The sequence below is a fragment of the Pseudomonas sp. Pseusp11 genome, assembly GCF_047304405.1.
GTDB lineage: Bacteria > Pseudomonadota > Gammaproteobacteria > Pseudomonadales > Pseudomonadaceae > Aquipseudomonas.
In genome coordinates this window covers 1-57,671 of the sequence record NZ_JBGLZF010000009.1, presented here as the reverse complement: position 1 = coordinate 57,671, position 57,671 = coordinate 1, and the positions used below count along the sequence as shown (strand labels likewise).

Annotated in this window: 43 protein-coding genes (1 of these 43 running past the window's edge); 15 read left to right on the top strand and 28 right to left on the bottom strand. The window is 61.5% G+C overall.

Annotation, left to right across the window (positions count from 1 at the left end; genetic code table 11):
• From icmH to tagH (ACCC96_RS09570), 28 genes are all read right to left on the bottom strand, one after another.
• Positions 1-747, bottom strand: the 5' portion of a protein-coding gene (gene icmH / locus ACCC96_RS09705; RefSeq protein WP_018927447.1) for a type IVB secretion system protein IcmH/DotU. The gene continues 129 nt to the left of window position 1, outside the view; 747 of the gene's 876 nt are visible here — the first part of the coding sequence; it begins with the start codon at positions 745-747; the stop codon falls past the left edge of the window.
• 5 nt (positions 748-752) lie between these two features.
• Positions 753-2,084 carry a type VI secretion system baseplate subunit TssK gene (tssK, locus tag ACCC96_RS09700; protein WP_018927446.1) on the bottom strand — a complete coding sequence of 444 codons (1,332 nt, stop codon included), beginning with the start codon at positions 2,082-2,084 and terminating at the stop codon, positions 753-755.
• A 2-nt stretch (positions 2,085-2,086) separates the two neighbouring features.
• Entirely contained in the window at positions 2,087-2,587 is a 501-nt protein-coding gene (gene tssJ / locus ACCC96_RS09695; RefSeq protein WP_018927445.1) for a type VI secretion system lipoprotein TssJ, read from the bottom strand.
• A 5-nt stretch (positions 2,588-2,592) separates the two neighbouring features.
• Positions 2,593-3,789, bottom strand: a complete 1,197-nt coding sequence (tagH, locus tag ACCC96_RS09690; RefSeq protein WP_019650076.1) for a type VI secretion system-associated FHA domain protein TagH — start codon at positions 3,787-3,789, stop codon at positions 2,593-2,595.
• 17 nt (positions 3,790-3,806) lie between these two features.
• Positions 3,807-3,947: a hypothetical protein gene (locus ACCC96_RS09685; protein WP_007894589.1), complete on the bottom strand. Its 141-nt coding sequence runs from the start codon at positions 3,945-3,947 to the stop codon at positions 3,807-3,809.
• Positions 3,948-4,253: 306 nt separating this feature from the next.
• Positions 4,254-5,771 carry a sigma-54 interaction domain-containing protein gene (locus ACCC96_RS09680; RefSeq protein WP_258671654.1) on the bottom strand — a complete coding sequence of 506 codons (1,518 nt, stop codon included), beginning with the start codon at positions 5,769-5,771 and terminating at the stop codon, positions 4,254-4,256.
• A gap of 10 nt (positions 5,772-5,781) precedes the next feature.
• Positions 5,782-8,430 carry a type VI secretion system ATPase TssH gene (tssH, locus tag ACCC96_RS09675; RefSeq protein WP_413695682.1) on the bottom strand — a complete coding sequence of 883 codons (2,649 nt, stop codon included), beginning with the start codon at positions 8,428-8,430 and terminating at the stop codon, positions 5,782-5,784.
• 13 nt (positions 8,431-8,443) lie between these two features.
• Entirely contained in the window at positions 8,444-9,451 is a 1,008-nt protein-coding gene (tssG, locus tag ACCC96_RS09670; RefSeq protein WP_019580441.1) for a type VI secretion system baseplate subunit TssG, read from the bottom strand.
• Positions 9,415-11,202 carry a type VI secretion system baseplate subunit TssF gene (gene tssF / locus ACCC96_RS09665; protein WP_007934543.1) on the bottom strand — a complete coding sequence of 596 codons (1,788 nt, stop codon included), beginning with the start codon at positions 11,200-11,202 and terminating at the stop codon, positions 9,415-9,417. The genes tssG (ACCC96_RS09670) and tssF (ACCC96_RS09665) overlap by 37 nt, the downstream gene beginning before the upstream one ends.
• Before the next feature lie 63 nt (positions 11,203-11,265).
• The gene (locus ACCC96_RS09660) at positions 11,266-11,466 is read right to left on the bottom strand and encodes a hypothetical protein (protein ID WP_413695681.1); all 201 of its coding nucleotides are present in this window, start codon (positions 11,464-11,466) and stop codon (positions 11,266-11,268) included.
• Positions 11,467-11,752: 286 nt separating this feature from the next.
• Complete coding sequence (locus tag ACCC96_RS09655; protein ID WP_413695680.1) at positions 11,753-12,559, bottom strand: hypothetical protein; 807 nt, start codon at positions 12,557-12,559, stop codon at positions 11,753-11,755.
• Entirely contained in the window at positions 12,556-13,068 is a 513-nt protein-coding gene (locus ACCC96_RS09650) for a PAAR domain-containing protein (protein ID WP_413695679.1), read from the bottom strand. The genes ACCC96_RS09655 and ACCC96_RS09650 overlap by 4 nt, the downstream gene beginning before the upstream one ends.
• Positions 13,069-13,078: 10 nt before the next feature.
• Positions 13,079-13,486 carry a type VI secretion system baseplate subunit TssE gene (gene tssE, locus ACCC96_RS09645; RefSeq protein ID WP_018927433.1) on the bottom strand — a complete coding sequence of 136 codons (408 nt, stop codon included), beginning with the start codon at positions 13,484-13,486 and terminating at the stop codon, positions 13,079-13,081.
• Between the two features lie 12 nt (positions 13,487-13,498).
• Positions 13,499-14,974, bottom strand: coding sequence for a type VI secretion system contractile sheath large subunit (gene tssC / locus ACCC96_RS09640; RefSeq protein ID WP_019580436.1), 1,476 nt, complete (start codon positions 14,972-14,974; stop codon positions 13,499-13,501).
• 28 nt (positions 14,975-15,002) lie between these two features.
• Entirely contained in the window at positions 15,003-15,506 is a 504-nt protein-coding gene (tssB, locus tag ACCC96_RS09635) for a type VI secretion system contractile sheath small subunit (protein ID WP_019650069.1), read from the bottom strand.
• Between the two features lie 32 nt (positions 15,507-15,538).
• Positions 15,539-17,095: a type VI secretion system protein TssA gene (tssA, locus tag ACCC96_RS09630; protein WP_019650068.1), complete on the bottom strand. Its 1,557-nt coding sequence runs from the start codon at positions 17,093-17,095 to the stop codon at positions 15,539-15,541.
• An 846-nt stretch (positions 17,096-17,941) separates the two neighbouring features.
• Positions 17,942-18,871 (bottom strand): type VI secretion system-associated lipoprotein TagQ, encoded by a 930-nt coding sequence (tagQ, locus tag ACCC96_RS09625; protein WP_413695678.1) that lies wholly within the window; start codon positions 18,869-18,871, stop codon positions 17,942-17,944.
• An 84-nt stretch (positions 18,872-18,955) separates the two neighbouring features.
• Positions 18,956-20,683: a formylglycine-generating enzyme family protein gene (locus ACCC96_RS09620; protein ID WP_413695677.1), complete on the bottom strand. Its 1,728-nt coding sequence runs from the start codon at positions 20,681-20,683 to the stop codon at positions 18,956-18,958.
• A complete protein-coding gene (locus ACCC96_RS09615) occupies positions 20,676-21,872 on the bottom strand; it encodes an ABC transporter permease (protein WP_413695676.1) in 1,197 nt (398 codons plus the stop codon). The genes ACCC96_RS09620 and ACCC96_RS09615 overlap by 8 nt, the downstream gene beginning before the upstream one ends.
• Positions 21,872-22,588, bottom strand: coding sequence for an ABC transporter ATP-binding protein (locus ACCC96_RS09610; RefSeq protein ID WP_019650064.1), 717 nt, complete (start codon positions 22,586-22,588; stop codon positions 21,872-21,874). The genes ACCC96_RS09615 and ACCC96_RS09610 overlap by 1 nt, the downstream gene beginning before the upstream one ends.
• On the bottom strand, positions 22,588-25,620 hold the full coding sequence (locus tag ACCC96_RS09605) for a serine/threonine-protein kinase (protein ID WP_413695675.1): 3,033 nt from the start codon (positions 25,618-25,620) through the stop codon (positions 22,588-22,590). The genes ACCC96_RS09610 and ACCC96_RS09605 overlap by 1 nt, the downstream gene beginning before the upstream one ends.
• Complete coding sequence (locus tag ACCC96_RS09600; RefSeq protein WP_026345928.1) at positions 25,617-26,336, bottom strand: PP2C family protein-serine/threonine phosphatase; 720 nt, start codon at positions 26,334-26,336, stop codon at positions 25,617-25,619. Before ACCC96_RS09600 ends, ACCC96_RS09605 begins: the two co-directional genes overlap by 4 nt.
• 12 nt (positions 26,337-26,348) lie before the next feature.
• A complete protein-coding gene (gene tagF, locus ACCC96_RS09595; RefSeq protein ID WP_413695674.1) occupies positions 26,349-26,999 on the bottom strand; it encodes a type VI secretion system-associated protein TagF in 651 nt (216 codons plus the stop codon).
• Complete coding sequence (tssM, locus tag ACCC96_RS09590) at positions 26,996-30,496, bottom strand: type VI secretion system membrane subunit TssM (RefSeq protein WP_413695673.1); 3,501 nt, start codon at positions 30,494-30,496, stop codon at positions 26,996-26,998. Before tssM ends, tagF begins: the two co-directional genes overlap by 4 nt.
• Entirely contained in the window at positions 30,493-31,791 is a 1,299-nt protein-coding gene (locus tag ACCC96_RS09585; protein ID WP_018927422.1) for a DotU family type VI secretion system protein, read from the bottom strand. The genes tssM and ACCC96_RS09585 overlap by 4 nt, the downstream gene beginning before the upstream one ends.
• 6 nt (positions 31,792-31,797) lie before the next feature.
• On the bottom strand, positions 31,798-33,132 hold the full coding sequence (gene tssK, locus ACCC96_RS09580; protein ID WP_305410547.1) for a type VI secretion system baseplate subunit TssK: 1,335 nt from the start codon (positions 33,130-33,132) through the stop codon (positions 31,798-31,800).
• A gap of 16 nt (positions 33,133-33,148) precedes the next feature.
• Positions 33,149-33,655, bottom strand: coding sequence for a type VI secretion system lipoprotein TssJ (tssJ, locus tag ACCC96_RS09575; protein WP_018927420.1), 507 nt, complete (start codon positions 33,653-33,655; stop codon positions 33,149-33,151).
• Between the two features lie 75 nt (positions 33,656-33,730).
• The gene (tagH, locus tag ACCC96_RS09570) at positions 33,731-35,173 is read right to left on the bottom strand and encodes a type VI secretion system-associated FHA domain protein TagH (protein ID WP_413695672.1); all 1,443 of its coding nucleotides are present in this window, start codon (positions 35,171-35,173) and stop codon (positions 33,731-33,733) included.
• Between the two features lie 404 nt (positions 35,174-35,577).
• On the opposite strand from tagH (ACCC96_RS09570), the gene tssA (ACCC96_RS09565) reads away from it, so the two are divergent.
• The 15 genes from tssA (ACCC96_RS09565) to ACCC96_RS09495 all read left to right on the top strand — a co-directional run.
• A complete protein-coding gene (gene tssA, locus ACCC96_RS09565) occupies positions 35,578-36,603 on the top strand; it encodes a type VI secretion system protein TssA (protein ID WP_413695671.1) in 1,026 nt (341 codons plus the stop codon).
• An 80-nt stretch (positions 36,604-36,683) separates the two neighbouring features.
• Positions 36,684-37,193, top strand: a complete 510-nt coding sequence (gene tssB / locus ACCC96_RS09560) for a type VI secretion system contractile sheath small subunit (protein WP_007894500.1) — start codon at positions 36,684-36,686, stop codon at positions 37,191-37,193.
• Between the two features lie 15 nt (positions 37,194-37,208).
• A complete protein-coding gene (gene tssC / locus ACCC96_RS09555) occupies positions 37,209-38,702 on the top strand; it encodes a type VI secretion system contractile sheath large subunit (protein WP_018927417.1) in 1,494 nt (497 codons plus the stop codon).
• An 86-nt stretch (positions 38,703-38,788) separates the two neighbouring features.
• Positions 38,789-39,277: an Hcp family type VI secretion system effector gene (locus ACCC96_RS09550; RefSeq protein ID WP_018927416.1), complete on the top strand. Its 489-nt coding sequence runs from the start codon at positions 38,789-38,791 to the stop codon at positions 39,275-39,277.
• An 82-nt stretch (positions 39,278-39,359) separates the two neighbouring features.
• Positions 39,360-39,812 (top strand): type VI secretion system amidase effector protein Tae4, encoded by a 453-nt coding sequence (locus ACCC96_RS09545; RefSeq protein WP_018927415.1) that lies wholly within the window; start codon positions 39,360-39,362, stop codon positions 39,810-39,812.
• Entirely contained in the window at positions 39,812-40,237 is a 426-nt protein-coding gene (locus tag ACCC96_RS09540; protein ID WP_413695670.1) for a hypothetical protein, read from the top strand. Before ACCC96_RS09545 ends, ACCC96_RS09540 begins: the two co-directional genes overlap by 1 nt.
• On the top strand, positions 40,231-40,743 hold the full coding sequence (gene tssE / locus ACCC96_RS09535; RefSeq protein ID WP_018927413.1) for a type VI secretion system baseplate subunit TssE: 513 nt from the start codon (positions 40,231-40,233) through the stop codon (positions 40,741-40,743). Before ACCC96_RS09540 ends, tssE (ACCC96_RS09535) begins: the two co-directional genes overlap by 7 nt.
• Entirely contained in the window at positions 40,740-42,599 is a 1,860-nt protein-coding gene (gene tssF, locus ACCC96_RS09530) for a type VI secretion system baseplate subunit TssF (RefSeq protein ID WP_019650055.1), read from the top strand. Before tssE (ACCC96_RS09535) ends, tssF (ACCC96_RS09530) begins: the two co-directional genes overlap by 4 nt.
• The gene (tssG, locus tag ACCC96_RS09525; protein WP_026331811.1) at positions 42,563-43,615 is read left to right on the top strand and encodes a type VI secretion system baseplate subunit TssG; all 1,053 of its coding nucleotides are present in this window, start codon (positions 42,563-42,565) and stop codon (positions 43,613-43,615) included. Before tssF (ACCC96_RS09530) ends, tssG (ACCC96_RS09525) begins: the two co-directional genes overlap by 37 nt.
• Entirely contained in the window at positions 43,608-46,286 is a 2,679-nt protein-coding gene (tssH, locus tag ACCC96_RS09520) for a type VI secretion system ATPase TssH (RefSeq protein WP_413695669.1), read from the top strand. Before tssG (ACCC96_RS09525) ends, tssH (ACCC96_RS09520) begins: the two co-directional genes overlap by 8 nt.
• Before the next feature lie 144 nt (positions 46,287-46,430).
• The gene (gene tssI / locus ACCC96_RS09515) at positions 46,431-48,368 is read left to right on the top strand and encodes a type VI secretion system tip protein TssI/VgrG (protein ID WP_413695668.1); all 1,938 of its coding nucleotides are present in this window, start codon (positions 46,431-46,433) and stop codon (positions 48,366-48,368) included.
• 18 nt (positions 48,369-48,386) lie between these two features.
• Positions 48,387-48,821, top strand: a complete 435-nt coding sequence (locus ACCC96_RS09510) for a DcrB-related protein (protein WP_052967849.1) — start codon at positions 48,387-48,389, stop codon at positions 48,819-48,821.
• A 12-nt stretch (positions 48,822-48,833) separates the two neighbouring features.
• Positions 48,834-53,285: an RHS repeat-associated core domain-containing protein gene (locus ACCC96_RS09505; protein WP_413695667.1), complete on the top strand. Its 4,452-nt coding sequence runs from the start codon at positions 48,834-48,836 to the stop codon at positions 53,283-53,285.
• Between the two features lie 2 nt (positions 53,286-53,287).
• Positions 53,288-53,569, top strand: a complete 282-nt coding sequence (locus ACCC96_RS09500; RefSeq protein WP_413695666.1) for a hypothetical protein — start codon at positions 53,288-53,290, stop codon at positions 53,567-53,569.
• Positions 53,570-53,665: 96 nt separating this feature from the next.
• A partial coding sequence (locus ACCC96_RS09495) for an RHS repeat-associated core domain-containing protein (protein ID WP_413695665.1) occupies positions 53,666-57,671 on the top strand: 4,006 nt, incomplete at its 3' end.

The window sequence follows — 57,671 nt, the reverse complement described above, 5'->3', positions numbered from 1 at the left end:
CAGCACCACCATCCACGCCGGCACGATGCGCACCAGGCTGCGACGCTGATCGTTCAAGCCTTCCCAATGCGGCGACAACTCGCGAGGCACGTCGCCGCGCAGTTGGCGAATCTGCCGATACAGGGCGTCGCGGATGCCTTCGAGCTCGAGCATGCCGCGGGCTTGCACGCGGTACTTGCCTTCGAAGCCGAGGGACAGGCACAGGTACATCAGCTCCAGCATCGGCAGGTGCTTGACCGGGTTTTTCGACAGGCGATCCAGCAGTTGGAAGAACTTCTCGCCACCGAAGGTTTCGTTGTGGAAGCTGCTGAGCAGGCTCATCTGCGACCACTCGCTTTCGTTGCCCCACGGCGTGGTGACGACAGCTTCGTCGACCACGGTGCAGAGCACATAACGGGCGGCCATCACCTGGCTGCTTTCGGCGCCATTGTGCAGCGCCCGCACTTCAAACAGTTTCAGCCCGGCGGTCAGCCGTTCGTTGAGCGCGTACAGGTCTTCGCGGGTGTCGCTGTGCTTGAGCCGCACCACTTCCGACAGCAGTTCGGACGCCGCCGCCACCAGCGAATTGAGGCTGATGTTGAACGCTTCGGCCGGGCGCAGGCGCGCGGCATAGATCATCCGTTCTTCCAACTGTTCAAAACGCGGTGGTGCCGCGAAGTCAGTCAGCGGACTCGAGGCCGGGCCGTGGCCCTGGCGGTCGAGCAGGACGGTTTTGTCGTCCTGGGTGTGTTCCATGTCCTTGATCATGTCGGTCAGTTCCTGATGGCCCAGAATTTCAGTTCAAGCTCGGCGAATTCGCCGGACACGTGGAACGCGAAGCCGCCGGAGCGCTCGAGTTGCGCCAGGTCTTCGGAACTGAGTTCGAGGATGAAATAGGTTTTGTTGGAGTGGAACGCGATCTGCCGTGGGGCCACCGGCAGCGGTTTGACCTTGATACCCGGCAGGTGCAGGTTGACCAGTTGGCGGATACGCTCCACCGGGCCGACCTTGAGGTGCGCCGGCAGGCGATGGCGCAGTTCTTCGGAGTCGCAGTTGGCACTGGCCGCGAGCACGAACGAAGCCGAGCCCAGCAGTTTGTGGTCGTGCAACGGCGACACGATGATCCCGTACTGACGCGCTTGCAGCACCAGTTCGATGGCGTGCTGTTCGAGCACCATCGACAGCACCTGACGAATCGCTTCCATCAGTTTGCGGAAGCTCGCGCCCTGGTCGCTGTGCTGGTAACGGCTGTCCAGACGCGGGCGTTTGCTGTCGCTGGAAAACGTCGCCAGATCGCCGAGCATGGTCAGCAGCGTGCGGTACAACTCTTCCGGGTGAACCTGTTCCAGGCCGAGGTAATGGCGCAGCAACAGTTCAGTGCGGTTGATCAGTTGCAGCATCATGAAGTCGCCGACTTCCGCGCCACCGACCTTGCCGTTGGAGCGGATCCGGTCGGCGATGGTGTCGCCCCGGTGGCCGAGCATGCTGATCACTTCTTTAAGGCATGACAGCAGGTAGCTGGACGAGTGCGCCTGAATGTAGGTCGGCACGAAATCCGGGTCGAGGCTGATCACGCCGTCAGGCGTGGTGTCGAGCACTTCGCAGATCTTCAGTTTCACGTAGGCCTGGTCGCTCTGCTGCTCGCCGAGCAATAGCTTGAAGTCCGGACGGGCGCAACTGACCTGGCTGGCGGAGTCGTCGCCGGCATTGGAGTCGGCGACTTCCGCTTCGTACGCGGTGTAGCGCGCCAGCACGTCGGATTGCTCCGGGCGGCGGGCTTCGATGTGGTTGCCGGTCACCAGCGGCAGCGCCAGGTAGATCGGCGTATTGCCGGTGTTCGGCGGCACGTCCAGGGCCAGCGGCTCGGTGTTGCCGCCCAGTTCGAACAGGCTGCCATCCGGCAGAATCCCCGAGGCCTGGCTGATCACCAGTTTGCCCATGTTGAGGAACTGCAAGTCGATTTCCAGGTTGAGGAAGCCCCAGGTGTAGCTACCCAGCAACTGGGTGCGGGTCTTCATCTGGTGGTCGTAGTAACGATCGTTGTGCTGGAAGTGCTGCGGACGCAACAGCATGCCTTCCTGCCAAATGACTTTATGGGCATTCATGTTCAGTCATCCGCCTTGGCGAGCGTTTCATGGGTGTTGCGGATGCCGGCCTGATCGAGGGTCAGGTCAGCCGCGGTGACTTGCACCGGAGTGATTTGCACGGTGTAGCGCCACTTGGTTTCCGGCAGGTCGCGGTAGGCGGCGAGCACGCCAACGTAACGGCTGCCCTCTTCCACGCTGAGCTTGAGCTCGACGGTTTCGCCTGGGCGCAGTTCCAGTTCTTCGCTGGCCACCAGGTCCGGGGCCAGGGATTCCTTGGCGCGTTCGTAGAGGCTGAAGAAATCAGCATTCTCGAAGGCCACCGGGTGCTTGAGCTCGAACAGGCGCACGACGATCGGCGATGGACGACCGTTGAGGTCCGGGTTCAATTGATCGCTGGCGGTCAGCTTCAGGTTGAGCTTGGTCACGGTGGAATACGGCGACAGCGACGAGCAACCGGCCAGCAGCACCAAAGCAGCGAACGCAGTCAGCATCTTGAAAAAAGCGGTGGAACAGCGAGACATGCACATCATCCTTGGTGGTCGGTGTGTAGGGTGGAAATCAGGCGGATCTGTTCTTCGTAGGCCTGGGCGAAGTCGCGGGCCAGCAGGCGCTCGCTCCAGTCATCGTCCTGACGCAGGGCCTGGTGATAACGCCCATAAGCTCTCCAGCGACTGCCGGAGGTGGCGAGCAATGGCTTGTTGTCTCGCTCGAAACGCAGGGTCAGCTGTTGTGGCGAGAAGTGCTCAAGAGTGCCGCGAACGGCGGCGCGGCTGGCGGTCAGCAAGGCCACCTGATGCGCCTGCAAATCGCGGAACGCACGGGAGATCGCTTGCTCGGCCGGCAATTGGCCCGGCTTGTTGCCCTGCAACAGAATGCCCAACGCTTCACCGGCATCGACGGCGAATTTCAACGGGTTCTTTTGGCTGCCTTGCACGGTGGTCTGGGCCAGGCGCAGTTCGTTTTTCAGCTCGCTGCGGGTGCGCAGGCTCTGCTGCAAACCGCCGACGCTCTGCTTGAGCAGGCGTGCGGCGTTCAGGGCCAGGGCTTCGCGGGCGTCGTGGTCGAGGCCTTTGAGGTCCACGCCCAACGCCGCACCGAAGTGCTCCCAGAAACCTTCGCTCTGACGCTCAACCGCTTTTGGCTGCGGGGCTGGCGCTGGCTCTGCCGGGGCGGCGATCAGCTCCGGCACCATCAGGCTTTCCATGTCGATGCGCGCGTAGTCGGCGCGCTGACGGGTGTCCTCGATCACCGTGCTCGGGGAAATCAGCTCCTCGATTTCCGAGTACACGCGCTCTTGCTGGTCAAGAGCATTGAGCGGATCGAGGTCGAGGAACGCATCGTCCGGGATGATGCTGCCCGCGGCCTGCGGACGGCCGACTTCGACGTCGAACGTCGCCGGGTCGCGCACCAGTCGCGCGCGAATCTCGAAGTCACCCAGCACATACACGCTGCCGTGTTCGATGCGCATCGGCTCGCCCTTGCGCAGGCGTGCGCCGCTTTCGCTGTCCTGGATACCGTTGCTGCTGGTATCGGTCAGGAAAAACGTGCCCTCGCGGTAGCTGATCACCGCGTGGTGGTTGGACAGGTGACGCTTGCGGTCGGGGATGATCCAGTCGCAGTCCTCGCCCCGGCCGATCACGCCACCGGCCTGTTTGAAGGTCTTCTGGCACAAATCCGTAGGCACGAACTGCTTGGTGTTCAGCATTTCGAAAACCAGTTCCATGATGATGCTCCTTGCGGTCACTTGCCGCGATTGACCGCCTGCGGATCACCCAATGGGCGATAGGTGTTGTCGTTGTATTTGTAATTGCCGCTACAGCCGCCGAGGCCGCATAGAACGACGAGGGTCAGCAGGACGGCTTGCCAGTGACGAACAGGCATCAGAGGGTCTCCAGGGGTAGACAAAGCACAAAGCGCCGACCCTTTCGGGTGGCGCTATCAGAAGCGAATGAGGTGAGGCCGAGCGCTCTGGCCTGAGGCCTTGAAGCCGGCCTCTGTGGCGAGGGAGCTTGCTCCCGCTCGGCTGCGCAGCAGTCGTAAATCAGCAGATGCGGTCTGACTGAAGCACCGCGGCGCATGGTTTTGGGGCTGCTTCGCCGCCCAGCGGGAGCAAGCTCCCTCGCCACAGGGAATTCACTGGCCACAGTTGGCATTCCAACCAAGGTGATCGGGTGGCAGAAATCGAGATCAGCCATCGAAGTCACCCAAATTGATGTTCAGCCGCCCGAGGCGGTACAGCAGCGTGCGCCGTGGCAGCCCGAGTTCGCGGGCGGCGAGGGTCTGGTTGCCGTCGTTTTTGCGCAAGCAGTCGAGCAGCAGACTGCGTTCGACCTGCTCCAGGCGTTCGCGCAGGTTCAGGCTGCTGTCTTCCGGCATGGCTTCCATGCGCAGGGAAAAATGCTCGGCCAGCAACTCGCCGCCCTCGCACAGCAGTACTGCGCGCTCGACCAAGCCCTTGAGTTCGCGAACGTTGCCGGGGAAGGCATAACCGGACAGGTGATCCAGCGCCGCGTCGGACCAACGCACCGCATCGCGCTGCAGAAACGCGCAAGCCTTGTCGGCGAAGTGCCGCGCCAGGTCGAGGATGTCGCCTTCGCGTTGACGCAGGGCCGGCAGTTCGATCGGGAATTGCGCGAGGCGGTAGTACAAGTCCTCGCGGAACTTGCCTTCGCTGACCAGCACCGACAAATCGCGGTGCGTTGCGGCGATGATCCGCACGTCGATCTTGTGGGTGTCGTTGGAACCCAACGGGCGGATCTCGCCCTCCTGCAATACCCGCAGTAACTTGGCTTGCAGGGACAGCGGCATGTCGCCGATTTCATCGAGCAACAAGGTGCCGCCGTTGGCCGCGTCGAACAGTCCCGCACGGTCGCGATCGGCACCGGTGAAGGCGCCCTTGCGGTAGCCGAACAGCTCGCTTTCCAGCAGGTTCTCGGGGAACGCTGCGCAGTTCTGCACGATGAACGCCTGGGACCGGCGCGGGCCGCAATCGTGAATCGCCCGCGCGACCACTTCCTTGCCGGTGCCGGTCTCACCGCGCAGCAGCACGGTGTAGGGGCTGTGCAGGACTTTGCTGATCAACGAGTAGGTCTGGCGCATCGCCACGCTCTTGCCGATCAGGCCATAACCGCTGGCGCTCGGGACGTTGAGTAGCGCCGGGCGTGTATCACCGGTCGGCTGACGCAAACGTTGCAGCAAGTGCAACTGACCGAGCACGAACGAGCCCAGTTGACCGAGGGAATCGGCAAACCCTTGCAGGTCGATCTGGCGGCGACTGGCGCACAGCAGCAAACCTTCGACAGCCTTCTGCTGATTGACCAGCGGCACGCACAGCAGCGACTGCCAGGGCGTGGCCTGGGGTGGCAGGAAACTGGTTTCGTGCAGGCTGCCGCTCAGCTCGCTGAGGCACACCACGCGGTTCTGGCACAGGGCGAATTGCAGCAGTTGTTCACCGTTGTAATCCGCCGGCAGGCTCGCCCCTTCCCGGGGTTGCAGAACGCCGTTCAGGCACTCGGCGTTCATCCCCAGGCAAGTGTGGGTCGCATCCAGCAGGTACAACTGCGTCAGCTCGCAACCGCTGAGCTCGGCCAGGCCGCGCACGAAGTCACCCAGCAGCACAGCGCTGTCCGCCGCCCGCGACAGGCTGGCGAACTGCGCCAGCAAGGCTTCGGCATAGACCAGCGGTTGCGGCACTTGAGTGAACATCACACCCACCTCAGGCGAACTCGCACGTCACGCTGGCATTGCCGTCGAGCGTCGCATGCACGCGCTTGAGGCTTTCACCGGTGGCCATCGCATCGAGCAAACGGTCGGCCACCAGCGGCAGCACATGCAGGTCGAGCAAGTGGTCGATCAGGCGTGCGCCGCTGTCGCTTTGAGTGCAGCGTTCGGCCAGGTGATCGACGAGGTCCTGGGAGTAAGTGAAATCCAGCTGACGGCGGTTCAGGCGCTCGCCCAGACGACCGAGTTTGATTTCGATCAGCTCGCGCAGCACCGGGCCGCCTACCGGGTAGTAAGGCACCACGCGCATGCGCGCCAGCAACGCCGGCTTGAAGTGTTTGCTGAGCACCGGGCGAATGGTTTCTTCGAGGACTTCGGCGGTCGGCCGCGCGCCGTCTTCGCAGAGTTCGCTGATACGGTCGCTGCCCAGGTTCGAGGTCATCAGGATCAGCGTGTTGCGGAAATCGATCTCGCGCCCTTCCCCGTCGTTGGCCACGCCTTTGTCGAAGATTTGGTAGAACAGGTTGAGCACGTCCGGGTCGGCTTTTTCGACTTCATCGAGCAGCACCACCGAGTACGGTTTCTGTCGCACGGCTTCGGTGAGCATGCCGCCCTCGCCGTAACCGACGTAGCCCGGCGGCGCACCGATCAGACGCGACACGGTGTGCTTCTCCTGGAACTCGGACATGTTGATGGTGGTGATGAAACGATCACCGCCGTACAACAAATCAGCGAGGGCCAGCGCGGTTTCGGTCTTGCCGACGCCGCTCGGGCCGACCAGCAGGAATACGCCGACCGGGGCATCAGGCTTGTTCAGGCCAGCGGCAGTGGCGCGCATCGAACGGTCCAGCGCATGCACCGCTTGTTCCTGACCACGAATACGGGTGCGCAGGTCGGTGGCGAAGCTTGCGACCTTGGCGTTGTGTTCGCGAGCCAGTTGCGCCAATGGCACACCGGTCCAGGCGCTGATCACTTCGGCGACCAGACGCGGGCAGACTTCGAAGCTCACCAGGCGTTCTTTGACCTGAAGCTCGGTCAGCGCTTTGTGAGTTTCGTTGAGCGCGGTTTCCAGGGTTTCAACGCTTTGCGCTTCGTCCACCGGCAACGTTTCGATCACGGTGCCTTCGGCGTCTTCCTCGACCGTGATGGTCGGTTCGACAGCAGCGGCTTCGCGAGCCTTGGCCAGTTGCTGACGCAGGTCCAGCAGGCGCTCGGCCAGTTCTTTCTGCTCGGTCCACAGCGTTTCGAGGGCGACCTTTTCGTCTTCGGCATCGGCCAGGCGATTTTCCAGAGCGTCCAGCGCTTCGTGATCGATCAGCAAACCGGCTTCGGCGTCACGACGCAGGGCCTGACGCTGACGGCCACCTTCGGCCAGTTCGCCACGCAGGCGCTCCAGGCTTTCCGGGGCGGCGGCGAGGCTGATGCGCACCCGAGCGCAGGCGGTGTCGAGCACGTCGACGGCCTTGTCCGGCAGCTGACGACCCGCGAGGTAACGGGCGGACAATTCGGCCGCAGCAACCACCGCGTCATCGCGCAGGTAGATGCCGTGGCTCTTCTCGTAGACCTGAGCCAGGCCACGCAGGATGGTCACCGCTTCGCTGACAGTCGGTTCGTGCAGTTGCACCGGTTGGAAACGACGGGCCAGGGCCGGGTCTTTCTCGAAGTATTTTTTGTACTCCGCCCAGGTGGTGGCGGCGATGGTGCGCAACTCGCCACGGGCCAGGGCCGGCTTCAACAGGTTGGCCGCGTCGGAACCGCCGGCGTTGCCGCCCGCGCCGATCAGGGTGTGGGCTTCGTCGATGAACAGGATGATTGGCTTTGGCGAGGCTTTGACTTCGTCGATCACGCCTTTGAGGCGACGTTCGAACTCGCCCTTGACGCTGGCGCCCGCCTGCAACAGGCCCATGTCCAGCGACAGCAGCTCAACGCCTTTCAACACTTGCGGCACTTCACCGGCCGCGATGCGCGAGGCCAGGCCTTCGACGATGGCGGTTTTACCGACGCCCGCTTCACCCACCACAATCGGGTTGTTCTTGCGGCGACGAGCGAGGATGTCGACCATCTGACGGATCGCGCCATCGCGGCACAGCACCGGGTCGAGTTTGCCGTCGCGAGCCTGCTGGGTCAGGTTGTGGGTGAAGCGCTCCAGCAGTGATTCGCCGGGCACGGCGGGTTTGCCGGTGGCCGGTTGTTCTTTCTGCGACAGGGCGAATTCTTTCAGGCGCTCGATGTTCAGCTTGGCCAGCAACGACTGATATCGGCTGCCGGCATAGCGCATCGGGTTGCGCAGCAATGCGAGGATCAACGCGGCCTGCTCGACCTGGCTCTGGCCCAGTTCGAGGTTGGCCACCAGCAACGCGTCTTGCAGCCACTGCACCAGTTCCGGGGCGAACACCGGGTTGCGCGAGGCGCTGTGCTCGACCCGCGATTGCAGCGCGGCGCTCAGTTCACCGGCGTCCACCTCGGCGTCCTGCAACGCCCGTGCGAGCAGGCCTTGCGGACGCTCCAGCAGGCCCAGCAGCAAGTCTTCGACGAGGATCTTGCTGCCGCCACGGGCGACGCAGCGTTCGGCAGAACTTTCCAGGTCACGACGGGTTTCGGCGTCCAGCGCCTGGATAAGTTGTTGCAGGTCTACGTTGATCATGTGTCATCTGTCCTTAATGAATTTTGCTGCCCAGGGTCACCACGCCGTCCGCTTTTTCGCGGCCCAGCCAACTGGTCCACCCCAGGCGACAGGCGTTCTGCTCACCGATGCGAAGTTCGCGGATTTCTTCCTGGCGCAGCACCAGGCGAATGTCGTAATCGAGCGGGTCACGCAGGGTGAACCGCACCAGCGCGCACAGCGGCTGGTAGCCGAAACCGATCGGCAGGAATTCGTGGAAGCGTTGCCAGTCAAGCTCGCGGATGTGAATGCGGAACTTGCCGCTGCGGTCGCGCACGTGCTCGCCCAGCACCAGGTCTTCGCCGAGCATGCTGTTGCCGCGACCGAGGCGATTGCGCTGCTCGTCGAGGATTTCGACGCGGCGCTCGATGCACTGCTCGATGGTCAACTCGGCGTGCTTGAAGTAGTAGCGCAGCACCGCTTCGATCAACGCCGCCGAGTGCGCCCGCAAGCTGAGCAGGCCGAGGTACGGCAGCAGGCGTTTCCAGTTCAGTTCCTGGGCCTTGCGGATCTCTTCGCCGCCGAGGCCGATCAGGGCAAACAGCTGCGCCGAAAACGGGTCGAGCGCGCCGCTCTGGAAACTCGCGCGGTAGCGATACTTTTGCCAGATCGGCAGCATCAGCCGTTGCAGGCGATGGTGGAACAGGTCGAGGAAATTGCGAGTCGGGTTGCCGTCTTCGCTGTCACCGAGCGCTTGTTCGCCATAAAACGCAGGCAACGGCGAACCGGAGCCGACCAGGCCGATCAGGTTGAAGCGCAGACGCGCGCGCCTCATCCCGTGTTCTTCGAAAAACTCCACGCGATCGACGTCGCTGCCAGGGAAACCCAGGCTCGGGTTGGCCTGGAATTCCAGCTGGTCGTACAGGTCGTCTTCGCTCAGGTGCGGGTGTGCATCGCGCAGCCGGTCAATCACCAGCAGCACGGCCTGAAACAGCGAGTACTCGCGTATTACCCGGGTCAGCCCGCTTAAAGCAGGGGCTGCAGGCCCATACGTGGTGTCCATTGGTACACCTCTCCCTGTGTGCTTTTTACCCGCAGCTCGTGGTACGAATTGAGACTGGCGTAAAGCGCGAAAAACTCGTTAAGAACCGAAGCGAACACGAACAGGTCGCCCTCGCCGATATACCCTTCCGGGTCGATGGTCAGCTCGGTGCGCAGCCCGCGAACCGGCAACCCTCGGTGCAATCTGTCGACATGCTGGTGCTTGATCGACTTGAGCCCGCCCAGCAGGCGTTTGCTGACTTTTTCCGCGTGTTGGTCGTAGTAGCGCGGCAGGTCGTAGGTTTCGAGAATCACCTTCAACGCGTTGACGTCGGCCAGCGACAGATAGTTGAGCGACATGTTGCTGATCAGCTTCCAGAGGAAGTCGCGGTTCAGCGGCGGCGCGAAACTCGACGTGGCCGGGGTGATGTTGCGGAAGCTCAAAAATTCCGGCGTCTCTTCACAGGCCATGCAGATGTCGCCGAGCTTGAGCTTGCGCGGCAGGTTCTGGTTGGTGCACATCAGCTCGATCGACAGGGTTTCATGGGCTTCGGTGTGGCGGATGCCGAAGCTCAGGTAGGTGTCGAGGCCGTCGTGCAGCAAGGACGAACGCTGGCGGATGCTGTAATGCGGACGGCTGTTGGGCACGTCGAAACTCGGGTCGTGCTCGAAGGATTCGAACGGCACGTACTCTTGATAACCGAGGCCGCCGGGCTTCCAGCCAGTCACGGTTTCCACCGAAAACACGCCGCAGTTTTCCAGGTCGTATTCGGCCGGCAGCAGCAGGTATTCGTCCTGTTTGCCGTCGAGGCGAATCGGCAGTGCATCGTGCTCGAACAGGTTGACGATCGGCGTGCAATAGAGCTTCACGTTGTCCAGGGTCGGACGCATCCGCATGATGCCGCTCTTGCGAATATCGAAGCGCAATTCAAGGCCGCGCATTTGCTTGAGGGTGTCTTCCGGCAATGCCTTGAGCAGGTCCAGACCGTTGATATCAACGAACAGGAATTTGTCCTGGAAAGCGAAATACTCCTGCAGGTAGCGATAGCCGCGGAAGGTGTTCAGCGGATACGGGATCAACGCTTCCTCTTCGGCAAAACCCACCGGCTGCACACGGTCGCCGGGCATCTTGAACGCCATCGGTTGACCGCTTACGCCGTTGATGGGCTTGCCGGCGCCGTCCAGCGGGATCAGCTCAATGCCTTCGAGGTTGCGCAACAGGCTCAGGTAAAGCATCTGGCTGATGTAACGCTCACCGGCAAAGTGCAGGCGCAGACGACTCAGCTCCAACTCGCCGAGGTGACCATCCGCGCTCATCTCCAGGCGCAGGCTCAACAGCGAACCGTCACCCTTCACCGAGTAATTCAGCGCGGCCAGATCCAGCGGCAACACCTCGGTCGGATAGCACGTACGGAAACGGCAACGCACATCATCGACCGGCACACTCTCGACCGGCGTATCACGCTCGACCCTCAACGCCGGCCCGGAACGCTTCAACGGATCGAACTGCAAAATACTGAATGCCGGCAGCGGCCGCATGTAGTTCGGCCACAGCAGTTGCATCAGCGAATGGCTCAGCTCCGGCAACTCGTCGTCGAGCTTCTGGCGCAGGCGCCCGGTCAGAAAAGCAAAGCCCTCCAGCAACCGCTCCACATCCGGATCTCGCCCGGCCTGACCAAGGAAAGGCGCCAACGCCGGGCTACGCTCGGCGAAACGACGACCTAACTGGCGAAGTGCGGTGAGTTCGCTTTGGTAGTAGTGGTTAAAGGACATGGGTGGACTGCCTGGTTTTGAATTTGGGTGAGCTAGATACGTGTTTTTGCTCAGTGGTCATATTTATGCGGGGGGCAAATTCAGGAAATAGGTGCCAATGCCGTGCATCACCGGTATCGCCATCAAGACAATGAACGTCAGCGACCTATGAAGCTTCGAGTTACGGCTTTTATTGCGTAGCCCAGTCATGGCTAGAATCAGCGATAAAATGGCCAACGTACCGAATAGGTCACTGTCAGCTAATACGGCCAGATAACCGCTCATCCCTTACATCCTCTTGAGTAAAACTTCCGTTGTAGAGCAGCAGTGGTTTCAGCCCCAAAACGACTACAGAAAAAAGGCTGCATTCACGCAGGCGGTAAGTTGGCATAATAACTGCCTACCACTTCGAGCAATGTAATGGACACCAGACACAAAAAAGTCAAAACCCGGTGCCACTTTGAGTTTCTAACCCTGACAAACAAGTTACCAATCGCCGCAAAAAAACAAAAAATCGCCAAAGTGCCAAACAAATCACTATCAGCCAACACTGCCAAATAGACGTCAAAACTCATTTTTTATTAAACCCCATGAAATTCCAACGATACAGTTGGAAATTTTTCAAAAAGTCCTCATCCGTAGAGCCTTTAGCCAGGTTTTTATAATTCCACCCAACAACCGACTTCTCATAAAATCCTTTTTCAATCGACATACCCGCATATCCATCATTCTGCGGATCAGCCATGTTAGAGCCAATCAATCTCTGAAATGTTGTATTAGGGCGGGTACTCCAACCACTAGTATTACCCTGCCTGATGTCAATTCTGGAAGTATTAATCCCGACTACGACTTGGATATGGTGCGCAACATCTCCAGGACGATCGAGAGCCTGCGCAAGGATGTCCCCGGGCATCAGGCTTTCTACTGCATCCACAGCCAGAGTATTTTCACCCACTTCCTGCATATCCGGAGCACCATAGGTCAACATGACCATTTCGCTAAAGCCGTACATATTGGAAGCGTAACGATCATGCTGCGCTGCGGTGTAATTCTCCATATTCCGGTAAGTTCTAACACCCGTTTTCAGCTTTACCGGCAATCCACGCTTAGACGCAAATTCGCATAAAACCCTCAGAGCAAAGTCTTCACACGTAAACTTATTATTTTTTACAGCGCCGTTTTTATCCCAATATTTTTCATTGATCAGTTTTTCCGCAATCAATGGTGCTTCGTCGTGATAAGCAGCAATATCTGCATCCGTCCAGAAAGCAGTCGTTTTCCAGAATACTTTATAGGTAACTTTTTTCCCGACGGGATCTGACTTTGGAGTTAACGCAATTGACCGCGCCATTAAGGTAGACAAAATTTCGGCACTCATACCGACGCTCCATCAATTGCGGCGTGAAAGTCAAAAGTTTCACCTTCTTTCCCCCCTACCAACTGGGTTCTGCCCATTGCATCACTTTGCCCGGAGATAACTTCGCCTTTGGCGGTTGTAATCTGATAAGGAATATCCTGAAGTGGATTTCCATCCTGATCTTCCATCACAACATGCTGACAACGGGAAAACAGCATCAATGGAACCGGCGGAATAAACGGTACCGGTGTATGCGAATTCCCGATAATCACTGTCCCGGACCCGGCCGTAACTTTATTGCCATGAGCACCAACGGAGCCCACGGTCGCCGCCGGTTTACCGTTAATCAAAACAGTCGTTGCAAGGTCGCCAACCATCGCACCACCACACGCCGAGGCATCGCCTTGGCGGGCGGCCGCGAGGCCGTCGAAGAACACGTCGCCGGAGCCGGCGGCGATCGGGTTGGTGCCGTGGCCGGGGAGCGGGCAAGCGGTGGGGTCGGATACGCGTGCTGCGGGTTTGCCGGACATCGGAGTCTCCTTAATTGACCTTTACTTGACCGCTGCCATCCAGGCGCGCGGCGAAACTGACCTGGCGCTTGAAACCATCAACTTCCAGCAGGCCTTCGATGCTGAAGGACAGGCGAAGCTGATCGTTGTCACGCGGCAGGGAGATGACACGCACGTTGCTCAGGCGCGGTTCGTAGGCTTCGATGAAGCTTTCGATGGCCCGGCGGGCCTGACTCAGGGAGTCGTGCAGGCTCAGGCGCATGTCATTGAGATCGGGTAGCCCGTAATCGGACAGCGTTTGCACGCTGCCCGCACGGGTGCTGAGCATCTTGGCCAGATGGGCAGCCACCGACGCCATGGCGGAAACCTCGCGGCTCCAGCCGACGCGTTTGTCCGCGTCGCCACCCAGGCGTTCGAAAAGGCTGCCGTATCCAGTCATGAGTCGCTCCGCTTACTCTTTGTCCAGCTTGCCAACCAGCGACAGGGTGAAATCGGCACCCATGTACTTGAAGTGCGGGCGCACGTTCAGGCTGACGCGGTACCAGCCCGGCTCGCCTTCAACATCGCTGACGATGATCTGGGCTGCGCGCAGTGGACGACGGCCACGGACTTCGGCGCTCGGGTTTTCCTGGTCGGCCACGTACTGGCGGATCCACTTGTTGAGTTCCAGCTCGAGGTCGGTACGTTCTTTCCACGAACCGAGTTGCTCGCGCTGCAGCACTTTCAAGTAGTGAGCCAGGCGGTTGACGATCATCATGTACGGCAGTTGGGTGCCGAGCTTGTAGTTCAGCTCTGCCGCCTTGCCTTCAGCGCTGATGCCGAAGAACTTCGGCTTCTGCACCGAGCTTGCGGAGAAGAACGCCGCGTTGTCGGAGCCTTTGCGCATGGTCAGGGAGATGAAACCTTCCTCGGCCAGTTCGTATTCACGACGGTCGCTAACCAATACTTCGGTAGGAATCTTGGTTTCGATTTCGCCCATGCTTTCGAAGTGGTGCAACGGCAGGTCTTCAACCGCGCCACCGCTCTGTGGGCCGATGATGTTCGGGCACCAGCGGAATTTGGCGAAGCTGTCGGTCAGCTTGGTGCCGAACGCGTAGGCGGTGTTGCCCCACAGGTAGTGCTCGTGGCTGTTGGCGACGGTTTCTTTGTACACGAACGACTTGACCGGGTTTTCTTCCGGATCGTACGGGTTACGCAGCAAGAAACGCGGCACGGTCAGGCCAACGTAACGGGAGTCTTCCGACTGACGGAAGCTCTGCCATTTGGCGAATTGCGGGCCTTCGAAGTGATCTTTCAGATCTTTCAGGTCCGGCAGACCGGTAAAGCTTTCCAGGCCGAAGAATTTCGGGCCGGCGGCAGCAATGAACGGCGCGTGGGACATGCAGGCTACGCTGGACACGTACTGCATCAGTTTCACGTCCGGCGAGCTTGGGGACATGTAGTAGTTGGCGATGATCGCGCCAACTGGCTGACCACCGAACTGGCCGTATTCAGCGGTGTAGATGTGCTTGTACAGGCCCGACTGCATCACTTCCGGCGAATCTTCGAAGTCATCCAGCAGGTCGTCCTTGGAGACGTTGAGGATTTCGATCTTGATGTTTTCGCGGAAGTTGGTGCGGTCGACCAGCAACTGCAGGCCACGCCACGACGACTCCAGGGACTGGAAGTCCGGGTGGTGCAGGATTTCGTCCATCTGGCGGCTGAGCTTGGCATCGATCTCGGCGATCATGCGGTCGACCATGGCCTTCTTGACCGGCTCGCCGTTGTTCTGCGGCTTGAGCAGCTCTTCGATGAACGCCGACACACCGCGTTTGGCGATGTCGTAGGCTTCGTCATCCGGGGTCAGGCGGGTTTCGGCGATGATGCTGTCGAGAATGCTGTATTCGCCGTTCTCGTTGCTCTTTTGCTGTGCTGCGCTAGTGCTCATTGTGTTGGCTTCCTTGGCTGATGGGGGCTCAGGCGTCCTGGGCTGCGGCGTTCAGGCCCAGCTCACCGAGTACGCGACCGCGGGATTCGTCGTCGGCGAGCACGCCTTCGATGGCTTTGCGGAACGCAGGCGCGTTACCCAGCGGGCCTTTGAGGGCCACCAGCGCGTCGCGCAGCTCCATCAGTTTTTTCAGCTCGGGCACTTGCTCGACCAAGGATGCCGGGTTGAAGTCTTTCATCGAGTTGACGCGCAGTTGCACGGCCAGTTCGTCGGCTTCGCCATCTTCCTGCAGACGGTTCGGCACGCTCAGGGTCAGGCTCAGTTCTTGCTTGGCCAGCACTTCGTCGAAGGTCATCTTGTCGATGCTGATCGGCTTGCGATCTTCGACTTTGCGTTCGTCCTTGCGGTGGGTGTAGTCACCGATTGCCAGTAGTTTCAGCGGCAGTTCAATCTCTTCCTGAGCACCGCCGGTGGCGGGTTTGAAGGTGACGTTGATGCGTTCCTTGGGGGCTACCGAGCCTTCTTTGGCCATGGCTTTTCTCCTTGCGGTTGTGGCCCTGGGGCCTATTCGAGTACCACTTCGAGATCGAGGTGGCACAGCCTGCGATAAATCTCTTCCTTGCGTTCACGCACTGCATGGTTCTGCGGTAACAACTCGCAGCAGCTATGCAGCAGGTGCAGCACTTCCAGCGCAAGATCGGGCTCCCAGGCGTGCAGGCCTGAGTCCTGTAATGTTTGGTCGAGGGTTTCGAGTTGGGTCTTGGCCAGTTCGTATTTCTTGGCCATGAAGCACAGCCGCGCGAGGGCGAACTGCCAGAAGAACCGAACCCGCCCGCCGTGGGCGCTTTGCAGGCCCTGCTTGAGAATCTGCACGGCGGCCTTGAGGCCGTCCTTGCGCAGAATCGGCATGACTTCTTCCAGGGCCAGTTCCCAGGCCGGCTGGGTATCGGCGACTTCGACCTTGCGCGGCGCACTGGCGCTTTGCAGGTGCGGCATGACGTGGGCGCTGATCCAGGCGCGGGTGGCCGGGTCGGCGAACGGCGCGCCGTCGTGGAAACGCAATTCGATAATGCCGGGCAGGCGCTGAACCAAAAGCGCGAAGTGGATTTCCACTTCGCGCATGGCCATCTCGGCGTTCAGCCCCTGAAGGCATTCCCAGACCATTCGCTGGCCATCGAACCAGAACGGCGCCTTCGCCAGGCTCGCCTCCAGCTCTACCAGCAGATCAGCGTATTTCCCTTGGTCGAAGCGGTCCTGATAGGCCTTGAGTTTGTCTGCCGGCACGCCACGCAGGACGGTGATCTGCTCGGCATTGCGCTCGGGCACCGCGTCGATGGGCAGCCACAGCAGCGTACGATTGAGGCGCAGGGCGCGCAGGTCGGTGGCTTTCTGCTTGAGCCACCAGGCGCACAACGGACGGGCGCTTTCCTGCTGGGCGCGCAGGGCCTTATGGGCTTCTTTCTCATTGTCGATCGGCGCGCCGGGGGTGAACAGCTGGGTCGCAGCCTGCTTGACCTGGGCCACTGCGGCGCCCACCACACCGGGCTCCGGCTGGTTATCGGCGGCGCGCTGAACCATGTTTTTCAAGCGGCGGGAGATCGGCAGCAGCAACGGCGCGTCATCGCCCAAGTGCTCGGTGCACGCGGCATCGAGGCCTTCCAGATGCTCGACCAGCCGGCGGAACAGCGGCAGCTGCTCTTTGATCGCAACGTTTTCGTTCAGCACCTGTTCAAGACGCGGCACCAACCAGCTGATGGCGGCGGAGCGGGTGCGGGCCTTGTTCGGGTGAACTTCGGCCCAATGGTTTTCACAGAGATGGTGCAGCAAACCGAGGCCGGCCAGCAGCCCCTGGAAGGATTCGCGCTGGTACAGCGCCCAGGTCAGCCAAGCGCCGACACGCAAATCCTTGGATTGAGTGCGCAGCAGGTTTTCGCTGTTTTCACGGATTTTCAGCCAGTCGATCTGACCACTTTCGTGCATGGACTGGGCTTTGGCCAGTTCGCTTTCCAATGCCTCGTATTCGCTCGAAAAGCGAACATCCTCGCCCGCGAAACTCTCTTGGGAAACAGAGGCTTTTGCGAGTTCAAGGTAATGAGCGGAAAGTTTGCTTGAGTAGGACATCCATGGCCTTTAATTAGGATAACGGTCATGCGGCCATTGCAGTTGCAATGGCGCCGGACAGTATCAAAGAGCTGCGATGAGCCTCATCCAATTGAGTTCGCACCCTTTCAAGTGCGCGCATCCTAATCACAATGATGGCCATTAGCAAGCATCCAATTAAACAATAAAACGGCGGCTTCTCTATTGCATGTAGGAGAAAGCCCTATATGTGACAGGGGATTCCCTGACGTTGACTTTAACCCTCCCATCTCGACGCATTGCCCCCGAAACCATTGGACCAGAGCGGTTTATCAAACCCGGTGACAATCGCTGAACATTCACGTTCTGAAGCGGAACGCAGCATGACAAAATTAAAAAATGAAAAATGTAGGAGGTTTCCGAAAAGTTACAGTCATCTATGGACATAGCAGTGACGGACAATAAGCAATACAAGGTTCCGTCAAAATGATGGCGCCTTGTATTTGATCCACTTCTCTCCAAATACATATTCTGTTCGCCTCAAATTTCTTACAAAAGTATCGAAAGCCCTTCGCGCATTGCTGACGCAACATTCTGAAACGCGGAAAAGTCTTACGTACTTTCTGGAGGCGTCCGACATCATTCTTTTGTTCGCTTGTAAGCGTGCCGGGTAGTTTGCGCCTGTTCCAACTCGGCATCCCCTATGGAAGCTGGCAGGGATGTAAATTGGCGTTGAGCAGAATGGCGGATAATCCGCAGTTGCCGGTGAAGCGAGCGCTGGATCATTTGCCAGTGCAGGAGATGGCGGCGCATAGCGCCCAAGCGTAGCCAGTACAGATCATTCCCACGCAGCGCGCGGGAATGATCAAAGCCCTACAGAAAACTCAATCAAACATTCGGGCAAGGTACCGGTGCCCAGTCGCCCAGGTCCGGGTTCTTGCACATGCTGTTGACCTGAGTGGTGCCTGCGCTGGCGACTTGCTTGCTTTCCGCCTGTTTGGCTTGTGCGGTTTGCAGGGTTTTCTCGGTGGTGACCGCTTCTTTCGGCACGGTTGGCAGCACCGGTTTTTTCGCCGGTTTCACCGCTTTCTTGCTCTTGGTCGGGGTCACGACCGGTGTGGTGTCGGCGGTCGCCACGGTGACCACGTCAGTGCGCTGCACGCCTACTTGCTGCAGGTCTTTTTCGTAGGCCTGGGTGTAGTTGTTCAGGTCTTCGCTGGCTTTACCGTTCACCGCGACGATCAGGTCGTTGGACTCTTTGAGGCCGGCGACGATTTCTGCCAGGCGCTTGCGGCCCTCGGTGTCGTTGACGGTCTTGGCCTTGCGGTCGGCGACCAGTTTGGTGAACGCGCTCTGGTAGCACTGTTGAGAAGCCTTGGCGTACGCGGTGCTGCGGTCGATGTCGGCGGCGCTTTTGTTGACGTCGGAGGCGTAGGACGCGATGCGCTGGTTGTCATCGGCGATCTGCTTCTGACGCTCGTTGTAGTAACCGACCGCGCCGCCCGCCAGGGCACCGCCTGCTGCACCGATGGCGGCGTTGCGGCCACGGTTCTCGGAATCGGTCAGGGCGCCCAACAGTGCACCGCCGACAGCGCCAACCGCCGCACCGGTAACCACCGACTTGGTCATGTTCGAATCGGTGGCGCGCAGGTGCTGCACCGGCTCGTAGCAGTTCGGGTAGTACTCGACCTTGGTGCTCGAGGCGACCTTGGACGTCGGCGACGTAGCGCAACCGGTCAGTACGGTGCTGAAGCCGACGGCAATCAGCAGCAGATGACGCTTGGAAACCGAAGCAAAAGCTTTACGGGAGGAAAGCATAGTTGTGTTCTCGTTTAAGTTTGACCAGCTCAGCACGGCCCATCGCCGCCTGAGTCCCTTCCAAGCTCGCTGTACAACGAACGATCAAGACCGCTGAGCGTTCGATGCGAGCAATTCCTTCAATATCGCCGCCGGATCGGCTCGTCGTTGCTGACGATAATCACCGACATGGCGAACGAATAACGTCGCGCGCGTCACCAGGCTCTTGCCCAGTACCGGCTTGCGCTCCAACTCTTCCTTGATGCGTTGAAACTGCGCCTGGATCACGGCATCGGTGTAGCGCGTGCCAGTCGCCAGGTTGTCGATGTAGATCGCCACCGCGCCGTCCAGCGCGCTGCGGCCGTTGTCGATGGCCATGGCGAACAGCTTGGCGCTGGCCTCGTCCTTGGCGTCCACGGCCTGCTGGCGACTCTTCTGCAAATTGGTCAGGCGAATGTTGTAGTTGTTGACGGTCTCGGCCACCAGGGCCGCCGACTGGATCAGGTTGCCGGCCGCTTCCTCGCGCTGTTGGGCGATGAGCGAGACGTTGCGCTTGAGCTCTTCGTTGACCAGCCCCAACTCGGCTTGCAAACGCGGATCGACGCTGGCGGCAATGATGCTGTCCAGGCGTTTGGTCGGGTCCTGGGCGTCATCGATGGCATCGGTCAGCGAAGCCAGCCGACCTTCTTTCTGCCATTGGGCAAACAGTTCCTTGTAGCGCGAACGGGGCGCCGACAACGCACCAATCGCGACCCGGAACCCGGTGGTTTCGTTGTGTTGCTCGGTGCCGTCGGCGGCGAACAGCGAGTACTCGCGGCGCATCCCGGTGAACAAGGTGCCCTCGCCTTCCAGGTAATTGCCGCCCTTGACCACGAAGCCGCCGTAGGTGCCCTGGCGGCGTCCGGCGTGCACCAGCTGGAAGGACTCCTGGACCATTTCGGCGGCGTTGCCGATCACGTCGAACAAGCCAATGGGGTTTGGCAGTTTGGTACCGATCGGCATCAACCGCGCGGCCTGACCGGTGCCGCCGGCGACCTGATTGAAGACCGCCCAATCGGCCAGCGGTCCGTCGCTTTCGCTGCCGTCCAGGCGCCGGGGAAACAGGCGCCCTTCCAGGTCCTGACGGCTGACGGCCTGCCCGCCACGGGCAGCAAATTCCCATTCGACTTCGGTCGGCAAGCGCACAAAACCCAGCCCGCCCTCCTCTGCCGAGGTGCCGCGACCGCTCACCGGCAGCAGGTCCTTGTGGTATTTCATCAGCCAGGCGCTGTACACCGCCGAGAAGCGTTCCGCCTCGAATCGCGACAGCTTCACCTTGGGCAAACGCCCGGCCATGCCTTGCGGAATTTCAGCCTGCAACGCCTCGCAGGCTGGCGCTGGTTCACCGCTGGCCAACGATTGCGCCTGGGCCATGACCTGCGCGTATTGGCGGGCGGTGACTTCGTATTTGCCGATGAAATAGAGCATCGGTTTGAGCGGGGTGTTGGCGTCGGTCTTGGGCATCAACGGGGTGATGCTTTTACTCCAGTCCTTGGGCAGATCCTTGAGGGTGAACTGGCCATTGATGAAGTCCCGGCGATAACCGGAAATGAACGACTGCTGATAGCCGGCCTCGCCTTCGCTGAACGGGTAACCGAGGCTGATCTCGCGGTCGTCCAGACTGCCCTGGGCCAGGATGTAGACGTAACGGAACACCATCTGCCCTTCGCACGGCAGCGGCAGGCTGACGTCATCGGGCAACGGCTTGGGGTTGTCCAGCTTGTCGGTGCCTTCATCAGCCCAGACCATGCCGGCCAGGCTCAGCGCCACGGCGGCGCCCAGTAACTTATACATCTCGGATTCCTTCACACGCCTGGATACGCGCCACTCGCCAGCCACCACAGACTGCCGCCACGGCACTGACGCCGAGCACTGCCGCCAGGGCCAACGCGTAGTGACGCGCCAGCAGATGGCTGGCGTACTCGCCCGGCATCTGCGCAAATAAATGGTTCAGGCCCGATTGCGCCAGGCCATACAGCCCGGCACTCAACAGGGCGGCAAGGCCGGCGCTGTACAGCGCCTGCACCACCACAAACAACAGCAACGCCGCCGTGGAAAACCCCAGCAAGCGCAGCACCGATAACGCTCGACGCTTGCGCTCGACCGCCGCCAGTGCCCCGGCAAAAATCGCCGCGAACGCTCCCGCCACGGCTAATCCGGCGATGATCCAGAACACGATCGACAGGTTGCGGCTCAGCGATTGCACTTGGGCGATGGCCTGGGCCTGGGTCGAGACCAGCAGGTTCTGCGCAGCGAAGTACTGGCGCAGCGGTTCGACATCCTTGAGGCTGCGGGCGTACAGGCGAAACGCCGGATATACCCGCTGCTCCGTCGCGCCCACCGCATCACCTGGCCAATCGAACGCAGGCACGGCGCGGCCGTCCCGGTAATCTTCAGCCGCTTCCAGTAACGTCAACGGCGCGAACAATCCGTCCCTGGCGAAGGCTTCCAGCGGCAGAACCTGCAGCACCTGAACGCGAGTGCGCTGCGCCTCGCCACGACCGGCCACCTGCCGGCCAAAACCGGCCTGTAACCAATCACCGGCCTTGGCCCCGAGCTTTTCGGCGGCGGTCTGGCTGAGCAGCACCTGATCCAGCCCTTGGGGTACCGGCAGACTGCCGAGCAACGGATCGTTGGCGGTGGTGGGGATCATTTCCACAGTCACCGTCGAAGCGCCTGCGGTCAGATCCGCTGTCGCGGCAATCTGCCGGGTGCGCGGCAAGGCGAACGACACGTCGCTGCGCTGGCTCAACTGCTCGATAAACGCGGCACTGAACCGGCCGCCACCCAGGGGGATGATCTCCCGGGTGGCCGGGTCGTTTTCCAGGCGCTCGGTCAAACTGCTGACCAGGCCGAATTTCAAACCGAACAGCACCAGCAGCGGCGCGATCACCGCCACCAGCGCCAATACCGAGCAGGCCGACAGCCAGGCATCGTTGCGGTAATCCTGCCAGGCCAGGGAAGCCACCAGCGCGCCGCGCATCAGCAGGCCTCCCCAAGGGTGGCGGTGACACCGCCATCGACGTCGCGATGACAACTGATGCGTCGCACCTGCAAACCGCTGGCGCGGGCCAGTGACTCGTCGTGGGTGGCAACGACGCAGCACACGCTGTGTTCACGAGCCTGGGTCACCAGTAACTGCATCACGCGTTCCGCGTTCAGCGGATCGAGGGCAGCGGTCGGTTCATCGGCCAACAGCAGGCGCGGCCCATGGGCCAGGGCGCGGGCACAACTCACCCGTTGCCGTTGGCCGACGGACAAGTCGCACGGTCTTTTGCCCAGTTGATCGGTGATATCCAACGCCCCGGCCAGGCGATCGACGCTGCCGTCGTCTTTCAAGCCGAGCAGTTGGCGCGACAGGTCGATGTTGCCGCGCACGTCCAGAAAATCCAGCAGGCCACCGGTTTGCAGCACGTAGCCCAAGTGCCGGCTGCGCAGGTTCGCCAAGGCACTTTGCGCATCTGCGCGCCACAGCCCGGCAATGTCCGTCGTGGTTTGGCCGGACGCAAAATCAAACTGCCCGGCCCGATCCGGCGCCAGCACCAGCGCCAGCAAATCGAGCAACGTGCTTTTGCCGCAGCCACTGGGACCGACCACCGCCAGTTGCTCACCGGCACGCAGTTGCAGCCGTGGAATCACCAGGCTGTAGCGCTGGCTGCCGGCGCCCCGGCTTTTGTGCACTGCGTTCATGTTCAGCATCACGGCAGCGTCGACAATGGAACGCGGTACAAGGCATCACCCGGTTCGGCATCGCCGAAACGCACCCAGTTGGCCAGGTCGTTGTGGAAGGTTTCGTAGAGGCGGATTTTCGAGTCCAGCTCGTCGATAAAGTCCTCCTGCTCGGCCACGCTCAGGGAAAGCCACAAATCCTGGGTCATGTTCAGCGACTTGCTGCGATAAGGCAGTCCTTCCAGGTACTCCCCCAAAACTCCGCCATCGGCCAGATTGCCGCCCTTGCGCAAGGCCGAGGGATCGCGGCTCATGTAGGCACTGGCACTGGCGATTTCCTGGAAGAAATTCTTCGGTGAGGTCTGGGTCTTGCGGGCGGCGTCGACGATCAGTTTCAGCGATTGCTGCAAGTCGTTGAGCTGCAGTTTGGTCAGCATCACGCACACCTGGAACGCCGGCAGTGCCGGGTTGGTCAGGTCGCGGTCGGCGGTCCAGGCGCTGACCAGTTGCGGCGCCTGGCTGGCGGCTTTTCGCCCCAGGAAGTCCATGTGCATCGCGTAGCCGACGGCCGCCGATTTGTCGGCCAGGCTCGGCGCAGCGCTCAGCAGCGGCACGGTTTGCGACTTGTTGCTGCGCACCTGATGCACCAGGTCGGCAAACACCGAACCGATCTCGTCCACCCGTTCACCGAACTTGCGCACATCGGCGCCCGGCACCGGGATGTACAGATCGCCGATCTGCGGGTTGGCGTCGGCGGTCAGGGTGCGATACTGACTTTGCGCACCGCCATGGGTTTTCTTGCCGGCATCGCTAAGCAGGTGCAAGGCGTAGATTTTGATCTGTTTGCCCAATGCGGCCTGACGCACTTCGGCCTCGTTCATTTGCGTGGCGGCATACGGGTCGTTCTTGCGCAACGCACCGGCATCGGTGACCAACAGAATCAAGCGTCCGCCATAACCGGACCAGTCCATGCCCTCGACCGCTTCCATCACGCCGGCAAACGCATCTTCATTGAACGAATGGCTCGAGACCGTGGACGCCTTGACCTGCCGCGCCAGGTCCATGAAGCGCTGAGGGTCGCGGCCCTGGTCCAGAGTGATCAAGGTTTTGGCGACGTATTCCAGGCCCGGGGTTTTCTGGATGCTGTTTCGAAACCCCACCAGGCCAAAGCTGACACTGTCCAGCTCGCCCCGCTCGGCGATGCGGGTTTGCAGTTGATGCACCACGTCACGGACCTGATCGATGTAGGGCTGCATGGACACCGTGGTGTCGACGACCAACACCACAGCGGTGCGAAATGCATCGGCATTGGCGGCGCTGATCGCAGTGTTGCCGACAGTGGCCTTCGGTGCATTGCCGGGGTCGATGGACGCCACGTTCAGCAACTGCACCGGCTGGCCGTTTTCATCGAAGCTCTCGCGCGAATCAAAGATTGGCAACAGATAAAACTGGTTCTGCGGCACCGCGCTGGCGGCCGGCTCCAGGGCCAGCACCTGCTGATTGTCTTCACGGTTCTGCTGGGCCTTGAGCAACAGGTTTTTTGCAGCCGACGGATCGGCCAGCAGCCGCTCCACTTCGCCGGGCTGACGCAGGAACATCACCGGCGCACGGCCGGAGCGTTCGGTGAACTTGAGCACCAGGCTTTGCTTCCAGTCGCTGACTTGTTCGGCTGGCAACCAGCCGTCACTGCGCCCGTCGGTGGCGGCGCCGACGCGTAGCCACGGGCTGCCGGCCACCTCTTGGCGCTGATAGACGTACAGCACGGAAAACGCCGGCAAGGCCTTGTCAGGTGCTGCCCCCGGTTCACTGGCGAGTTTCGCTCCCGGCTTGCTGAGCACCCGCTGGAACAAGGTTTTTTTGCCGGCCATCAGCAGCGGGCGCTGACCATTATCGACGTCTGTCGCCACAGGGGGGGTCACCGGTGGCGCCACGGCTGGCGGCGGTGTTTTGACTGGAGGCACTGAAGCCACTGGCACCTTGGCGTCCGCCTCGACGTCACCGGACAGCCACCAATATCCCGCGCCGCCCAAGGCCAGCACCACGGCTACCGCAACAGCGGCAAGCGCGAACACCGGTCCCTTGCGCTGCTCCGAGGCCGGGGATTGCGGCGTCGACTTCGCCGTCGGCGCAACAGGCTTGGCTTGGGGTTGTGGCTGTGCAGGGCTCGTCGGAATGTCGATAGACACCGGCGTCAGTCCCGCCAGGTCATTGTTCATTGGAAGGGGCAACGGCCGGATCGTGGTCGCTTCAACCGATTCCCCGGGCAGATTATCCAGCGCCTGCAACAACGCCTTTGCATCCGGGAAACGCTCGGCCGGATCCTTGGCCAACAGCTTGCGCAGCACCTCTTGATAACGGCCGTGGTGCACCGGCAGCTCCGGCATCGGTTCGGTCAAATGCGCCAGGGCCGTAGAGAGCGCGTCGTTGCCGGTGTACGGCAGTTTGCCGACGAGGATTTCGTAGAGCACCACGCCCAGGGCATAAAGATCGGCCCGGCCGTCAATGTCCTGGCCGCGCGCCTGTTCCGGGCTCATGTAGCTGGGCGTGCCGACGGCGAAACCCGCTTGGGTGAACTGGGTGCGGTCGTCCAGCGACTTGGCGATGCCGAAGTCCGAGAGCACCGCTGTGCCATCGGCGCGGAACAGAATGTTCGCCGGTTTGACGTCGCGATGAACCAGCCCCAGACCATGGGCATAGCCCAGCGCCGAGGCGATCTGGCGGATGTAGATCAGGCCCTGCTCCGGCGTCAGGCCGGCGGCAATGCGCTCCTTGAGCGTGCCATTGGGCAGGTATTCCATGGCCATGTAATACAGCTCACCGACATTGCCGATGTCATGGATGGTGACCGTATGCGGGTGAGACAGGCGCGCCAGGGTTTTGCCTTCGCGCAGGAAGCGCTCGCAGAAACTCGGATCGGCTGCCAGCGCGGCGGCCATGACCTTCAACGCCACCTTGCGCTCCAGCGAGCGTTGGGTCGCCAGGTAAACGCTGGCCATGGCGCCCTCACCGATCTCACCGTCGATGTCGTAGCCGGGGATCAGAATGTTCGCGGTGAGGTTCATGAAGGCACCTTCACGACGATGACGGTGATGTTGTCCGGAGCGCCGCGCATCAGGCCCAGGGACACCAGGCTGCTGGCGATTTCCCCTGGCTCGTCGTGGCCCAGCACCTCGCGGATCTCATGATCTTCAACGGTTTTGTTCAGCCCGTCGCTGCACAACAGGTAACTGTCGCCGGGCTTCAACAGCAACTCGACCATCGCCAGCTCCAGCTGTGCCTGGACCCCGATGGCGCGGGTGACAATATTGGACCGCGGGTGCACCCGGGCTTCGGCTTCACTGAGCAGGCCGCTGTCCTGCAGATCCTGGACGTAACTGTGGTCCCGCGAGATGCGTTTGAGCCGGCCGTCACGCAGGCGATACAAGCGGCTGTCACCCGCCCACAAACACACCCCACGCAAGTCACGCGCCGCCATCACCACCACCGTACTGCCCATCATGGTCACGCCGCGGTTGGCGGTTTCTTCACGCACGGCGGCGTTGACCCGCAGCAGGTCGGTTTTCAACGCCGCGACGTATTCATCCAGCGAACGGCCCACAGCAATGCTACGCAGACTGTCGACAATCAGACTGCTGACGTAGTCGCCCGCCGCGTGCCCGCCCATGCCATCGGCGACCACCCACAGGCCTTTTTGCGGCAGGTCCAGGCAAGCGTCTTCGTTAACCTGGCGGACCATGCCGACATGGCTTTTGCTTGCAGACTTGAGGGTCCTTCCCACGTTTGAACACATCTACACAACACCTTCTTGGCCGAGCAAAAATTGCGCAAAGTCAGCGGCGGCCGGCAGGCCCTGGCACCGCAATAAACCGGGGGCGATGCGCTCCGAACCCTGGCCCCACCACACACTGGCCCCTTCGCAGGCCTGTTCGGCGAGGGCGATCATTCGCGCCTGCGGATCGGTGACATCAAAGCGGTGCAGACCGGCAAAACGGCTGCTCGGGGTGCGTCGCAGATAAGCCGGGCTGCCCAGCGCCTCCAGTCCTGCACCGAAGGCCTCGAAGCTTGCCTCCACGTTCAAGGTGCTCAACAGCAATTGCTCGACCTGTTCAAACCAGCTATCCGAACCGCCTATCACCGACGCAGGATCAGTGTCGTGATCCAGCAGCACCGCAACGGTCAGCGGAAAATACCGGCCAACCCGATCAATGCTCGGCATCACCACCCCCACGGCGGCCTGCGGCCCGCACACACCGGGCGCGACCATAAAGCGCCACAGCGGACTGACCAGATAGGCATTCAGCCAACGGTCGCCAAGGCTCTGGCTGGCGAGCAACCCCGCCGCCAGCCACGAATCCCAGGGGCCGATAAAACTCTGCGGCAAGCCACGGCTGACAAAGTCCCCGCGACTGGCCAACTTTCCATAGAAGCCCGGCGTGCTCATAAGCGCTCCGGCAGGCTGAAACCGCTGAGCACACGGCTCTTGAACGGGTTGAAGGCGCTGTTGGCCCGTAGCTCATAAGAGGCGCTGGCGCCATCGACCCGCAACCGCAGGTTGAAGCGGTCCGGCGAGTTGCCGGCGGTGAGATCCGATTGCTCGAGCAGGCGAAACCAGGCCCAGGGCCCGTCCAGGGTGATGCCGGACCGACCGCTGGCCGTGGGCGGCATGATCGAGATCCGCACCACGCCGATGCTGCCGGGGTTGGGCCATTGCATGGCGGTCGGACGGCTAGGTCCGTGGTCGTAGCTCAATTGCTGGCCGTCGAGGTCGAGCAAAAACTGAGTGATGGTGGAATCCATGGCCACGGGCTTGAGTTCGAAGCGCACCATCGGCTGGGTACCGCCGGAACGGAAAAACGCATCCCGGATGGTCGCTGCCCGCTGGAAGGTTTGCAGCACGCCCGGGGCGATGCCGAGCTTCTGCGCGGCGCCCGGTTGCCAGCGCCAGGCCTGGGTCGAGGTATCCACGTAGGGCTGCAGGTATTTGCGGAAGTAGTTGTCCATCACCCCGCCCACGCCGAAGAACTGACCGAAGTCGTCGAGGGTCGCGTCCCGTGCACTGCCTGGCGACATCGGATAACGCCCGGCCAGGGACTGGCGATAGATGTTCACCACTTCGCTGGTCCAGGCCGCGTTCAGTTGATTGCGTACTCCACCCATCATGCTGTTGGTGGTGGAGTTGACCACCGACTTGACCAGGCCCTGCACCAACGCCGGTTGACGCTCGGCGTTGAGGCTGACCCGCGTCGCCGCCGCTGCGGCCTGGTTCTTGGCTTCGCCAAGCAAGGCGTCGCCGCTGGCACCGACCATGGCGCTGACCTGCACATACAGGGCGTTCATGTCGGCCAGCAGGCCGTCGATGGCTGCCGGCTCGCCTTCGTTCTTGCTGACGATGCGGTTGAGTTCGGCAAAATGCGCGGTGACTGGATCGTCACTGGCCTCAGGCGTGTTTTGCATCGCCTGCTCCTGGCCGAGCAAAGTGCCCAGGCGCTCTTTGAGCTTGTCGACCCCGCCCTCCACCGGCGCGCCCTTGGCGGCCAACAGGCGTTCTTCCTGTTGCAGGTCGGTTTCCTTCGCCACCGCCACCAGCAGTTTTTTCAACGGCGAGGTCGGCCCGGAAATCACCCGCAGCACATCGGCGGCCTGGGCCACGCTGGTGATCGGCACGAAGTCGATATCAGCCAACAAGGCGTCCCACTGGCGCTGGTAATCCTGGAAATACAAACGGCGTACATCGGCAGCCAGGCTGGCGACGTTCTGTTGTTCTGCCTGATCGCGACCGAGCACCCACTGCTCCTCGGCCAAGGTGCCGGTCTGGTTCAGGCTGGTGAGCAAAAACCCTTGGCGGTAACCCTTGGCCGTGAAGAAGCCACTCAAGGGGTCGCCCAGCGGCTTGCCGCTCTTGCGGCTGAACACCAGCGCAGCATCGCGCCCGGCCGCTTCGTTAAGACGAAAGTCCGCAATGCCGTCCGGCAGTTTCTGCCGTTTGATCCGGTCGTAGACACGCTGGGCCACCGGCAGCTGTTGCAACTGCCGGCGCAAATCGTCGATCAGGCGTGGGTCGAGACGTGCGGTGGGCGGATGGCGTTCGAACAGCGCCTGCAAGTGCTCACCGAGGGCAACGCGCTGCTCGGCCGGCAAGTCGCGCGGCAGGCTGCGGTCCCAGTCCAGGGCGATCCATGCCTTGATGAAATCAGCATCGTAATGCTCGCTGTCGGCGAGCATCAGGTAGGCCTTCAAGCCTTCGTAAAGGAAGTCCGAATTGCCGCCGCCGTGCAGTTGCTCCTCGATACGCGTGAGCAAGCGCGGCGCGAAGACCGCGATCAACAGCTTGCGATAAACGCTGCCGGACTCGGCTTCAAGCATGTCGCCCTGATACAGACCCAGGCCTTCGGCCCAGTTCGGCGCATCATCGGCCAAGTGCTTCACTGCGTTGAGCAAGGGCAACACGGCGAGCACGTCCCGCTGGGCCGGGCTGAGGTTCTGCACGGCCTGGCCCAAGGGCACGACTTTCTGATCGACTTGCGCGATATACGCCTGATTGGCGCGATAGCTGACCCACCACAAGGTCCCGACCACCAGCACCAAGGCTACGGTCGAGGCCAGCACGCCCTGGGCGATCCACTTGCGTCGACGTTCGACTTTCGGATTGACACCCACCAGCCCACGCTCGGCAAAGGCCACGGCGCTGAAGAGCTTTTCGATGAAGTAACTGCGCCCAGTGCCGTTCTGGCGCACCAGGTGCTGGCGGTCCAGGTTCATGCTCTGGGCCATGGAGCCGATCAGCCGGTCAATCGGGCTGCCTTCCTGGGTGCCGCTGGTGAAATACACCCCGCGCAACAGCGCCCGCTCTTCAAAGGCGTTGGGTTTGAACACGCCCTCAAGGAAGCTTTGCAGGCAATCCTTCAACGCGCCGAACTGCTGTGGAAAACCGTAGATCAGATCGCGTCGCGCCGGGTCGCGTTCCTGCTGCAAGCGCTCCACCAGCCGATTGTTCAGGCGTTGCTCCAGACCGGCGAATTCGCTTTGCAGATGGGCCAGCGGGCTGTCATTGCTTTTGCCGTCATCCAGAGCGAAGGTCATGCCCCAGACCTGGGCTCGCTCTTCCTTGCTCAGGGTGTCGAAATACTCCATGAACCCAGGCACCAGATCGAGCTTGGTCAGCATCAGGTAGATCGGGAAACGCACACCCAGTTGGGTGTACAGCTCCTGAATGCGCAGGCGTATCGCAGCGGCATGGGCGGCGCGTTCGGCATCGCTGTCCAGCAACAGGTCGGAGAGGCTGATGGCGATAAATGCACCGTCGATCGGGCGACGGGCCCGCTGTTTTTTCAACAGCCCCAGAAAGCCCAGCCATGCGGCCTTGTCGACCGTCGCGTCGCTGTCCTGAGTGGTGTAGCGGCCTGCGGTGTCGAGCAGCACAGCCTGGTCGGTAAACCACCAATCACAATTGCGCGTACCGCCGACGCCGCGCACCGCACCGGCGCCCAACTGCGCGGCCAACGGAAAATGCAGACCGGAGTTGACCAGCGCCGTGGTCTTGCCCGAACCCGGCGGGCCGATGATCACGTACCACGGCAATTCGTAGAGATTGCGTCGTTCGTCGCCGCCCAGCTTGGCTTTCTTCAACAGCGTCAGGGCTTCGTCCATGCGCTGGCGCAGGGTTTCGAGCTCTTCGGCCGTAGCGATGCTGGTCGGGTCCGGCGGGGTTTGCGCCGCCAGGCTGCGCATGACTTCGGCGGCCTGACGGCGGGCCTGGATGATGCGAAACACTCGATAGGCGATCCACACCGCGAACAGCAGAATGATCAGCGCCCAGCGCCGGCCTTCGGGCACCAGGAGCTCAAGCAGCGGCCCGACAAACCAGATGATCAGGCTCAGGGCGATCAGCCCCAGCAACGGAATGACCCAGCGGGTCATAAAACTGAAAAACGCCTTCACTCGACCCCCTCCGCCAACACTGTGATTTCGACCCGACGATTGCGTGCGCGGCCCTCGGTCGTAGCGTTCGAGGCCAGCGGTTCGGTGTCGCTGCGGCCTTCGGCGCTGAAGCGCTCGGGCTGGCCGGTCTTGGCCGAAAGGATTTGCAGCACCGAAGTGGCCCGCGCCTCGGACAACGCCCAGTTCGATGGAAACCTCAAGGTGGCAATCGGGCGATTGTCACTGTGACCGGTCACCCGGACCTGGCCCTTGACCTTGCGAATGGCATCGGCGATGCGCAGCATCAGCGGCTGGAAATTGTCGACGATACTGGCGCTGCCCGAGGCGAACAGCTCATCGCCACGGATGGTCACCACTGAACGGTCAACGGCATCTTCCACGGCCACCCGGCCAGCCTTGATTTCATCAGCGAGAAAACCGGCCAAGCGTGGCCGCTCGACCAGTTTCGGCTGCACCACCGGACGGTCGATGGCCTGCACCGGGATCTCGCCCAGCGCATGAATGTTTTTAAACACCGGCTCGGCATCGGCGGCCAGTTTCAAGCGCAGGCCGAACACCAGGGCCAGCAGCAACGCCACACCGATGGCCACCGCGATCCATGGCGGCATGAATTGCGCCAGTCGATCGCGCGCCACGGTCACGCCGCGCCAATGGGGCGACAGTTCACGCTCATATTCGCCACGGGCGCTGCGGATAACCGCACTGGTGCGCTCACGCAACGCCTCCAGTTGGCTGCGACCATCATTCATGACCCGATAACGCCCTTCGAAACCCAGGCACATGCACAGGTACAACAGCTCCAACAGATACAAACGTTCGCGGGGGCTTTGCAGGCAATGTTCCAATAGCTGGAACACCTTCTCCCCGCCCCAGGCCTCGTTATGCACGGTAATCAGCAGGCTCTGTTTGCCCCAGTCACCGGTGCCGCCCCACGGCGTACTCAACACCGCTTCATCCAGGGCGGTGCACAAGGCGTAGCGGGCCAGCAACACATCGTTGCGCACCACGCCGGCGGCCTCGGCGCGCTCCTCGAACTGGCGCAGGTAGGCCAGTAGTTGCGCCCGCAAACTCGCCGGTGCCGGGTGGGCAATGGTGTTGCGCAAGCGGGTCAGCAAAGCCAGCAGCGGGCCCGCGGCGCTCTCCAGGGGGTTGAGACCTTCGGCTTTGCCGGTCAACAGCGGCGCGGCCGGCATCGACAGTGGCGCGGGCTGGGCGCGGCCAGGGTCCGGGCGGGCCGGCTCGGCGCCACGGCCACCGGGTGTCGGCATGAACTGGGTACGATCGTCGTTATTCATCGCGGTTTATCCTCGGATCGCCCAGAAAGCCAGGTTCAACCCCGGGAACTGACCCGCGATGTGGAACGCAAAACCGCCGGAGTTGGCCAGTTGTTGCCAATGCTCGCTGCCCCGGTCGAGTTCGTAATAGGTGGAGCCGGCGTGATAGGGAATCTGCCGTGGCGCCACCGGCAGCGGCAGCAGGCCGATGCCCGGCAATTGCAGGTTGACCATGTCGCGAATGTGTTCCACCGAGCCGATTTTGCTCTGCAGGCCGAAGCGGCTGCGCAGGGTCTCGGCAGGTACATCGGCACGCACCACCAGGATAAAACTGGCGTTGTCGAGCAGGGTCTTGTCAGCCAGCATGGCCACATGAATGCCGTAGGCTTTCTCGACAATCGGAATCGGCGTGGCCTTACTGTCGATCAGCATTGACAGCGCCTCACGCAGGGCTTGCATCACCGGCGCAAAACTCAGCGCGAGATCATCATGCTGGTACTGCGGGAATTCCTGCGGTCGCCGCCCGGAAGCGGTAAAGGTCGAGAATTCCCCGGCCAGGCTCACCAACTCGCTGTAGAACCGCTCGGGATGCAACGGGCTCAAGTGGCTCAAGTGCTGGATCAACGGCTGGGCACGGTTGACCAGTTGCAGCAGCATGAAGTCGGCAATCTCCGAGGCACCGCCGGCACCGGACGCCACCACCCGCCCGGCGAGCGCTTCGCCACGCTGATGAAGCAGGCCCAGTAGCTCATTGCGAAACGCAGCCAAGGGCGTGGAGGCGACCACATCCAACAGCGGCGGGATGTAAGTGTCATCGAGCACCAAGGCGCGGTCGGCGCGTTTCTCCTTGATTCGCACCAGGCCGATGGCCGCGTAGTCGCTGATGCCATCCTGGGCGACCAATAATCGCAGTGCCCTCGAACCCACGGCCACCGGCGCCTGGTTTTCGAACGGCGCGTTGTCGTCCCGTACTTCGCGCACCTGACTCACATAGCGCGCAGCACCCAGGGCCTCGCCTTCGTCAACGGTGTCACGCGCACCGGCGCGCTTGAGCGGCAAGGCCAGGTACACCAAACCATCGCGCAGGTTGTCATCGATATTCAGCGGGCTCGGCGCCAGGTCATCCTGGGGAATGTTGAATGGCGTGCCGTCTGGCAACAGGCCCCGTGCCGAGATGATCGCCAGTTTGCCCTGGGCCAGCAGGCCCTGGTCGATCAGCAACTCAGAAAACCCCCAGGCACCGGCCGACAATGGGCGACTCCGGGCGTCGATGAGGTTCTCCAGGTAACGGTCATGCTGCTGGAAGTGCTGCGTTCCAATGAACATGCCTTCCGACCAGACCACGCGATTGTTCCAGGACATGGGGGGCTCCGATTGTTTATTGGGCAGGGCTGGATGGGGGAACCGCGACGGCGCTGCGCACGGCTCGCACGTCGAGGCTGATCTGGTATTCGGTGTATTGGCGCGGCGGGACGTTCATCACCGTGCGCCACAGCGACTGATCCAGCTCGCGATACCCCACCAGCACGCCGATATGGCGGGTGGCCGGATCGAGGTCACGCTGCAGACTCAACTGCTGGCCAGGCTGGATCAGCACTTCGTCCTGGTCGATCAGATCCGCACCGAGCGTCGCCTGGGCTCGTTCGGCCAGTGCGAAATAATCGGAACGACCGAAGGTGGCGGCATTTTTCAATTCGAAAATGCGCACCCGGACCGGGGCCGGCTGGCCAGTGGCTCCGGGGTTGAGCCCGGCGATGGCGTGAAAGTGCAACTCGACGGCGGCCGTGTCGGCCTCAGCCTCTTCGGGCTGGGGTTTGGTGGCCTCCTTGGCACACGCGGTCAGCAGAAGCGCGGTGGCGACTGCGAGTAAAAACCTGTGAATCATCCTGCGTCCTCAATGACGTTTCAGCTGTCCGTTGTTCCGTTCTTTGCTCTGAATGCCGTTATGCAACGGCCACGCTCAGCGGCGGCGTTGTCTTGCACTGTGTTCTTCGTAGGCACGGCTGAATTCCCGACCGAACAGGTCCTGGAAATCCTCCTGGGCCTCACGGGAAATATTGCTGTAGAGCTCGGTGAACTGCTGCCAGTACTGGGCCTGTCGTGAACCATTGAAAATGCTCGACAGGCCACCGGGCTTGCCCATGCGCTCTTCCAGTTGTGCCGGCTCGAAACGCGCCAGCAGATGCTTGATCGCCGCTTCCACACCGGCCATCACCGCCAACTGGTGGGCACGCAAGTCATCGAAGCTGTCGCGCACCGCCAGGTCCGGCGCCATGAACGCTTGATTGGTGTGGCGCAACAGCAGCAGCAAGGCCTCATCGACGTTGGGAGCGAATTTCAGCGGGTTGTTTTCCACCGGCTGAATCATCGTCTGCTGAATGCGAAACTCGCCCTTGAGGCTGCTGCGGGCGCGCAAGACATCGATCAGGCCTTCGACCATCAATCGATAACTGCGGCCGATGTTTTCCATCTGCGCTTCGGCCTGGGCCTTTTCCAGGCGCACTTGATCCAGCCCGGCGCCGCGCAGAAAGGCTCGTAACAGGTCGGGTTGCGAATGGTCGACCGGGCCGGGCGGATTGACCGGATGCTCGACGATGGCCACGGGTGGTTCGTGCCGTGGTGGCGGCTCGACCGGTGCCTCGACCGGTACGCTGACTTGAGGCGCTGGCGGCGCAACCTCTGCAACAGGCAAGGGGGCGACAGGCAGGGGTGCAACCGCCACTGGCGCGGGCTTGTCGCTGAACAGGTCCCAATCTTCCGGAATCACCGGCGCTGGGGCTGGGGCCGACGCCAGCGGCACAGGCTCGGCCATGGGCGTCGGGTTGGGGATCGGGGTCGGTGGGCGGAAGTCGTGCTGCTCAGCCGGGACATGGTCGGACTGGGTGGCCGGCGGGACGGTGGTCGGTGCCAGAAAGTCGAACAAGTCCGGCAGCGTGTCCATGGCCGACACACCCTGGAAATGTGCAGGTGGTGTCATGGGCGACGATGTCGGCGTAGCCACGCCGGCGCCCTGACGCCCCATCAGAGCCTCGAAGCTGTTGGACGAATCGGCAAAAGGGTTGCTGTCAGTCACCGGCAGATTGAAATCGATGCGCGCCTGGATTTCATAATCACCTATGCGGATAACTTCCCCATCTTGCAACGGCTCGCTGTTTCCTTTGCGCAGACGAATGCCAGCCTTAACCAATTCCACACCATTAGTGCTGTTATCGGTTAAATAATATCGGCCATCTTTATATTGAATAACGCAATGCTTTCCGGAAACCAAGCGCTCTGGATCGGGCAATACCCAGTCATTATCAGAATTACGGCCAATTGCCATCACTCCCTGATCCATGGATTTTTCAGAGCATTGACCAGGGGTAATCTTGTGATAACTAGTGATAGTCAAACACAGCGGCATCTTGCCTCCTTGCTGCACACTTTGCGCGCCGGCGAATGAGGGGATCAATCCCCGCGGAACTCGCCGACAAACCTTGCAAACAACCTCAAAAACAACTTTTTACCAGCATATTTGCTGATCTTAACCGGTTTACGTGACAAAAAGCCTGCGTCAGTACCTTCCTGGACCTACCGGTCGCAAGGGTTGTTAAGCACCTCACATCTGTCACACAGGAGAAATAGCTTACCTTGACAAGCCATAAGTACTACACCAAAAATGAACAACTTTCTTGAATACAATGATGGCACTTTAAGATCATAGAGGATCCAAAGGGCCATTACACACAAGGAAACATGCGAAGTTCCACTTGGAACTAACGTGTGAACTGCCCGATTCTGTCTCGGGCGATAGGGAGATCAATTTCAGTGGAAGTGCCTTTGCTGCTCGCCGCCGTTTCCGCGACTTCGCCTTGTGGCGAAGATCTGGAATACGACGCGGACTTTTTGCGCCTGGAACGCGACTCCCAAGGCCAGCCCGAGCGCAGCATGGGCGATTCGATATTGCCTGCCGAACCGCCTGAATGGCGCAGCATCCAGCAGCAAAGCCTGGACTTGTTGCAACGCAGCAAAGACCTGCGTATCACCCATTTCCTTTTGCAAAGCTCCCTTGCCCTGGAAGGTGTCACCGGCCTGGCCCGCGTCCTGACGCTGATCAGTGAATTGCTCAAGCAATACTGGGCCGACCTGCATCCACGCCTGGATGCCGAAGACGACAACGATCCCACCGTGCGCATCAATGCCCTCGCCGGCCTGGCGTCCGATGCCACCATTCGCCTGCTGCGCGAAAGTATCCTGGCCCGTTCGCGAACCTTTGGCGCTGTCAGCCTGCGCGCCGCCGCCAACGCCAGCGGCCTGCAAAGCTTCCCTGACGAAAACCTCGGCGCCGAACAACTCGCCGGAGCGTTCCTCGACAGCGATCCCGAACAGTTGGACATCATCCGCAAAGCCTTGCACGAGGCCCGTAGCGCCGCCGAGACCATCGAACAACACGTCAGCGAACAAGTCGGCTCCGCCCAGGGCGTTGACCTTGGCCCGTTGAAGCAACCGCTCAAAATGGCCTTGCAGATTCTCGGCCAGTTCGCCCCGCAGAACGGCGACAGCCCCCTGCCCGATGCCATCAGCGACGACAGTGCCGCGCCGGTTGAATACCCCACCGCGCCAAGCGCGCCGCGCAACGCCAGCACCGGCGAAATCAACAACCGTGACGACGTGCTGCGCAGCCTGGACCGGATTCTTGCGTATTACACCCGTCACGAGCCCTCCAGCCCCCTGCCGGTGCTGTTGAACCGGGCAAAGAATCTGGTGCACGCCGACTTCGCGGCGATCGTGCGCAACCTGATTCCCGACGGCATCAGCCAATTTGAAAACCTGCGCGGACCAGACAGCGAATAAAAGCGTACGGATCACGCAGTCACGTCACCGGCACCGCCGATGACGCCAACACCGTCGCTTGAGCGACCAGGAGCAGCAACGTGGCGAAGCAAAGTTCTCAGAAATTCATCGCGCGCAACCGTGCGCCTCGAGTGCAGATCGAGTACGACGTCGAGCTTTACGGCGCCGAGAAAAAGGTTCAGTTGCCCTTCGTGATGGGGGTTATGGCTGACCTCGCCGGCAAGCCCGCCGAGCCTCTGGCACCTGTGGCCGATCGCAAGTTCCTTGAAGTGGATGTGGACAACTTCGACTCCCGCCTCAAGGCCATGCAGCCACGCGTTGCGTTCCACGTGCCCAACGAGCTGACCGGCGAAGGCAACCTGAGCCTGGACATCACCTTTGAAAGCATGGACGACTTCAGCCCGGCCGCCGTGGCGCGCAAGGTCGACTCGCTGAACAAGCTGCTCGAAGCGCGCACTCAATTGGCCAACCTGCTGACCTACATGGACGGCAAGACCGGTGCCGAAGAAATCATCATGAAGGCCATCAAGGATCCGGCGCTGCTCCAGGCACTTGCCAGTGCGCCCAAGCCCGCCGAGCCTCAGGCTTAATCAGGACGAATGATCATGACCGATCCAGTACGCGCAAGCGCCCAGACACTGGGCACCACCGAAGAAGCCAGCGAGTTCGCCTCCCTGCTGCTGCAAGAATTCAAACCCAAGACCGAACGCGCCCGCGAAGCCGTCGAGACCGCCGTGCGCACCCTGGCCGAACAGGCCCTGGCGCAGACCGACCTGGTGTCCAACGACGCCATCAAGTCGATCGAGTCGATCATCGCTGCCATCGACGCCAAGCTCACCGCTCAGGTCAACCAGGTCATCCATCACCCGGAGTTCCAGCAACTGGAAAGCGCCTGGCGTGGCTTGCACTACCTGGTCAACAACACCGAGAGCGACGAGCAGCTCAAGATCCGCGTGCTCAACATCTCCAAGACCGACCTGCACAAGACCCTGAAGAAATTCAAGGGCACCGCGTGGGACCAGAGCCCGATCTTCAAAAAGATGTACGAAGAAGAATACGGCCAGTTCGGCGGCGAACCTTACGGCTGCCTGGTGGGCGATTACTACTTCGACCAGTCGCCGCCGGATGTCGAATTGCTGGGCGAACTGTCGAAAGTCTGCGCCGCCATGCACGCGCCATTCATTGCCGCCGCATCGCCGACCGTGATGGGCATGGGCTCGTGGCAGGAACTGTCGAACCCGCGCGACCTGACCAAAATCTTCACCACCCCGGAATATGCCGGCTGGCGCTCGCTGCGTGAATCGGAAGACTCGCGTTACATCGGCCTGACCATGCCGCGCTTCCTGGCACGCCTGCCGTACGGTGCGAAGACCGACCCGGTGGAAGCCTTCGCCTTCGAAGAAAATACCGACGGTGCCGACAGTTCCAAGTACACATGGGCCAACGCCGCTTACGCGATGGCGGTGAACATCAACCGCTCGTTCAAACACTTTGGCTGGTGTTCGCGCATTCGTGGCGTGGAGTCTGGTGGTGAAGTGGAGAACCTGCCGGCGCACACCTTCCCGACCGACGACGGTGGCGTGGACATGAAGTGCCCGACCGAAATCGCCATTTCGGACCGCCGTGAAGCGGAACTGGCGAAGAACGGTTTCATGCCGCTGCTGCACAAGAAAAACACCGACTTCGCCGCGTTCATCGGCGCCCAGTCGCTGCAAAAGCCGGCCGAGTACGACGACCCGGATGCTACCGCCAACGCCAACCTGGCCGCGCGCCTGCCCTACCTGTTCGCCACCTGCCGTTTCGCCCATTACTTGAAGTGCATCGTGCGCGACAAGATCGGCTCCTTCAAAGAGAAGGACGAAATGCAGCGCTGGTTGCAGGACTGGATCCTCAACTACGTCGACGGTGACCCAGCGCACTCCACCGAAACCACCAAGGCCCAGCACCCATTGGCGGCGGCCGAAGTGATTGTCGAAGAGGTGGAAGGCAACCCGGGGTATTACAACTCCCGGTTCTACCTGCGCCCGCACTATCAGCTCGAAGGTCTGACGGTGTCGCTGCGCCTGGTATCCAAGCTGCCTTCGGCTAAAGGCGCGTAACACCGCCCTTGATGTGATCGCTCCCACGCTCAGCGTGGGGACGATCAGAAAAACACAACGTGGTAGACACCACACAGGGAGAGAACATGGCTGTTGATATTTTCATCAAGATCGGCGACATCAAGGGCGAGTCCATGGACAAGGCCCACAAGGACGAAATCGACGTCTTGAACTGGAGCTGGGGCATGTCTCAGTCCGGCAATATGCACGTGGGCGGCGGCGGCGGAGCCGGCAAGGTGAACGTCCAGGACCTGTCGCTGACCAAGTACGTCGACAAGGCTACACCCAACCTGATGATGCACTGCGCCAGCGGCAAGCACATCGACAAGGTCAAGCTGACTGTGCGCAAGGCCGGCGGCGAAAGCCAGGTCGAGTACATGATCATCAACCTGGAAGAAGTGCTGATCAGCTCCCTGAGCACCGGCGGCTCGGGCAGCGATGATCGTCTGACTGAAAACGTCACCCTGAACTTCGCCAAGGTGCTGGTGGACTACCAGCCGCAAAAAGCCGACGGCACCAAGGAAGGCGGGCCGATCAAGTTCGGCTGGAACATCCGCCAGAACGTCAAGGTGTAATCGAACGTGCCCCCGTCGTTATGCGTCGGGGGCATTTTGGTGCTTGCTCGAATCCAATCCTTTCCCATCCGGTGTCTGAGTCATGGCCAAGCCTTCGTTTGTCAATTTGTGGAAAGCCTATTCCGACCTTCTGGTTACGTATCCTGACGCCAAGCCCTGTGAGGGCCCTTGGGAAAACCAGTGTGCTATCCGCATGAGCGCGACACTCAATGCAGAGCTGACCATCAAGGTCAACAAATCCACCTATACCGAACCCAAGTGTGCACATGAGCACGCCCGGGGTGCCGAGTCGCTGGCGAACTGGTTGTGGAAGCATCATCTGGGGCGACCAACCATTCTGGGTAACAGCGCCGAGGAGCGTCGCACGTTGATGGGCAAGACCGGGCTTATCTTCTTCAAGGACTGTTTCCAGCAGTCAGGGGAGTCGGCGGACAATCGTACTGGCGATCATATTGATCTATGGAATCGGGGCCTGACCCAAACCGGCGACCTCTTTTACAGATCCAGAGCTGTCTGGTTCTGGGAGCTCGCATAATGAAAAATCACCGGCTCGCCATGTGCCTGGCGATAAGCCTGACCAGCCTGAGCGCATGCGCCGAACATGCCCAGATGCCAACAACCCAGACCGTCTTTGTTGGGCAGCAACTCAGCCTGATTAACGACCAGGGTCAATGCACGCTGGTCAAACCCGACCAGAGTCGCATGAAGCTGGACATGGAATGGCCTTGCAGCTTCAGCCTGAATAAACAACAGCAACTGCGCGTAGAAACGTTCAACAACATCCCGATATTTTCGGTCTGGCGCAGCGAGCACATGCCTGCGCCCAGCCGCGACTGCCTCAGCAAAATGCAGGCTATCCGCCAGATCCCGGGAGGGCTGGAGGCGGGAGCGGTCAACACGTTTGCGTCCTGCGGCACGGGAGGGGACCAAAAAATGTATGTAGCGCCATTTACGTGGTAACCGACATCGCCACCCGCGATCGCCTGCAACCGTCCCTGCTGGATCGGTTGACCGACGACGACCCAGGCAACCTCAAGGAAAGCGCCGACAAGCGCGTACTGTCCCTGACCCAACTCAAAGCCTCGGTGCTGCGGGACCTGGCGTGGCTGCTCAACACCACGTCATTGCTCAGTGCCGATGCGACGCTGCACACACCGGCCGGCACTTCGGTGGTCAACTTCGGGCTGCCGGCCCTGGCCGGCAACAGTGCATCGAACGTAGATATCGCGGCGCTTGAAGCACTGATCCACCAGGCCATCGCCACGTTCGAGCCGCGGATTCTGCGCCATACCCTGCGCGTGCGGGCCCGGGCATCCGCCGAGATGAATCACAACGCCCTGAGTTTCGAGATCGAAGGCGACCTCTGGGCCCAGCCAGTGCCGCTGCGCCTGATGCTGCAAACCGACCTGGACCTGGAATCCGGCCATGTGCGAGTGGTCAACGCCGACCAGCGGAGACACTCATGAACCCGCGCCTGCTGGAACTGTACAACCAGGAACTGCACCACGTGCGCGAAAGCGCGGCGGAGTTCGCCCAGGAATACCCGAAAATCGCCAGCCGGCTGACGTTGTCCGGCATGGACTGCGCCGATCCGTACGTCGAACGCTTACTGGAAGGGTTCGCCTACCTGACGGCGCGGGTACAGCTCAAGCTCGATGCCGAATACCCGACCTTCACCCACAACCTGCTGGAAATCGCGTACCCCCATTACCTGGCGCCGACACCGTCGATGACCGTGGTGCAATTGCAGGCAGACCCCGATGAAGGCTCACTGAGCAGCGGCTTCCCGTTGCCCCGGGATACGGTTCTGCGCGCAGCCCTGGGTCGCGAAAGCCAAACCTGCTGTGAGTACCGCACCGCCCATGCGGTGACGTTGTGGCCATTGCAGGTCAGCCAGGCCGAGTACTTCGGCAACCCGTCCGCCGTGCTCGGGCGCCTGGCCGCCAGCGCCCCCAAGGCCAAGGCTGGCCTGCGCCTGACCCTGCGCACCGGTGCCGAACTGCCGTTCAACAGTCTGGCCCTGGACAACCTGCCGCTGTACCTCAACGGCGCCGACGAACAGCCCTTTCGCCTCTACGAACAGTTGCTGGGTAATGCCTGCGCCGTCTTCGCCCGTCAGCCCGGCGGCGATTGGGTAGAACGCCTGCCACAGGATGCACTGCGCTCCGTGGGGTTCGACGATACCGACGCCGCGTTGCCAGTGGTGTCGCGAGCCTTCCAGGGCTATCGCCTGTTGCAGGAATACTTCGCCCTGCCCCGCCGCTTTCTGTTTGTCGACTTCACCGGGTTGAGCCGGGCGGTCAAACGCTGCCAGGGCCAGGAGCTGGAATTGATTGTGCTGTTCAACCGTCACGATCCGAGCCTGGAAGGCAGCGTCGGTGCCGCGCAGTTCCTGCCGTTCTGCACCCCGGCAATCAACTTGTTTCCCAAGCGCCTGGATCGCATTCACTTGTCGGAACGGGTGAATGAACACCATGTGATCGCCGACCGTACCCGGCCGATGGATTTCGAGATTCATTCCCTGACCGCCCTCACCGGCCATGGCACCGGGTCGGAACAGCCTTTTTTGCCGTTCTACGCCGTCCGCGATCCGTCTCGCTACGGCCGCGATCAGGCGTATTACACGGTGCGGCGCGAACCCCGCATGCTCTCCAGCGGTCAGCGGCGCAACGGCCCACGTTCGACTTACATCGGCAGCGAGACCTTCGTCAGTCTGGTGGACAGCCAGCAGGCGCCCTATCGTCACGATCTGCGCCAATTGGGCGTTACGGCGTTGTGCACCAACCGCGACCTGCCGCTGTTCATGAGCGTGGGCAACAACAAGACCGACTTCACCCTGGCCGACAGCGCGCCGGTAGCGGCGGTACGCTGCGTGGCAGGCCCGAGCCGCCCACGCGCCAGCCATGCCCACGACGCCAAGGCCTGGCGGTTGATCAGCCAGCTTTCGCTCAATTACTTGTCCCTCAGCGAGCAAGGCCAGGGCGCCGCCGCCCTGCGCGAGCTGCTGCGCCTGTATGGCGACGACAACGATGCAGCCTTGCAATTGCAGATCGAAGGCCTGCGCGAAGTCAGCAGCAAAGCCTGCACCCGACGTTTGCCAATGCCGGGCCCGATCGTGTTTGGCCGCGGTATGGAAATCACCCTGGAATTCGATGAGAACGCGTTTCGTGGCACGGGCGTCTTTTTGCTCGGTGCAGTCTTCGAGCGCTTCCTGGCACGTTACGTGTCGATCAACAGTTTTACCGAGACGGTGATCCGTACCACCGAGCGCGGCGAGATCATGCGATGGAAAGCCAAACCCGGACGCCGTCCGACCCTGTGAATACCCTGGACGCGATGCACCAGCAGCCCTGGGAATACGACTTCTTCCAGGCATTACGGCGCATCGAGTGCGAATCGCCTGAGCTTCCGCGCCTGGGTCATTCGTTGCGCCTGGCCGATGACCCCTTGCGCCTTGGGCAACAAGCCGATTGCACCTTCGCTCCGGCGACCCTGGCCTCGGTACAGCCGGGTATCGACGGTTCGCCAGCGCGTCTGGAACAGTTCTTTTTCGGCCTCGGCGGCCCCAATGGCCCGTTGCCGCTGCACCTCACCGAATATGTGCGTGAACGCCAGCGCAACAACGCCGACAGCACCAGCAAACGCTTTCTGGATGTATTCCACCATCGCCTGCTGAGCCTGTTTTACCGGGCATGGGCCGAAGCGCGACCGACAGTCAGCCATGATCGCCCGGACGATGACTATTGGTCGGCACGTCTGGCAGCGCTAAGCGGTCGAGGCATGCCGAGCCTGCTCAAACAAGGCCTGATACCCGACACGGCGAAGCTGCATTACAGCGGTCATCTGTCGGCACAAACCCGCTATCCCGACGGTTTGAAGGCAATCATCGGCGAGTACTTCGGCCTGCCGGTGGAGATCGAAGAATACGTCGGCCAATGGCTGGTGCTGCCGGAGCGCAGCCGCGTGGGCGTCAGCGCCCATCAATTGGGCGTGGATTTTTGCCTGGGCCGCTGCGTCTGGGATCGCCAGCACAAATTCCGCATTCGCCTGGGGCCGCTCAAGCTGGACGACTACATGAGCATGTTGCCCGGCAGCCCATCCTTCAATGAGCTGGTGGCCTGGGTGGCCGAATACCTGGGCCATGAACTGGACTGGGATCTGAACCTGGTTCTGAAACAGCCCGAAGTGCCGACGCTGCAACTCAATGGCCGCTTCCGCCTGGGGTTCAATACCTGGGTGGGCAAGCCCGCAAAAGATGCCAAGGACTTAATACTGGCCCGGCATTACGCCGAGCAAGCCAACACCTCACAGATCTCAAGGAGCCAAGAGCATGGGTGAAATCAGTCGCGCCGCGTTGTTCGGCAAACTCAATAGCGTGGCCTACAAAGCCATCGAAGCCGCCACCGTGTTCTGCAAGTTGCGCGGTAACCCTTATGTGGAACTGGCCCACTGGTTTCATCAGTTGCTGCAATTGCAGGATTCAGACCTGCACCGCCTCATCCGCCAGTTCAATATCGAGCCGGCGCGCCTGGCCCGGGACCTGACCGAAGCCCTGGACCGTTTGCCACGGGGCTCGACGTCAATCACTGACTTGTCTTCCCATGTGGAAGAAGCCGTGGAGCGTGGCTGGGTCTACGGCAGCCTGATGTTCGGCGAAAGCCAGGTGCGTACCGGTTATCTGGTGCTGGGCATCCTCAAGACCCCGAGCCTGCGCCATGGATTACTGGGACTGTCGGCAGAGTTCGACAAGATCAAGGTCGAGGCCCTGAGCGAGCGTTTTGACGAGTACGTCGGCGACTCGCCGGAAAATGCACTCAGCGCCAGCGATGGTTTCAACGCCGGCAGCGTGCCCGGTGAAGCCAGTGGCGCCATGGCCCCAAGCGCCATGGGCAAGCAGGAAGCGCTCAAGCGCTTTACCGTCGACCTCACCGAACAAGCCCGCAGTGGCAAGCTTGACCCGATCGTCGGCCGTGACGAAGAGATCCGCCAACTGGTGGACATCCTCATGCGCCGTCGGCAGAACAACCCGATTCTGACCGGTGAAGCCGGCGTCGGAAAAACCGCGGTGGTCGAAGGTTTTGCCCTGCGCATCGTCGCCGGCGACGTGCCGCCGGCGCTCAAGGACGTGGAACTGCGCAGCCTCGATGTCGGCCTGTTGCAGGCCGGCGCGAGCATGAAAGGTGAATTCGAACAGCGCCTGCGCCAAGTCATCGAAGACGTCCAGGCCTCACCAAAACCGATCATCCTGTTTATCGACGAAGCCCACACCCTGGTAGGTGCCGGTGGCGCCGCCGGCACCGGGGACGCGGCCAACCTGCTCAAGCCGGCCCTGGCCCGGGGTACCCTGCGCACCGTGGCCGCCACGACCTGGGCCGAGTACAAAAAGCATATCGAAAAAGACCCGGCCCTGACCCGCCGCTTCCAGGTGGTGCAAGTCGCCGAACCGTCCGAAGACAAGGCGCTGCTGATAATGCGCGGCGTGGCCTCGACCATGGAAAAACACCATCAGGTGCAGATCCTCGACGAAGCCCTGGAAGCCTCGGTCAAACTGTCCCATCGCTACATCCCGGCGCGCCAGTTGCCGGACAAATCCGTGAGTCTGCTGGACACCGCCTGCGCCCGGGTCGCCATCAGCCTGCACGCCGTGCCGGCCGAAGTGGACGACAGCCGTCGGCGCATCGAGGCGTTGGAAACCGAGCTGCAGATCATCGCCCGCGAGCACGCCATCGGCATCGTCATCGGCGCCCGTAATACCCAGTGCGAAAGCCTGCTGAACGCTGAGCGCGAACGCCTGGTCGAGCTGGAAAGCCGCTGGGCTGAAGAAAAAACCCTGGTGGACGAACTGCTCGCCACCCGCGCCACCCTGCGCGAACGCGTCGGCGTGGTGGACAGCGAGGACGGCAGCGAGACCAGCCACGCCTTGCGCGAAAAACTGGTGGACCTGCAACAGCGCCTCAGCGCCCTGCAAGGAGAAACCCCGCTGATTCTGCCGACGGTCGATTACCAGGCCGTGGCCTCGGTGGTCGCCGACTGGACCGGTATTCCGGTAGGCCGCATGGCCCGTAACGAACTGGAAACCGTGCTCAACCTCGACCAGCACCTGAAGAAACGCATCATCGGCCAGGACCATGCCTTGCAGATGATCGCCAAACGCATCCAGACCTCCCGCGCCGGCCTCGACAACCCGAGCAAGCCGATCGGGGTATTCATGCTCGCCGGCACCTCCGGCGTGGGCAAGACCGAAACCGCCCTGGCGCTGGCCGAAGCTATGTACGGCGGCGAGCAAAACGTCATCACCATCAACATGAGTGAATTCCAGGAAGCTCACACGGTGTCCACCCTCAAGGGCGCGCCACCGGGCTACATCGGCTATGGCGAAGGCGGCGTACTGACCGAAGCCGTGCGGCGCAAACCCTACAGCGTGGTGCTTCTGGACGAGGTGGAAAAGGCCCACTCGGACGTGCATGAAATCTTCTTCCAGGTCTTCGACAAAGGCGTGATGGAGGACGGCGAAGGCCGGGTGATTGACTTCAAGAACACCTTGATTCTGCTGACCACCAACGCTGGCACCGAGCTGATTGCCCAGGTCTGCAAAGACCCGCAAAACGTGCCGGAGCCCGAAGAAATCGCCAAGGCCCTGCGCCAACCACTGCTGGAGATTTTCCCGCCGGCATTGCTGGGCCGGCTGGTGACCATTCCGTATTACCCGCTCAGCGACGAGATGCTCAAGGCCATCACCCGCCTGCAACTCAACCGCATCAAGAAGCGCGTGGAAAACACCCACAAGGTGGCTTTCGACTACGACGACGCGGTGATCGACCTGATCGTCTCCCGTTGCACCGAAACCGAAAGCGGCGGGCGGATGATCGACACCATCCTGACCAACAGCCTGCTGCCGGACATGAGCCGCGAATTCCTCACCCGCATGCTCGAAGGCAAAGCGCTGGCAGGCGTGCGGATCAGCGCCCGGGATAACGAATTGCACTACGACTTCAGCGACGCCGCCTAAGCGGCCACCCCTCTGTAGGAGCTGCCGAAGGCTGCGATCTTTTGATCTTGATCTTTCCCTTGAAACTCAAGCGACATCAAGAGAAAAGATCGCAGCCTTCGGCAGCTCCTACGGAAGGAATCGAGCAGTGACAAGGGATAACTGATGCTATTCAAGCAACTCTCACGCCTGGCAAAGATCACCAGCCCCCTGGGGCCGGATGTGCTGTTGCTCAAGGACATGGGCGGAGACGAAGAATTGGGGCGGCTGTTCAGCTATGAGCTGCAGTTGCACTCGCTGGACAACGCCATCGACCTCAACCAGTTGCTCGGCAAACCCATGTGCCTGAGCCTGCAACTGGACGGCGGTGGCGAGCGTCATTTCCATGGCATCGTTGCCCGTTGCAGCCAGAACGTCGACCAGGGCCAGTTCGCCAGCTACCAGGCCACGCTGCGGCCCTGGCTTTGGCTACTGACCCGCACGTCCGATTGCCGGATTTTCCAGAACCTGACCATCCCGCAGATCATCAAGCAGGTGTTTCGTGACCTGGGTTTCTCGGATTTCGAAGATACCCTGAGCCGGCCCTATCGCGAGTGGGAATACTGCGTGCAGTATCGCGAAACCAGCTTCGACTTCGTCAGCCGCCTGATGGAACAGGAAGGAATCTACTACTTCTTCCGCCATGAACAGGGTCGTCATGTGCTGGTGCTGGCCGATGCCTACGGCGCCCATGCCAACGTGCCCGGCTATGCCTCGGTGCCCTACTACCCCAAGAATGAACAGCAGCGCGAACGCGATCACATCTACGATTGGCACCTGGCCCAGCAAGTCCAGCCGGGCTCGCTGGAACTCAACGACTATGACTTCCAGCGCCCTGGCGCGCGGATTGACGTTCGCTCGGCCATGCCCCGTCCGCACACCGCCGGCGATTATCCGCTGTACGACTACCCCGGCACCTATGTGCAAAGCGAAGACGGCGAGCACTACGCACGTACCCGTATCGAAGCCTTGCAGACCCTGCACGAACAGGTCGAGCTGGCCGGCAACGCCCGAGGCCTGGGGTCGGGTCATTTGTTCAGCCTCACCGGCTTCAGCCGCCAGGACCAGAACCGCGAATACCTGATCGTCGGCGCCCGCTACCACATTGACCAGGAAAGCCTGGAAACCAGCGGTGGCGCGGCCTCGGCGCAGTTCGAAAGCAACCTGACCTGCATTGACGCCCAACAAAGCTATCGCCCGCTGCCCAACACCCACCGTCCCATCGTCAAAGGCCCGCAGACCGCACTGGTGGTTGGCCCCAAGGGCGAGGAAATCTGGACCGACCAGTTCGGCCGGGTGAAAGTGCATTTCTATTGGGACCGTCACGACCAATCCAACGAAAACAGTTCGTGCTGGATTCGCGTGTCGCAATCCTGGGCCGGAAAAAACTGGGGCTCGATGCAGATCCCGCGGATCGGCCAGGAAGTCATCGTCAGCTTCCTCGAAGGCGACCCGGATCGGCCGATCATCACCGGCCGCGTCTACAACGCCGAACAGACCGTGCCCTACGACTTGCCGGAAAACGCTACCCAGAGCGGCATGAAAAGCCGTTCGAGCAAGGGCGGCTCGCCGGCCAATTTCAACGAAATCCGCATGGAAGACAAAAAAGGCGCCGAGCAGTTGTATATCCATGCCGAGCGCAATCAGGACATCGTGGTCGAGGTGGATGAAAGCCACTCGGTGGGCCACGACCGCAACAAAAGCATCGGGCATAACGAGACGGTGACCATCGGCAACAATCGGCTGCGCATCGTCAAGCAGGAAGACATTCTGTCGGTGGGCCAGCGCAAGACCGACAGCATCAGCCAGAGCTACGTCATCGAAGTGGGCGAAAACCTGCGGCTGGTATGCGGCGAAAGCATCCTGGAGCTCAACGCCAGCGGCCAGATCAACCTGACCGGCGTGCAAATAAGCTTCTATGCCAGCGGTGACGCCGAGATCAACACCGGCGGCGTGCTGCACCTGAACAACGGCGGCGGCCCTGGCGCCACGCCTGACGGCCAGGGCGTCAAGGCCAGCATCGACGCCAATATCAATGCCGCATTCCCCAAGCCCAAGGGCTAACCACGAGATTCAAGCGCCATGACTTACCGCATCAATGAGTTCCAGTTCCAGCTGCCGGCAGGCGAGCTGCAAGACGCGACGATCAACATCCTCAAGTTCCCCGAACTGGGCACCTCGCTGATTGTCAGCCGCAGCTTGCTGGCCGAGGGCGAAACCCTGCAAAGCAACTTCGACGACCAGCTCAAGCGCCTGGAAAAACAAGTGCAGGACTTGCGTTTTCAACCGGGCGTCGCCGTGCGCCTGGGCGCCAGCCAGGAGGTCGAAGGCATCGAGTTGCGCAGCCAGTTCAACAAGGGCAACGACAAAGTCTTCCAATATCAGTTGGCGCTGGTATTGCCCGGCACCCGCAAAATGCTCGCCCTGAGCTACGTGAAGGCGGAAAAACTCGGCGATGCCGAAGCCGCGCATTGGGCAACCATCAAGAGTTCGCTGTTGTTCGACGTTCCGGCCTGATGAGCACCCTGCATGTCTGACGCACTCTGGGCCGCCCGGCTGGGCGATGCACTCGACCACACCTCGATGATGGCCGACATCCTCGGCGGCGTGCTGGAGGTGGCTGCCAACATCGCGATCACCGCGGTGGCGACGGCTGCAGTGGTGGCGGCCACGGGCATCACCGTCGCCACCGGCGGCCTCGGTTGCTTCCTGCTCGGCGCGGTGGTGGGCACCATCGTCGGCCTCGCCATGAGCAAGACCGGGGCCGACAAAGGCTTGAGCAACCTGTGCGAGAGCTTCAGCAATGCGCTGTTCCCGCCCACGGTGCAGGCAACGATTCTCACCGGCTCCACCAACACCCTGACCAACAACATGCCCGCCGCCCGGGCCGCCGGGGCGATTCCATCCCATGTCGCGCCAGCCGGCACCGAGCTGGAGGCACTCGAGCCCGAAGCCGAGCCCAGCTATCTGGACATGGCCGAGAGCTTCTTCTCGCAGATGTGGCGCCCCACCGTCGCCACCCCGGCGCCCGGCGCCGTGCCCAAGCCGCTGGATCTGGTCACCTGCATGAAGCATCCGCCGATGCCGCCGCAGTTTCTGGCCGAGGGCTCGGACAAAGTCACCATCAACGGCCAGCCCGCCGTGCGCAGCGGCGACCGCACCACCTGCGACGCCAAGGTCGTATCGTCCGGGCTGATCTCATCGAACGTGACCATTGGTGGCGGTTCGGTGGTAGTACGTGAGATCCGCAGCGGCAAGACCCCGGGCGTGGGGCTGGCGGTCACCGCGTTGCTGATGCTCAAGGGCGGCAAGGGCAAGTTCTTCAGCAAATTGCCGTGCATGCTGATCGGCGGCGCGACGTCGATGGCTGTCAGCAGCGCCATGGGCGCCATGGCCAACGCCGCCATGGGTTCGTCGAACCCGGTGCATGCTGCGACCGGGGCCAAGGTGCTGGGTGGGGACGAAGAGCTGGATTTCGTGCTGCCGGGCATCTTGCCGATCGATTGGCAGCGCTTCTACAACAGCCGTGACGAACGCCGCGACGGGCTGTTCGGCGCCGGTTGGAGCGTGTCCTACGAGGTGTGTGTTGAAATCCTGCCTCACCCGGAGGGTGGAGAAACGCTGGTCTACACCGATGAGCAGGGCCGGCGCATCGATATGGGCTCGATTCCTCTGGGCGGCGCGGTGTTCAGTGCGGGTGAAGGGCTGAGTGTTCGGCGCCACGTCAATGGGCAGTTGTTGATTGAAAGTACGGACGGGTTGTACCGGCTGTTCGACCCGACGCCGGGACATGTATCGCTGCTGCGCCTGAGCCAGCTCGGAGACCGCAACGACAATCGCATCCACCTCGACTATGGCGATGACGGGCGCCTGCTGCAGCTCCGAGACACCTTCGATCTGGTCAGCATTGAGCTGATCTACGATGCGCGCTGGCGCCAACGGGTCAGCCGGATCGAGCGATTGTATGCAGACCAGCGCCGCGAAGTGCTGATGCACTACGGCTACGATACCCAGGGTGATCTAATCGAGGTGCGCCAGTCCAACGGGCAGGTGAAACGTCAGTTTGCCTATGACACCGGACGCCGTATGGTCGAGCATCAGTTGCCGACCGGGCTGCGTTGCTTCTACGAATGGGCGTTGGTTGAAGACCTTGAATGGCGCGTGGTCCGCCACTGGACCGACGCGGGCGACCAATACACCTTCGACTATGACCTGGCAGCAGGGACCACACGCATCACCGACGGTCTGAATCGGGTCAGCACGCGTCACTGGGATGCTCAGTACCAGATCATCGAAACTACCGACGCGCTGGGACGTACCTGGACATTCCGGTGGAATGACGAAAACCAATTACTTGGGGCGACCGATCCTGCGGGCGGGCAGCATCAATTCAGCTACGACGAAGCGGGAAATCTCAGCGAGACTCGCGACCCGCTCGGGCGCAGCGAATCGACCCTGTGGCTGGAACACTGGGCCTTGCCGCTGGCAGAAACCGATGCGGCTGGAAATACCTGGCTGTATCACTATGACTCACACGGCAACTGCATCCGCGAAACCGACCCGTTGGGCCACGTTACCCGCTATCGCCATGATGCCCACGGCCAGGTCGTGGAGATCATCGACGCCAGCGGCAAGCGCAAAACATTACGCTGGACGGCACTCGGCCAACTCAGTGAACACACCGACTGTTCCGGTTTCACCACGCGGTTGAGTTACTGCGAGCGTGGGTTGCTGCTCACCAGTACCGATGCGCTGGGCGAACGCACGCGTTTCACCTACGACGACCAGGGCCGGTTGCTCAGCAAGCAACTGCCAGACGGGCGCACTGAACATTATCAGCGTGACGCGAGCGGCCAGCTGATCGGCTACTGCGACCCCGCCGGGCACACCACTCACTTCGAGCACACATTGGGTGGTCACCTGCGTCTGCGCACCGACGCCCACGGTCGCCGGGTGGAGTTGAACTACGACGTCTATGGTCGCCTGCAAACCCTGACCAATGAGAACGGCGAACGCTATAAGTTTGCCTGGGACTCCAGCGACCGGCTGATTGCGCAACATAGCCTGGACGGCAGCCTCAAACGCTATGCCTACGACCCGCTGGACAACGTCACTCGCGTGGAGGCACTCACCGCTCCCGGTAGCACGGACCTGGACCTTTCGCCGCAAGCGCCTGTCGTCCATGACTTGGAACGCGATGCGGTGGGTCGATTGGTGGCCAAGGTCACCGAGGATGGTCGCACCGAGTACTGCTATGACGCGCTGGATCAAGTCACCGCCATCACCTTCACCAGCCACACGGGCGAGCAACAGAACCTGGGCTTCAGTTACGACCCCCTTGGACAACTGATCGCCGAACAGAGCTGGGCCGGACGCCTGGAGCATCGCTATGACGAACTGGGCAACCTGACCCAGACGCTGCTGCCTGATGGCCGATGGCTGAACCGCCTGCATTACGGCAGTGGTCATCTGCATCAGATCAACCTCGACGGTCAGGTCATCAGTGACTTCGAACGCGATCGCCTGCACCGCGAAGTGCTGCGAACCCAGGGGCGCCTCAATACCCGTAGCGAATACGACCGCAGCGGCCGCCTGCGTACCCGCCAACGTCGGCACCAGAGCCAGTCCGCGCTGCTGCCACCGGCAACGAAAAGCCAATTTGGTTATGACGCCAGCGATCAACTGGTCGAACGTTTCGACAGCCAACCCGACGCCCAGCACCGCCAACTGCTGCACTACGACGCCACAGGTCGCATCCTCGCCAGCCAAGACAATGTCCAGGGCCAGCGCGAAGCGTTTGCCTATGACCCCGCCGCCAACCTGCTCGATGGTTTATCGACGGGCGCAGGTCTGGTGCTGCATAACCGACTGCTGACCTTTCAGGACAAACGTTACCGTTATGACGGCTTCGGCCGTATGGTTGAAAAACGCAGTGCCCAACGCGGTGTCCAGCGCTTCAGTTATGACGCCGAGCAGCGTCTGGTGGAAGTTCGCAACAACGACGGTTCGGTAGTGAAGATGACCTACGACCCTATGGGCCGGCGCATCGAAAAAGCCGAGTATGACCGCCACTCGACCCTGCTGAGCCGAACCCGCTTTACCTGGGATGCGTTGCAACTGTTGCAGGAGCATCGAAATAACCAGACCAGCCTCTACATTTACGCCGACGAGGGCCATGAACCGCTGGCGCGGGTCGACGGGCTGGGTGAGCAACAGAAAGTCCGTTACTACCACAACGACCTCAACGGCCTGCCCGAGCAACTCTCGGAAAGTGACGGCCACACGCTCTGGCAAGCTCGTTACCAGGTCTGGGGCACCACGGCTGAAGAGTTGCGCGAGCCGTATTACATCGAAGAACAGAACCTGCGATTCCAGGGCCAATACCTGGATCGAGAAACCGGGCTGCACTACAACACGCTGCGCTTCTACGACCCGGACATCGGGCGCTTTACCACACCGGACCCCATCGGGCTGGCTGGTGGGCTGAACCTCTACCAATACGCGCCAAATCCGGTGAGCTGGATCGATCCCTTGGGGCTGATGAAATGCTCGAGCCCGCCAAAGGGCCGAAAAGTCAGCCGAACGGTTTACCGTTTCGAAGAGCCTGGACGTATCAGCACGACCTGGACCGCCCACAAGTGGAACGTTGCATCAACTCACCGTTACACCGCCTCGGGACTGGGTGGAGTCTATGGCGCGAACTCGCGAAAAACCGCATTAGGGGAAGTCACTCACTGGAAAGTCGACTTATCCACGCGAGTGCTGGTCAGCAAAAAAGTGCAGCTCAACAACGTTCTGGACCTGACCCGCGCCGATGTGCGCAAACAAATGGGGGTCAGCCTCAAAAGCATTACTGGTTCGAAATACACCGAGACTCACCAGATTGGCGCCTGGGCGAAAGCCAACGGCTATGATGGGATCCTGGCGCCGTCAGCCCGTAACCCGACCGGCAGCAACTTAATTTCCTTTGCAGGTTTTTGAAGATGGAACAACTGGAAGACGATTACCCTGGCGATGCCGAATGGCAAAAGTTTGTGCGGTTATACGAAGAAGATTACCTCGACGACAACGCCCGCACCCTGGCGAAACAACTGGATGGCAACCTTGATATGGCGGTCATTCTCTATGGTAAAAGAGGGCTCAAGGAAGGTTTGTGGTGGGTCGAACAACAGGTGCCGGCCTTGGATAACATTCGGCCGGCCGATTGCCTCAAGGATCCGAGGCTGATCAAACGCCTGAGGACTGCGCTGATGCGCATGCCGTAACCAACAAGGAGAAAGGTGCAATGGAAGGCATCGAATTGCGCAACCCGCACAACGATTACGCAGCCGTCAGACACTTACGTCGGATTAACATCCCGCATGTCTGACGCACTCTGGGCCGCCCGGCTGGGCGATGCCCTCGACCACACCTCGATGATGGCCGACATCCTCGGCGGCGTGCTGGAGGTGGCAGCGAACATCGCGATCACCGCGCTGGCGACGGCTGCCGTGGTGGCGGCCACGGGCATCACCGTTGCCACCGGCGGCCTCGGTTGCTTTCTGCTCGGCGCGGTGGTGGGCACGATCGTCGGCCTCGCCATGAGCAAGACCGGGGCCGACAAAGGCTTGAGCAACCTGTGCGAGAGCTTCAGCAATGCGCTGTTCCCGCCCACGGTGCAGGCGACGATTCTCACCGGCTCCACCAACACCCTGACCAACAACATTCCCGCCGCCCGGGCCGCCGGGGCGATTCCGTCCCATGTCGCGCCGGCCGGCACCGAGCAGGAGGCACCCGAGCCCGAAGCCGAGCCCAGCTATCTGGACATGGCTGAGAGTTTCTTCTCCCAGATGTGGCGCCCCACCGTCGCCACCCCGGCGCCCGGCGCCGTACCCAAGCCGCTGGACCTGGTCACCTGCATGAAGCATCCGCCGATGCCGCCGCAATTTCTGGCCGAGGGCTCGGACAAAGTCACCATCAACGGCCAGCCCGCCGTGCGCAGCGGCGACCGCACCACCTGCGACGCCAAGGTGGTGGGTTCCGGACTGATCTCACCCAACGTCACCATTGGTGGCGGCTCGGTGGTGGTGCGTGAGATCCGCAGCGGCAAGACTCCGGGCGTGGGGCTGGCGGTCACCGCGTTGCTGATGCTCAAGGGCGGCAAAGGCAAGTTCTTCAGCAAATTGCCGTGCATGCTGATCGGCGGCGCGGCGTCGATGGCTGTCAGCAGCGCCATGGGCGCCATGGCCAACGCCGCCATGGGTTCGTCGAACCCGGTGCATGCGGCGACCGGGGCCAAGGTGCTGGGGGGCGATGAAGAGCTGGACTTCGTGCTGCCGGGCATCTTGCCGATCGATTGGCAGCGCTTCTACAACAGCCGCGACGAACGACGCGACGGGCTGTTCGGCGCCGGTTGGAGCGTGTCCTACGAGGTCTGCGTGGAAATCCTGCCTCACCCGGAGGGCGGGGAAACGCTGGTGTACACAGATGAGCAGGCCCGGCGCATCGATATGGGCTCGATTCCTCTGGGCGGCGCGGTGTTCAGTCCGGGTGAAGGGCTGAGTGTTCGGCGGCATCGCAATGGGGAATTGTTGATTGAAAGCGATGACGGGTTGTATCGGCTGTTCGACGGTACACCCGGTAATCCGTCGTTGTTGCGCCTGAACCAGCTCGGTGACCGCAATGACAACCGCATCCACCTCGACTATGACGACGCCGGACAGTTGGCGCGCCTGCGGGACACCTTCGATCTGGTGCAGGTCGAATTGATTCGGGAGCGCGACCGCGTGGCTCGAGTGGAACGCGTGTATCCCGACCAGCATCGTGAAGTGCTCGTCAGTTATGGCTACGACACAGTGGGCGATCTGGCCGAAGTGCGCGACGCCACCGGCCAGGTGCAACGGCGCTTCGCCTACGACGCCGGGCGGCGGATGGTCGAGCATCAGTTGCCCACGGGGCTGCGATGCTTCTATGAATGGGCGTTGGTTGAAGACCTTGAATGGCGCGTGGTCGGGCACTGGACCGACGAAGGCGACACTTACCAGTTCGACTATGACCTGAAGGCCGGTGTCACGCGCATCACCGATGGTTTGCAGCGCATCAGCACACGACGCTGGAACACCCAGCACCAGATCACCGAATACACCGACAACCTCGGCCAGACCTGGCAGTTCGAGTGGAACGACGAACGCCAATTGCTCAGCGCCACCGACCCGCAGGGCGGGCGCTACGAATACAGCTACGACGACGCCGGCAACCTGATCGGCGAAACCGCCCCGCTGGGCCGCAGCGACTCGACCCTATGGCTTGAGCACTGGGCCTTGCCGCTGGTGGAAACCGATGCTGCAGGCAACAGCTGGCAATATCGCTACGATCAGCGCGGCAACTGCATCGCCGAAACCGATCCGCTGGGCCAAATCACCCGCTACCGCTACGACACCCACGGCCAGGTGGTCGAGATCATCGACGCCACCGGCAAGAGCAAAAGACTACGCTGGAACCCGTTCGGCCAACTGGTCGAACACATCGATTGTTCGGGTTATCCGACGCGGTTCAACTACGACAACCGGGGCTATCTGCAAACGATCACCGATGCCCTCGGCGAACGCACCCAATTCAGTTACGACGCCCAGGGACGGTTGCTCAGCAGCCAATTGCCGGACGGCCGCACCGAGCAGTATCAGCGCGACGTCAGCGGCCAGTTGATCGGCTACACCGACCCGGCCGGGCACACCACGCTGTACCAACACAACCGCCGCGGCCAGGTGCGCCAGCGCACCGACGCCCACGGCCGACAGGTGCAGTTCGGGTATGACCGCTACGGCCGGTTGCAAGCGCTGACCAATGAGAATGGCGAGAGTTATCGGTTTGCCTGGGATGCCGGGGATCGGCTGATTGAACAACAAGATCTCGACGGCAGCGCCAAGCGCTACACCTATGACCTGCTGGATAACGTCGCGGCGGTCACGGCTGTTCCGGCGCCTTACGGCAACGGCCTGGCCGTCGTCCCCGAGTCGCCCCCCGCTCCCATCGTTCACCGACTGGAACGCGACGCCGTCGGCCGGCTGATCGCCAAAGTCACCGACGATGGCCGCACCGACTACACCTACGACCCACTGGACCAGCTCACCGCCGTCACCTTCACCGACCACCAGGGCAACGCACAAACCCTGAGCTTCGCCTACGACGCCCTCGGCCAGTTGCTCGAAGAACACAGCGCGGCTGGCAGCCTGCAATATCACTATGACGAACTCGGCAACCTGATCCAGACCCAACTGCCCGACGGCCGCTGGGTCAATCGCCTGTACTACGGCAGCGGCCACCTGCACCAGATCAACCTCGACGGCCAGGTCATCAGCGACTTCGAACGCGACCGCCTGCACCGCGAAGTGCTGCGCACCCAGGGCCAGATCAGCACTCGTAGCGAATACGACCGCAGCGGGCGCTTACGCTCACGCCAACGCCGACACAGCAGCCAGCCATCACTGATGCCGGCAGCGGTGCAGAAACATTTCGAGTACGACCCCGCTGACAACCTGATCGGCAAACTCGACCAACAACCCGCCACGCAACACCGCCAACTGCTGCACTACGACGCTACTGGCCGCATCATCGCCAGCCAGGACAGCCTGCACGGCCAGCGCGAAACCTTCGCCTACGACGCCGCCGCCAACCTGCTGGACGGCCCGCAACCCGGCGCCGGGCTTGTGGTGCACAACAAACTGCTGACCTATCAGGACAAGCGTTATCGCTATGACGCGTTTGGCCGGATGATCGAAAAACGCAGCGCTCAACGGGGCCTGCAACGTTTTGCCTACGACGCCGAGAGTCGCTTGGTTGAAGTGCGCAACGCAAACGGCAGCGTGGTCAGAATGACCTACGACCCGCTGGGCCGGCGCATCGAAAAAACCGTACACGACACCAACGGCTACCCCCTCGGCGAAACCCGCTTCACGTGGGACGGCCTGCGCCTGTTGCAGGAACATCGCCATCAGCAAACCAGCCTCTACCTCTACGAAGACGAAGGCTACGAACCCCTGGCCCGGGTTGATGGCACCGGCCCGCTGCAAAAAATCCGCTACTACCACAACGACCTCAACGGCCTGCCGGAACAGCTCACCGAGGCAGACGGCCACAACGTCTGGCAGGCAACTTATCGGGTGTGGGGCAACACGTTAGAAGAGGTACGCGAGCCGTACTACATCGAAGAGCAGAACCTGCGGTTTCAGGGGCAGTACCTGGACCGGGAGACGGGGCTGCACTTCAATACGTTCAGGTTTTATGATCCGGATGTGGGGCGGTTTACGACGCCGGATCCGATTGGGTTGGCGGGGGGATTCAACCTCTATCAATACGCACCGAATCCGATTGGGTGGGTGGATCCGTGGG

Bases quoted from the DNA above. Each gene is read 5' to 3' on its own strand.
- tssK (WP_018927446.1), bottom strand. From the start codon at position 2,084: ATGAATGCCCATAAAGTCATTTGGCAGGAAGGCATGCTGTTGCGTCCG.
- tssJ (WP_018927445.1), bottom strand. From the start codon at position 2,587: ATGTCTCGCTGTTCCACCGCTTTTTTCAAGATGCTGACTGCGTTCGCT.
- tagH (WP_019650076.1), bottom strand. From the start codon at position 3,789: ATGGAACTGGTTTTCGAAATGCTGAACACCAAGCAGTTCGTGCCTACG.
- ACCC96_RS09685 (WP_007894589.1), bottom strand. From the start codon at position 3,947: ATGCCTGTTCGTCACTGGCAAGCCGTCCTGCTGACCCTCGTCGTTCTA.
- ACCC96_RS09680 (WP_258671654.1), bottom strand. From the start codon at position 5,771: ATGTTCACTCAAGTGCCGCAACCGCTGGTCTATGCCGAAGCCTTGCTG.
- tssH (WP_413695682.1), bottom strand. From the start codon at position 8,430: ATGATCAACGTAGACCTGCAACAACTTATCCAGGCGCTGGACGCCGAA.
- tssG (WP_019580441.1), bottom strand. From the start codon at position 9,451: ATGGACACCACGTATGGGCCTGCAGCCCCTGCTTTAAGCGGGCTGACC.
- tssF (WP_007934543.1), bottom strand. From the start codon at position 11,202: ATGTCCTTTAACCACTACTACCAAAGCGAACTCACCGCACTTCGCCAG.
- ACCC96_RS09660 (WP_413695681.1), bottom strand. From the start codon at position 11,466: ATGAGCGGTTATCTGGCCGTATTAGCTGACAGTGACCTATTCGGTACG.
- ACCC96_RS09655 (WP_413695680.1), bottom strand. From the start codon at position 12,559: ATGAGTGCCGAAATTTTGTCTACCTTAATGGCGCGGTCAATTGCGTTA.
- ACCC96_RS09650 (WP_413695679.1), bottom strand. From the start codon at position 13,068: ATGTCCGGCAAACCCGCAGCACGCGTATCCGACCCCACCGCTTGCCCG.
- tssE (WP_018927433.1), bottom strand. From the start codon at position 13,486: ATGACTGGATACGGCAGCCTTTTCGAACGCCTGGGTGGCGACGCGGAC.
- tssC (WP_019580436.1), bottom strand. From the start codon at position 14,974: ATGAGCACTAGCGCAGCACAGCAAAAGAGCAACGAGAACGGCGAATAC.
- tssB (WP_019650069.1), bottom strand. From the start codon at position 15,506: ATGGCCAAAGAAGGCTCGGTAGCCCCCAAGGAACGCATCAACGTCACC.
- tssA (WP_019650068.1), bottom strand. From the start codon at position 17,095: ATGTCCTACTCAAGCAAACTTTCCGCTCATTACCTTGAACTCGCAAAA.
- tagQ (WP_413695678.1), bottom strand. From the start codon at position 18,871: ATGCTTTCCTCCCGTAAAGCTTTTGCTTCGGTTTCCAAGCGTCATCTG.
- ACCC96_RS09620 (WP_413695677.1), bottom strand. From the start codon at position 20,683: ATGTATAAGTTACTGGGCGCCGCCGTGGCGCTGAGCCTGGCCGGCATG.
- ACCC96_RS09615 (WP_413695676.1), bottom strand. From the start codon at position 21,872: ATGCGCGGCGCGCTGGTGGCTTCCCTGGCCTGGCAGGATTACCGCAAC.
- ACCC96_RS09610 (WP_019650064.1), bottom strand. From the start codon at position 22,588: ATGCTGAACATGAACGCAGTGCACAAAAGCCGGGGCGCCGGCAGCCAG.
- ACCC96_RS09605 (WP_413695675.1), bottom strand. From the start codon at position 25,620: ATGAACCTCACCGCGAACATTCTGATCCCCGGCTACGACATCGACGGT.
- tagF (WP_413695674.1), bottom strand. From the start codon at position 26,999: ATGAGCACGCCGGGCTTCTATGGAAAGTTGGCCAGTCGCGGGGACTTT.
- ACCC96_RS09585 (WP_018927422.1), bottom strand. From the start codon at position 31,791: ATGAATAACGACGATCGTACCCAGTTCATGCCGACACCCGGTGGCCGT.
- tssK (WP_305410547.1), bottom strand. From the start codon at position 33,132: ATGTCCTGGAACAATCGCGTGGTCTGGTCGGAAGGCATGTTCATTGGA.
- tssJ (WP_018927420.1), bottom strand. From the start codon at position 33,655: ATGATTCACAGGTTTTTACTCGCAGTCGCCACCGCGCTTCTGCTGACC.
- tagH (WP_413695672.1), bottom strand. From the start codon at position 35,173: ATGCCGCTGTGTTTGACTATCACTAGTTATCACAAGATTACCCCTGGT.
- tssC (WP_018927417.1), top strand. From the start codon at position 37,209: ATGACCGATCCAGTACGCGCAAGCGCCCAGACACTGGGCACCACCGAA.
- ACCC96_RS09550 (WP_018927416.1), top strand. From the start codon at position 38,789: ATGGCTGTTGATATTTTCATCAAGATCGGCGACATCAAGGGCGAGTCC.
- ACCC96_RS09545 (WP_018927415.1), top strand. From the start codon at position 39,360: ATGGCCAAGCCTTCGTTTGTCAATTTGTGGAAAGCCTATTCCGACCTT.
- ACCC96_RS09540 (WP_413695670.1), top strand. From the start codon at position 39,812: ATGAAAAATCACCGGCTCGCCATGTGCCTGGCGATAAGCCTGACCAGC.
- tssF (WP_019650055.1), top strand. From the start codon at position 40,740: ATGAACCCGCGCCTGCTGGAACTGTACAACCAGGAACTGCACCACGTG.
- tssG (WP_026331811.1), top strand. From the start codon at position 42,563: ATGGAAAGCCAAACCCGGACGCCGTCCGACCCTGTGAATACCCTGGAC.
- tssH (WP_413695669.1), top strand. From the start codon at position 43,608: ATGGGTGAAATCAGTCGCGCCGCGTTGTTCGGCAAACTCAATAGCGTG.
- tssI (WP_413695668.1), top strand. From the start codon at position 46,431: ATGCTATTCAAGCAACTCTCACGCCTGGCAAAGATCACCAGCCCCCTG.
- ACCC96_RS09510 (WP_052967849.1), top strand. From the start codon at position 48,387: ATGACTTACCGCATCAATGAGTTCCAGTTCCAGCTGCCGGCAGGCGAG.
- ACCC96_RS09505 (WP_413695667.1), top strand. From the start codon at position 48,834: ATGTCTGACGCACTCTGGGCCGCCCGGCTGGGCGATGCACTCGACCAC.
- ACCC96_RS09500 (WP_413695666.1), top strand. From the start codon at position 53,288: ATGGAACAACTGGAAGACGATTACCCTGGCGATGCCGAATGGCAAAAG.